The 44,825-nt window shown below is 45.7% G+C and carries 39 protein-coding genes (1 of these 39 cut by a window edge); 3 read left to right on the plus strand and 36 right to left on the minus strand.

Features of this window, described 5'->3' with window-relative positions; genetic code table 11:
• Both L7E55_RS02165 and L7E55_RS02170 read right to left on the minus strand, forming a co-directional pair.
• A protein-coding gene (locus tag L7E55_RS02165; protein ID WP_277442346.1) for an ArnT family glycosyltransferase crosses the window boundary here: on the minus strand, window positions 1-1,282 show its 5' portion. The gene continues 908 nt to the left of window position 1, outside the view; 1,282 of the gene's 2,190 nt are visible here — the first part of the coding sequence; its start codon is at window positions 1,280-1,282; its stop codon lies off the left edge, out of view.
• Window positions 1,283-1,605: 323 nt separating this feature from the next.
• Window positions 1,606-2,313 carry a response regulator transcription factor gene (locus tag L7E55_RS02170; RefSeq protein WP_277442347.1) on the minus strand — a complete coding sequence of 236 codons (708 nt, stop codon included), beginning with the start codon at window positions 2,311-2,313 and terminating at the stop codon, window positions 1,606-1,608.
• Between the two features lie 219 nt (window positions 2,314-2,532).
• Between L7E55_RS02170 and L7E55_RS02175 the strand changes: the two genes are divergently transcribed.
• Window positions 2,533-2,817 carry a hypothetical protein gene (locus tag L7E55_RS02175; RefSeq protein WP_277442348.1) on the plus strand — a complete coding sequence of 95 codons (285 nt, stop codon included), beginning with the start codon at window positions 2,533-2,535 and terminating at the stop codon, window positions 2,815-2,817.
• 94 nt (window positions 2,818-2,911) lie between these two features.
• Here the strand turns inward: L7E55_RS02175 and L7E55_RS02180 are convergent, their stop codons facing one another.
• The 12 genes from L7E55_RS02180 to L7E55_RS02235 all read right to left on the minus strand — a co-directional run bounded on the left by L7E55_RS02180 (window position 2,912) and on the right by L7E55_RS02235 (window position 17,222).
• A complete protein-coding gene (locus tag L7E55_RS02180; protein WP_277442349.1) occupies window positions 2,912-3,550 on the minus strand; it encodes a hypothetical protein in 639 nt (212 codons plus the stop codon).
• A 316-nt stretch (window positions 3,551-3,866) separates the two neighbouring features.
• On the minus strand, window positions 3,867-5,318 hold the full coding sequence (locus L7E55_RS02185; protein ID WP_277442350.1) for a sensor histidine kinase: 1,452 nt from the start codon (window positions 5,316-5,318) through the stop codon (window positions 3,867-3,869).
• Window positions 5,315-5,998 (minus strand): response regulator transcription factor, encoded by a 684-nt coding sequence (locus L7E55_RS02190; protein WP_277442351.1) that lies wholly within the window; start codon window positions 5,996-5,998, stop codon window positions 5,315-5,317. Before L7E55_RS02190 ends, L7E55_RS02185 begins: the two co-directional genes overlap by 4 nt.
• Before the next feature lie 285 nt (window positions 5,999-6,283).
• Window positions 6,284-6,772 carry a LysM peptidoglycan-binding domain-containing protein gene (locus L7E55_RS02195; protein ID WP_420851991.1) on the minus strand — a complete coding sequence of 163 codons (489 nt, stop codon included), beginning with the start codon at window positions 6,770-6,772 and terminating at the stop codon, window positions 6,284-6,286.
• A gap of 592 nt (window positions 6,773-7,364) precedes the next feature.
• The gene (locus tag L7E55_RS02200; protein ID WP_277442353.1) at window positions 7,365-8,096 is read right to left on the minus strand and encodes a M48 family metallopeptidase; all 732 of its coding nucleotides are present in this window, start codon (window positions 8,094-8,096) and stop codon (window positions 7,365-7,367) included.
• 3 nt (window positions 8,097-8,099) lie between these two features.
• Entirely contained in the window at window positions 8,100-11,204 is a 3,105-nt protein-coding gene (locus L7E55_RS02205) for a type I restriction endonuclease subunit R (RefSeq protein ID WP_277442354.1), read from the minus strand.
• Window positions 11,204-12,451, minus strand: coding sequence for a restriction endonuclease subunit S (locus L7E55_RS02210; RefSeq protein WP_277442355.1), 1,248 nt, complete (start codon window positions 12,449-12,451; stop codon window positions 11,204-11,206). Before L7E55_RS02210 ends, L7E55_RS02205 begins: the two co-directional genes overlap by 1 nt.
• Before the next feature lie 97 nt (window positions 12,452-12,548).
• The gene (locus L7E55_RS02215; RefSeq protein WP_338091143.1) at window positions 12,549-13,001 is read right to left on the minus strand and encodes a hypothetical protein; all 453 of its coding nucleotides are present in this window, start codon (window positions 12,999-13,001) and stop codon (window positions 12,549-12,551) included.
• On the minus strand, window positions 12,998-14,584 hold the full coding sequence (locus L7E55_RS02220) for a type I restriction-modification system subunit M (protein WP_277442356.1): 1,587 nt from the start codon (window positions 14,582-14,584) through the stop codon (window positions 12,998-13,000). Before L7E55_RS02220 ends, L7E55_RS02215 begins: the two co-directional genes overlap by 4 nt.
• Window positions 14,581-15,183: a restriction endonuclease subunit S domain-containing protein gene (locus L7E55_RS02225; RefSeq protein WP_277442357.1), complete on the minus strand. Its 603-nt coding sequence runs from the start codon at window positions 15,181-15,183 to the stop codon at window positions 14,581-14,583. The genes L7E55_RS02220 and L7E55_RS02225 overlap by 4 nt, the downstream gene beginning before the upstream one ends.
• 166 nt (window positions 15,184-15,349) lie before the next feature.
• Complete coding sequence (locus L7E55_RS02230) at window positions 15,350-15,673, minus strand: HNH endonuclease signature motif containing protein (protein WP_277442358.1); 324 nt, start codon at window positions 15,671-15,673, stop codon at window positions 15,350-15,352.
• Between the two features lie 316 nt (window positions 15,674-15,989).
• On the minus strand, window positions 15,990-17,222 hold the full coding sequence (locus L7E55_RS02235; protein ID WP_420851992.1) for an MFS transporter: 1,233 nt from the start codon (window positions 17,220-17,222) through the stop codon (window positions 15,990-15,992).
• Between the two features lie 294 nt (window positions 17,223-17,516).
• On the opposite strand from L7E55_RS02235, the gene L7E55_RS02240 reads away from it, so the two are divergent.
• A complete protein-coding gene (locus L7E55_RS02240; protein ID WP_277442360.1) occupies window positions 17,517-17,948 on the plus strand; it encodes a hypothetical protein in 432 nt (143 codons plus the stop codon).
• 40 nt (window positions 17,949-17,988) lie between these two features.
• Here the strand turns inward: L7E55_RS02240 and L7E55_RS02245 are convergent, their stop codons facing one another.
• The 12 genes from L7E55_RS02245 to L7E55_RS02300 all read right to left on the minus strand — a co-directional run bounded on the left by L7E55_RS02245 (window position 17,989) and on the right by L7E55_RS02300 (window position 32,297).
• A complete protein-coding gene (locus L7E55_RS02245) occupies window positions 17,989-18,624 on the minus strand; it encodes a cell wall hydrolase (protein WP_277442361.1) in 636 nt (211 codons plus the stop codon).
• A gap of 142 nt (window positions 18,625-18,766) precedes the next feature.
• Window positions 18,767-19,288 (minus strand): CBO0543 family protein, encoded by a 522-nt coding sequence (locus tag L7E55_RS02250; RefSeq protein WP_277442362.1) that lies wholly within the window; start codon window positions 19,286-19,288, stop codon window positions 18,767-18,769.
• 99 nt (window positions 19,289-19,387) lie between these two features.
• A complete protein-coding gene (locus L7E55_RS02255; protein ID WP_277442363.1) occupies window positions 19,388-19,996 on the minus strand; it encodes a 2Fe-2S iron-sulfur cluster-binding protein in 609 nt (202 codons plus the stop codon).
• Complete coding sequence (locus tag L7E55_RS02260; RefSeq protein WP_277442364.1) at window positions 19,989-21,920, minus strand: NADH-ubiquinone oxidoreductase-F iron-sulfur binding region domain-containing protein; 1,932 nt, start codon at window positions 21,918-21,920, stop codon at window positions 19,989-19,991. The genes L7E55_RS02255 and L7E55_RS02260 overlap by 8 nt, the downstream gene beginning before the upstream one ends.
• Before the next feature lie 14 nt (window positions 21,921-21,934).
• A complete protein-coding gene (locus tag L7E55_RS02265) occupies window positions 21,935-22,456 on the minus strand; it encodes a complex I 24 kDa subunit family protein (RefSeq protein ID WP_277442365.1) in 522 nt (173 codons plus the stop codon).
• A gap of 45 nt (window positions 22,457-22,501) precedes the next feature.
• Window positions 22,502-23,269 (minus strand): hydrogenase iron-sulfur subunit, encoded by a 768-nt coding sequence (locus L7E55_RS02270; RefSeq protein ID WP_277442366.1) that lies wholly within the window; start codon window positions 23,267-23,269, stop codon window positions 22,502-22,504.
• A gap of 18 nt (window positions 23,270-23,287) precedes the next feature.
• On the minus strand, window positions 23,288-26,383 hold the full coding sequence (locus L7E55_RS02275; RefSeq protein WP_277442367.1) for a CoB--CoM heterodisulfide reductase iron-sulfur subunit A family protein: 3,096 nt from the start codon (window positions 26,381-26,383) through the stop codon (window positions 23,288-23,290).
• Between the two features lie 83 nt (window positions 26,384-26,466).
• The gene (locus L7E55_RS02280) at window positions 26,467-27,618 is read right to left on the minus strand and encodes a (Fe-S)-binding protein (protein ID WP_277442369.1); all 1,152 of its coding nucleotides are present in this window, start codon (window positions 27,616-27,618) and stop codon (window positions 26,467-26,469) included.
• 27 nt (window positions 27,619-27,645) lie between these two features.
• On the minus strand, window positions 27,646-28,194 hold the full coding sequence (locus L7E55_RS02285) for a 4Fe-4S dicluster domain-containing protein (protein ID WP_277442370.1): 549 nt from the start codon (window positions 28,192-28,194) through the stop codon (window positions 27,646-27,648).
• 28 nt (window positions 28,195-28,222) lie between these two features.
• Window positions 28,223-30,178, minus strand: a complete 1,956-nt coding sequence (locus L7E55_RS02290; RefSeq protein WP_277442371.1) for an aldehyde ferredoxin oxidoreductase N-terminal domain-containing protein — start codon at window positions 30,176-30,178, stop codon at window positions 28,223-28,225.
• Between the two features lie 879 nt (window positions 30,179-31,057).
• Window positions 31,058-31,627, minus strand: a complete 570-nt coding sequence (locus L7E55_RS02295) for a PsbP-related protein (RefSeq protein ID WP_277442372.1) — start codon at window positions 31,625-31,627, stop codon at window positions 31,058-31,060.
• A gap of 415 nt (window positions 31,628-32,042) precedes the next feature.
• Window positions 32,043-32,297: a type II toxin-antitoxin system Phd/YefM family antitoxin gene (locus L7E55_RS02300; RefSeq protein WP_277442373.1), complete on the minus strand. Its 255-nt coding sequence runs from the start codon at window positions 32,295-32,297 to the stop codon at window positions 32,043-32,045.
• A gap of 230 nt (window positions 32,298-32,527) precedes the next feature.
• Here L7E55_RS02300 and tnpA point away from each other — a divergent pair, with 230 nt between their 5' ends.
• Window positions 32,528-32,959 (plus strand): IS200/IS605 family transposase, encoded by a 432-nt coding sequence (tnpA, locus tag L7E55_RS02305; protein WP_277442374.1) that lies wholly within the window; start codon window positions 32,528-32,530, stop codon window positions 32,957-32,959.
• A gap of 434 nt (window positions 32,960-33,393) precedes the next feature.
• Here tnpA and L7E55_RS02310 read toward each other — a convergent pair whose 3' ends face one another.
• The 10 genes from L7E55_RS02310 to L7E55_RS02355 all read right to left on the minus strand — a co-directional run.
• Entirely contained in the window at window positions 33,394-33,816 is a 423-nt protein-coding gene (locus tag L7E55_RS02310; protein ID WP_277442375.1) for a hypothetical protein, read from the minus strand.
• Between the two features lie 159 nt (window positions 33,817-33,975).
• Window positions 33,976-34,821, minus strand: coding sequence for a type I-C CRISPR-associated protein Cas7/Csd2 (gene cas7c, locus L7E55_RS02315; protein ID WP_277442376.1), 846 nt, complete (start codon window positions 34,819-34,821; stop codon window positions 33,976-33,978).
• A 3-nt stretch (window positions 34,822-34,824) separates the two neighbouring features.
• Window positions 34,825-36,933, minus strand: coding sequence for a type I-C CRISPR-associated protein Cas8c/Csd1 (gene cas8c, locus L7E55_RS02320; protein ID WP_277442377.1), 2,109 nt, complete (start codon window positions 36,931-36,933; stop codon window positions 34,825-34,827).
• The gene (cas5c, locus tag L7E55_RS02325) at window positions 36,930-37,673 is read right to left on the minus strand and encodes a type I-C CRISPR-associated protein Cas5c (protein WP_277442378.1); all 744 of its coding nucleotides are present in this window, start codon (window positions 37,671-37,673) and stop codon (window positions 36,930-36,932) included. Before cas5c ends, cas8c begins: the two co-directional genes overlap by 4 nt.
• A gap of 20 nt (window positions 37,674-37,693) precedes the next feature.
• On the minus strand, window positions 37,694-40,129 hold the full coding sequence (gene cas3, locus L7E55_RS02330; protein WP_277442379.1) for a CRISPR-associated helicase Cas3': 2,436 nt from the start codon (window positions 40,127-40,129) through the stop codon (window positions 37,694-37,696).
• 395 nt (window positions 40,130-40,524) lie between these two features.
• A complete protein-coding gene (locus L7E55_RS02335) occupies window positions 40,525-41,412 on the minus strand; it encodes a recombinase family protein (protein WP_277442380.1) in 888 nt (295 codons plus the stop codon).
• Between the two features lie 191 nt (window positions 41,413-41,603).
• Window positions 41,604-42,260: a hypothetical protein gene (locus L7E55_RS02340; protein ID WP_277442381.1), complete on the minus strand. Its 657-nt coding sequence runs from the start codon at window positions 42,258-42,260 to the stop codon at window positions 41,604-41,606.
• Window positions 42,261-42,361: 101 nt separating this feature from the next.
• On the minus strand, window positions 42,362-42,544 hold the full coding sequence (locus L7E55_RS02345; RefSeq protein ID WP_277442382.1) for a hypothetical protein: 183 nt from the start codon (window positions 42,542-42,544) through the stop codon (window positions 42,362-42,364).
• A 216-nt stretch (window positions 42,545-42,760) separates the two neighbouring features.
• A complete protein-coding gene (ltrA, locus tag L7E55_RS02350) occupies window positions 42,761-44,050 on the minus strand; it encodes a group II intron reverse transcriptase/maturase (protein ID WP_277442383.1) in 1,290 nt (429 codons plus the stop codon).
• A 197-nt stretch (window positions 44,051-44,247) separates the two neighbouring features.
• Window positions 44,248-44,825: group II intron maturase-specific domain-containing protein (locus L7E55_RS02355; protein ID WP_277442384.1), on the minus strand; the 578-nt coding region annotated here is incomplete at its 5' end.

The following is a 44,825-nucleotide window of genomic DNA, read 5'->3' on the forward strand; positions in this document are numbered from 1 at the left end:
TGGCAGTCAGCTTTCTTAAGCGCATGCCTGCCAGCAGTCCGGCGCAAGCAAACGCTACAAAAGGCAGCAGCCAACTGGCTTGCCCGGACAGTTCGGATTGGAACAAACGCAGCGGCCCGGCCTGACCGGTTCCGAACATACCACCGCCACCTTGTCCTGGCGGTCCACCCCCGCCAGGCATTTGGCCCGGTCCTCCATTACCCTCAGGGTCGAAGCCTCCCGGCATGTAGTTTCCGTCAGGCGGCACTTGCTGCTGGCCGGACATGTTATTCCCGCCCTGCTGCATCTGCTGTCCGTCGGACGTGCCGTTCCCGTCCCATTGCATCTGCTGCCCGCCAGGCATATTGTACCCGTCCTGAGGCATCTGCTGCCGCTCAGGCATATCATTCTCATCCTGCCGCATTTGCCGCCGCTCCTGTGTTATGTCCCCCTGCCTTGTTTGACCTTGATCCGGCGGCGCGCCGCCAGGACCCATGCCTCCCCGACCCATCCCTCTCAAGCGGGCTATCCCGTTATACCCGAAGGCAAGCTCCAATACGGAGTTTGTTTGGCTGCCGCCGACGTATGGCCGGTTATCCTCCGGAACCATATCAACGACCACCGCATAGGACACAGTAACTACAGACATGATTACTGTCGCCGCCGCAAGCACAGCCAGTTTCTTTTTCCATTCACATTTGAAAGCCAGCAGGTAAAACACGTAAAAAGCCGGAACAACCATGTAAGCCTGCAGCATCTTCATATTAAAGCCTACACCGATCATGGCAAAGGCGCCAAAAAGCCACGACAATTTCTGTTCACGAATTCCCCGGAACAACATCCAGGTGGCCAGGAGGAGTGTAAATACCAACAAGCTGTCAATATTGTTCGTCCGGCTCACCGCAACCGCGATTGGAGTACATGCCATTATTAAACTGGCTAATCGCGCGGCAGTTCTGCCATATGTTGGCTTAACCAGAAAATACATCAAAAATACGGAACCGATACCGGCCAAAGCTTGCGGGAGAATCACGCTCCACCCGTGAACCCCGAAAATATAGGCGAATAACGTCTGGACCCAAAAAGTGACCGGCGGTTTATCCACCGTAACGTACCCGCCAGGATCTAAAGAAGCGTAGAAAAAATTGTGCCAACTCTGCAGCATGCTGGTTACCGCCGCAGTATAATAGGCGTTGGCGTTCTGGTCATTCCAGATTTTATAAATATTTAAGAAAGCGGCTAGTAAAGCAGTGCCAATCAGGATAATATCTAAATGCTGAAATTTCCTCGTTTTTACTTTCATCTCCCCCTTTATCCGCAATGTTTGGCCGCAGCCTTAAGCAACCCGCCATAATGTCCCGGTTGTTTACTATTAAATAATACGCCTTTTGGCTGAATTCTCCCTTAACGGCAACTGAACGTTGATTGAGTATTAGCTGAATATCCACTGAACAAATCGCCGCTTATATATGCCCCAAAGTCACTTATCCAATAACCAGAAGGAGGCAATAGGGACGATGATTCCCTTTTGCCTCCCTCTATTGCCTCCCATTGCCAAAACATTTCTTATTTGCCTTCCGAACCAGTTAAATTTAAAAATTCTCCATTTAATTGTGTTCCTCTTCATTACACTCTACCGTTGGTCTTATCTATTATTTTGAAGCCAAATCCCCATACTGTATCAATTTTTAGAGCTGAACCTGCATTAGAGAGCTTTTTCCGTATTCTTTTGATCATATCGTCTGTCGCGCGGGTTTCCACTAAGTTTTCAAATCCCCATACTTTGTCTAGAAGTTCATTGCGGCTGACAGCTCTGTTTCTATTAATAACTAGATAATAAAGCAATGAAAATTCCATTCCTGTAAGTCCGATGTTTTTATTATCAAACTCAGCCGTTTTGGTATCGGAATTTATAGAAATATCCAATATCTTTATAATATGATTATTTTCAACGTTGCTTTTGTCAAATTCAATTCTTCTAAAAATACTTTTCACCCTGGCGATAAGTTCCATGGGGCTAAACGGTTTTGTAAGATAGTCGTCACTACCAATATTAAGCCCGGCTATCTTATCAGATTCGGTATCTTTAGCAGACACAATGATAATAGGCACATTGCTTTTTTGGCGGAGCAGCGAACAAATAGTATAACCGTCCATCTCCGGCATCATGATATCTATTATGAGCATATCCGCTGGTCTGATACTAAAAGCCTCATAAACAGAGCGTCCATCATAAAAAGCTTCAACCTCATACCCCTCTTTAACGAGAAATGACTTTATAATATTGCAAATATTTATCTCATCATCAGCTATATATATTAACTTCTTATCCATAAAGCTCACTCCTGATTTATTTTATTAACATTGTTGCCTCAATTTTGCCACAGTTTTGTGGATATTTATTTATTAAATTTATATAAAATGAAAAGTTAAGAAGAAAACGGTGAAGATGGATATTTAACATCACATCCCACCTCTTGCCACAGGTTTGCCACAGTATTGAAAGGAGGGTAGCAGAAATTATTAATCACACTTTTAAGGAGGTAAATATAAATGAATGGAATTCAAAGTATCAGCTCCACTAATTTTATGATGAACATGAAAAGCATTAATAACAAGAATGAGAAAGATCCTTTTTTAACCGATGCGGCAAAGGTTATAGGTATCTCATACGACGATCTAAAAACTTTACTAGAATCAGGCGAGGACTTACAAACGATAATTGAAGAAAAAGGTCTGTCCCTGGAAGATTTCCAAAAACAGATGTATACACTTTTCAATAGTCATCAAAATGCCAACGTCGATCAAGTTGGGAATATTGTTAATGAAACCGCCTAATTAAAACAACTGCATAACGCCACGCTGGCGCCAGCCAGTAAGGCTCAGATTGGGTAATCCAATCTGAGCCTTTACAATTTTGGGGTAAATCAAATTATTTCTGATAATTAGCATCGGAAGGCGGCATCTGTAAAGACCCATCCGAAGGCCCGTTTCCGCCCATTCCAGGCTCTGTGCCCAGCTTACTCAGATCTATATCCTCCAATCTAGTCAACACGCTTTGGGCTTGTTCCGCTGTTAATTTCCCCTGAGACACCTGATTATCCAACTCAGTTTTTCTATTAGCCAACCATTGCTCCTTAAGTTGATCAAGAGTTATTCCCTTGTCGCTGGCAATCTGCTCCAGGGTAGTCCCGGCTTTCAACTCACTTCGAAGTTCATCGGTTGTAATGCCAAGAATCTGGGCAACGTCCTCCATCGGACCGCCTTGTTGGCCGCCGCCCAGTTGGCCTGAGCCCTGTTTAACAACCGGTGCACCCGTACTTTTTAATATCACTGTGTTGTTTTCAAAGCTCACATCCATTTTCAAAGCCTCCGCCACAGCTCTAACCGGCAGATAAGATGTACCGTCAATCACTATGGCCTCTTTTGCTAAAGTACTGTTGTTAAGAACCACCGGATATGTTCCCTCCACTACTTTCCCGACCAAACTATCCTGCACATCTGCCGCCGCCAAAGCGGCAACACTAATTAATACTAAAAAAACAATTGTAGCTACAGATAACTTTCTCATATTCCTCCTCCTTCACTCATAATTAGTTACTTCACATCCGGAAGATTAAAAAACTGAAACGACTGATTATTTCCTGCTAATCTCTTTCACCTCCTCGGTATTTTATATGCTTTCACAATAATACATCTTTTGGCTGAATTTTCCCTTAAAGGCAACTGAACAATTATTGAGTATTAGCTGAACAAACGCTGAAGAAAAACAAATTTAAAAAGAGATCCCGTGTCACTGTCAAAGTGGTGCGGGATCTCTTCTTTTTAAATTACTCTCGGTATATTTATGGAAGTACTTTTCTGTTCACTCTGCTTGCCAAAGCGAATTATACGGGTAGCCGGATGCGAAACAAACACCCTTCTCCCTCTTTACTTTCAACATCAATGGTTCCTCCATGAGCGTTAACAATGGATTTGGTAATCGCCAGGCCTAAACCGGCGCCGCCATATTTGCGCGTACGGGAGGAATCGCTGCGATAAAAACGATCAAACACGTGGGGGAGATGACTTTCACTGATTCCCGGCCCGTTATCTTCAAAGGACAGAAGCGCTCCTTCACTTTGCCCGGATAGCGAAATCCGGATATGACCTTTTTCCGGGTCCGTATGCTGCACCGCGTTATGAAACAGATTTAAAATAACCTGCTTCATTTTATCTACATCATATTTGCATTTCATATTTGGTTCGATCAATAAGTCAAGCTTTCTGCCACCCGCCAGGATACGCAATTGCGGCTCCATCTCTTTGACAACGTTATCTAAAAAACCTTCCTTAAGCTCGATGTGGGGCGCGCGGTCAAGCTTAGTCAACAGGAGAAGATCATGCACCAATTTAGTGAGGCGTTCCGATTCGCTATGCATGCTTTTTAACGATTTGTGCAATTGATCAGGCTGATTTGCCGCGCCGCGGAGCAGCACCTCTAAAAAACCGTGAATAGAGGTTAACGGCGTGCGCAGTTCATGAGAGGCGTCCGCTATAAAACGGCGCATCTGTTCTTTAGTTTCTCTTTCCGCTTCAAAGGAGGCCTCCAGCCGCTCCAACATGCCGTTGAAGGATTCCGCCAAGCGGTCAATTTCCATCTGTCCTTGCCGGGTCGGGAAACGCCTGGCTAAATTCCCGGCATCGATTTGCTCCGCCGTATCCACCATGTTAAATAAAGGCACCAATGTCTTTTTAAGTATCGGTAAAAAGCCAAGCAGTCCGAACAACATCGCAACTAGAGAAAGGAACAAAAAAGTGAGCAGTTGGCGAATAAGCAACTCCTTGAGCGGGTTGGTCAAAGTACTTACTTGAACGACGCCAAGCATTTGCCCACGATCAAAAACCGGTTGAAGCACCAATAATTGTTCCGCCCCCCCGGCATCATTAACTATTTTGTAGTTCTGACCCGGTTTTTTCTTCAACACGTCCATATACTCTTGTTGTTCCAATCTTGGGGGACTTATGCCGTCGGGCCCGTTGAACAAAACGGAATAGTTGCCCTGCAGATCAATGAAGGCCAAATTCGCGTCAGGAATAAAGAAACGCGGCGGACGTAACATCCCATACTCCGGGCCCAAGCCGAAACGCTGCCCTATCTCGGGGGCGAGCGTCATTATCTGGCTCTGCATGCTGGAAGCCTTATTTCTGTAAATAACATCCCGCATAAAAACATATTGAAACAGGCCTATAAGCGCAAGTAAAACAGCGAGGATTAGCAGCGACCGGGATAAAAGTTGGACCCGGAGCGAGTTGGGAGCGAAAAAAGCTTTGATTTGCGCACTTAGCTTTTGACTCATGATAAATCAACCCGGTATCCTGAGCCGCGCAGGGTTTTTATCAATTGATGGTCTTTGTCGTTTAATTTATCCCGCAAAGAACGAATATACACTTCAACAATATTTTCCTCCCCGCCAAAATCATAGCCCCATACTTTTTCCAAAATCATCGTTTTACTAATAACCAACCCATGATTAAGAACTAAAAATTTGAGGAGCTTATATTCGGTGGGCGATAACTCCAAAACCCGGTCTTCGAGCTTGATCTCTTTGCGGCGGTCATCAATATGAAACGGCCCGATCACGACTTCCCCAAACAAGTTTGGAAACTGATTGCGGATCCTGGCATAGATTCTGGCAAGCAGTTCCTCAAAACTAAAAGGTTTTACCATGTAATCATCGGCTCCCAGGGTAAGACCCTTTACCCGGTCATCCACTTCATCCTTGGCCGTCAGCATGATCACAGCCACATTTTCCGTTTTTTTAAGCATCCGGCAGACTTCAAAACCGTCCATTCCCGGCATCATCACATCAAGTATGACAACATGCGGCTGGAATTGCTTCATCAGGTTAATGGCCGTCATACCTTCCTGGGCGGTTCGCACCTCAAATCCCTCATTTTGCAGACCAAGCTCCAGAAATTGTAGAATATTCGGCTCATCATCCACTAATAATATCTTAATTCCTTTTAATTGTTGCATTTCTGACCCACCACCTTTATATCAGGGACATTTCATCGGGAACATTCCTCTGACAGGAGGTGTGTCCCCATTCCTTGTTAGGTGTGTCCCCACTCCTTGTCGGGAGGTGCGTCCCTGTTTCTTTTATTATCCAGGCTATAACTGAAACCATACTGAAGAAAAACTGAAAATCTGTTGAATATCAACGAAGCCAGCTTGTTTACTGATGAGCGCGTAAAAAATCTAAAGGGTTATCACCCCGATAGCGATAACCCTTTATTAATCAGTAATATGGCGGCGAAGGCTCTATTGCTTCAGCTTATCGGTTTCTTTCGGCGCCTTAATAGTTTGTCCTATACTGAGGATACTGTCTACATCAATTTTATTATAACGGGCCAGTTCAGACGCGTAACTTTCCGTGCCATAATAATAAATTGCAATCTTTTCAAAACAGTCACCTTCTTGAACTTTATAATAAATAATATCATCAGCAGGCGTTTGTTGATTTACCGGTTGCTGATTTTCCTGCTGCTGGTTTACCGGTTCTTTGACTTGTTCTTTGAATGTTACAAATCCCTCATCCTCATTTAATTGCCCGGCTTGAGTCGGTGATTCAGACGTCTCACACATATAGATCCTAACAATACCGGCAATGATTATCAATAGAACTGTAACTATTAAGCCTAATATTAAATATTTCTTTTGCATGAGAACCGGCCTGGTTTCCTGGAAATCCATCCCCTCTATATCCTTAACGGCCTTACCGATAATCTCACTATCGTCCATTCTTTTCAACCACGGTGCCTCCCTTAACAAGCTATCTATAAATAATTATCGTCAAAAAAGGCAATACGTTTAACTGCATTATTTCATAATCTACTTAACCTGCGATACCTTTTAATTCAACATAATATGAGCATATTCCTTGACAAATATTTCGAATAATAACGCCAAGATGGCGGTCAAAGACAACTGTTTATCGTCTTTGGCGACCTTTGGGCATGCAACGCGGCTCATATTCGCCCCTTATAATTGTTCAAACTCATTCACGAAAAGCATAATTTTTTAAGCAATAAAAAAGACCCTCAGTTCTGTTTGAATTGAGGTCTTTATATCCTTCTCAACTTTGATTAGTCCAGTCGATGAACGCATAAAATAGGAGCCCGGAGGCCTTTAGGCTAGTTATTTGTGAGAGGGCTTTCAATTAGTGTTGCAAAAATAAACTTATATCAGGATTCCTCCAAATTTTTATAGTACTTTACTATATGGTAAATAATACTATTTTGTTACATCATATAAATACTATTTGTTTACTTCCGGACAACCAACTTGTAAACGTTACGTCGGCCAGTTCCAGGGATTTCCCGGACGCTTTGCTGTAATTCAATTAGTAACCCAGTCCCCTCACAACCTCGTGATCAAGAATTCTTTTGCGCTCTTTCCAGTCCGGCATATGCACAGTCAAAAAGCCATAAAAATCCTGATCATGCTTGGGATGAAGAAAGTGCGCCAGCTCATGCAAAACAACATAATCAACACAAGGTGGCGGAGCTTTGTATAAATAATAATTAAGATTGATTTTTCCATGCCTTCTGGAGCAACTGCCCCAAATGGTTTTCATTCTTCTGACCTGAAGCGCCGGTTTATCGATGCCATGCTTGGCAATAATGGGATACAGTCTGTCGATAGCCGCTAAAAAATAGGCTTTGCTCTGTTTTCGCCACCAGCGCCCAAATTGCTTTTGTAAAGCTTTATTATCCCCGGTGGCGGGAGACTGAATATAAACATAGTCTCCCTCTTGTTTTATTTTATGTATATTTGCTTCACCGACCATGATTCTGATTTGCCTGCCCAGAATACGTGTGGTTGTGCCGCTGCGTATTTCTGTTTCAAGTTCATCCGCTGCCGTCGCTTTAAAATAATTCAAAGACTTTTCGATCCAGGCAGTTTTGCTTTTGAGGAAATCATTCAGATATTTGTCCGGCACGCCAAGCGGCGCCGATAACTTCACGACACCGTCAGGGAACACCTTCAGCCGGATTCTTTTTACGCTTTTACGTTCAATAAATACTTCAACATCGCCCAACGGTTTTGTAAAACATAGTTTTTTCACGCTCATAGCCTAATACCTTCTCACCGCCGTTGTCATAAGTCCTTCCAATATAAGGTCAATTTTCTCGACCGGCAGTTCTATTCCGTGTTCTTCGATAAAATCCCAGATAAGATCGTCAAGCACTTGCGTCATATCTTTTTGCACCGCCGTATTAAACCGCCAGTCAACTTTAGCCCGGTTGGCTATGGACTTTTTCACCTCAATAGCCAGATATCCCATCGCTTCATCTATTTCCGGCGAAATATCCTTTATTTCCGCGGCGATGATATTTTGAATCGATCCGTAAAAAGCTTTCGCGTCACTGTCATTGTCTATACAGGCCGGATAATGATGGCTGGTATAACCTTTCTTAAAATCATCCGCGATTTTCTCCATTTTAAAGAGATAAGAATCATCATTTCTCGACGCCCTGTATTCTTCAAGGGTTTCTTTCAACTGTTCGGAAAACTTCTTGTGCAGCAACGGGTCGTCATAACGGCAGGTTTCCAGTTCCCTGTCCATACGCGTGCGAATGGCGTCACCTTTGGCAGCTTTGCTGTCCAGTTTTTCAAGCTGCTCTTTCATCCCCACGGGATCGTGGATAGAAACCGGCTCGACAATTATTTGACTCGGTTCTGAAAGCACAAAGTTATTCAGCAGGCTGCGAATGCCGTCTTCATACCTGCTAAAATCCACTTTTTCATTGTAACGGAGCAAAATCGCCCCGCGCAGCTTTTGAAATTGAAGCAAATCCTGCTTGTATTTTTGCATTTGTTCATATCCGACGGCGCTATATAAAGCATAGCTCCCCACAGCCAAGTCCAATAACCGGGAAAATATTGAAAGACGCTCATAAAAAAGCTTTCTATAATTAACATCCTCCAATACGCTTTGCCAGCCCTCGGAACTGTTTCGATCAAAGTCCTTCCCCTCGAATACCGCCCACAATTCCTGATGGGACTTTTCCAATCTGAGCTTCTGATCACCGGCGCCAAGAATAACATTCTCTATATCGGCTTGATCATATCCGTCCATGCCCGATTTTTCGTCTGAATACATATCCATGGCAGTATTCAGCCTGCTAAAAATACCCCAGTAATCCACGATAAGCCCGAAATCTTTGCCGGGGCACACGCGATTGACCCGGGCGATGGCCTGCAGCAATGAATGTTCTTTCATGGGTTTGTCCACATAAAGCACGGCGGCGACCGGCGCGTCAAAGCCGGTCAGCAGCATGTCCTTGACGATCAACATATCCACATCTTCGCCGCCAATGAAGCTGTTTTGGACCCAGTCCTCATATTCCTCGTGGTTGCAGCCGTGGAGCGGCTCCACCTCTTCTTTGAAAAAGTCTTTTATTTTCTTCCTGTTTTCGCCGGTAAGCTCCTCACCTTCATTAATATTTTCCGGCGATATCACCACCGCTGTTTTCACCCCGCCAAGCTTCTTGATTGATTTATGCAGGTCAATGGCAGCCGGGCGTGACGAGGCCGCGACCATGGCCTTTAACCCCTTTGGCTTGGCGTAGCTGGTAAAGTGCTCGTGTATATCGAAAGCCACCATGTCGATCCGCTGGCGAGTCTGCGCCAGGGGTAAAAAGCGGCTCCACTTGCGCTTCATGTCTTCTTGCCGCTCAGGGTTTAACGGCGCAATGATGTATTTTAGGTAATCGTCTATCTTTTCACCGGCCACATCCTGGGGAATGATCCTGCCCTCATAGACGAGAGGAACAATGACACCGTCTTCCACCGCCCGGTTAATCGGGTAGCTGTCTATAAGCGGCCCGAATCTTTTATAGGTGTTGAACTTGTCTTTCTTGAGCAGGGGCGTGCCGGTAAATCCGATCTTGATCGCGTTGGGCAGCACGTCAATCATCAAGTTGTGCAGTTGGCCGTACTGGCTGCGGTGGCTCTCGTCCACCAGCAAGAAAATATTGCCGTCTTTAATCTTAATTCTGCTTTTGGCCGCCTTGTCAAATTTATGAACCAGAGTGGTAATGATAGTTACGCTTTTGTCATTTAGCAGATCTATCAGGCCTTTGCCTGTTTTAGCCCGGATGGGGTTAAGCTGAGTTTTGGCAAAATTATCTCTAAGCTGTTTGTCCAGATTGATCCGGTCATTGACCAGTACAAAACGGGGGTTTTTAAAGTCCGGATCAGCCAGGATTTTTTTAACCAGCATGACCATGGTCAAAGACTTGCCGCTGCCCTGCGTATGCCAGATCACACCGCTTTTGGTGTTCTTGTCGTCTTCACCTTTGATCCGTTTCATAGCCGCCTGGATGCCGAAAAACTGCTGGTAGCGGCCTATCTTCTTCACATTGTTATCATAAAGGGCAAAAAAACGAATTAATTCCAGCAACCTCTCCCGGCAGAGCAAGGAAACAATGGTTCTATCCTGTTCGTTAACCAATCCGTCCGGGCTGACGTTGCGGCATTTTTCCTGCTGCCACTGATAGTCTCTTTCCCGCCATACGCTAAAATACTCGGAAAGCGTGCCGCAGGTGCCGTATTTGACAATATTGGGATTCATGGCCATGACGATTTGGGAAAATTTGAACAATTGGGGGATGTAGCCGGGCTGCCAATTGCGTACGTTCTGCGCGACACCCTGCTCAACATCCACGCTGGATTTCTTGCACTCGATTACCACCAGGGGAATGCCGTTGATGTGCAGCACGATATCCGGCCGCGCATATTTGCCGTTCGGCCGTTCCACCGAGAATTCGTCAGTCACGTGCCAGATATTGTTTGCCGGCTGCTCCCAGTCGATAAACTTCAAGTCGAAGGACTGGCGTCCTCCGTCGAACAACTCTTCCTCATAGCTGTTGCCGGAGACAAGCAGGTCGTAGATCGTCCTGCTCGCCGACATCAGGCCGGAAACCAGCGGCGCGTCGATGTCATTAATCGCCTTGCCGATCGACCGGCCGGAAAAAGGCGTCCGCTTGCCCCTGTACACAAAAGACTGCCGTTGCAGGAACTCGCGCAAAACTTCCGGGAACAGCACATTGGAAAGCCGCCCTCGCAAGATTTCCGCCTGAGAACGCGGTATGTACTGATAGCCTAATTTCTCTAAGACCTTTATCGCCCGGTTCTGACTCTCCGGGCGTTCATCGAATATTGTGCGGTCAAACATCAAGAAGAAACCTCCTGCGTATTGACTCTAACCATACCAGTCAGCAATAGCTGCATAAGAGCTTTTTTCTGCTTTTTCAGTTCCTCCAGTTGCTTTTCATGCAGATCAATTTCACGGTCGGCAGTGGATAGGACTTCAGCTATGGCGGTTTGCTCCTCTGTTGATGGGTATATTATCTTTAATTTCTTAATTTCATTTCCGCTGATAGCATCAAATGTACTACCTTGCGATACTTTTAACCATTTATCTTCTATACTTAATAAATACTGATACATATATCGCTGACAATGTTTGGGACGAATAGCGCTGACACCTCTACCAATGCATGCTTTTTGATTTGCTATAGCAACCGCTCCCACTGGTGCTCTGATAGTTAAAATAATATCACCAGCATAACAAGTTTTAGTTATTTGCGTAGTCCATAATCGAGGTTTAGTAACCCCTTTTTGGCAGTCCGCATTTCCTTGAATTAAAGGAATCCCAACTCTATCCTTATTATAGGCCTTTGAATCAGGAGATTGCCCAATAACGACATTGCAAACATCCCCCAATTTAACCTTTTGTAACTCATCAGTAAAACCAGGTAGACGTTTTTTACCTGTGAGCAGGTTTTGCATCAGCCACTTTTTTTGCTGTTTTTTTTCTCCTATAAGCTTCTCTTTCAATTCTATAGACTTGTCCCATGTAGAGAGAATTTCGGCAATCTTCTTTTGCTCCGGCAAGGGAGGGTGAATAGCAAAAAGTCTTTGAAAAGAACTTTTGCTCATCACTCTATTTCTTCCTGCCCCTCCTGGGGATATATCAGATAACATCTTTTTGAAACGAGGCTGTATTACATAATATTTATAAAAAAATGGACAAGCTTTATCATTAAATACATATGTCGGAAACCTATGTGACACTAATTTGCCCTCATCTTCTTGATTTGCCAGCGCTATTGCATGTTCCCATGCAAATGTGATATTAACAATTAAATCATTTTCGGCAACTGAAAACAGTTCTTCCATAGCGATAGAATCAGGATCATCAACAAATTCATGAAAAGTCCCTTTAGCATGACTCCTAAGACCAAGACGCCAATATCCTACTTCTGGTTTAGCTACTTTTCTCTCTATTTGGTCAAGAATATATTTGAGTTGTATTACATCCCACTCATTCGGCACTATACCCACCTTGGTCTTTTTATACCCCGTAGGAACTACATCTTTTTGTATCTGCTCAATACGCTTTTTTATCTCTGGTTTCAATATTTGCACCTACACTTACTTAGGAAAAATTCTACTAAATAATCAGGATATCTAGGACTACTTATACAACGAGTTTTTTGTAGATAATCGTTATTTTTTACTTTATTTTATTTTTGTTCTCTAATTTTTTCAACTCTTTCCTTTCCAACTGTCCGACGCTTTCATCGGGAGTAGGCAGGTCCTCTGGCATAGTCCCGCCAAGCTTTTTGATTGTATCCCGAACGGTTTTGCCCACTACAAAATGGGTTTGGTTGGCCTTTTCTTTCCCTTTTATATTTTCTCTTCTAAGTTTCTCATCTGTTTGGGTCGCACGAAACAAATTTGCCGCAAGCTCAGTGCTGCCCATATGATCGAGTATCTTTTGACTTTTCTTTAAGCCCTTTCTTTGATGTATTTCTTTAACACCTAAGCCGCCATAAAGCCCCTGGTATCCTTTGTTTTGAAATACCGCGCATTCTTGCGGGGTTTCAACACCGGCCATCTTTGCGGCTTCATTGACGTGTTTAATATCCTCAAAGGTTCTTTCGCTATATTTTTGAATATCGCTCATAACCCCAACTCCTTCAGATACTTGGCCATTTGCGCCTCGACTTCGGCAAGCTCCTTTTGGATGTCGGCGATATTGTTTTTTACCTCTTCAATATCCACCAACGCTTCCTCCTCAAATGAATCAACATAGCGGGGGATATTCAGGTTGTATTCGTTGGCACTGATTTCGTCTGCGCCGGCCACATGGGCGAATTTCTTAACATCCGTCCTGTTCTTATAGGCGTTTACAATGTCCTCGATATGTTTCGTTTCAAGTTTGTTCTGGTTCTTGTCCTTTTTATAGCGGAGTCTGCCGTTTTCATCATTTCCGGAGGCGTCAATAAAAAGCACGTCGTCACGGTTGCGGTTTTTCTTGAAAACCAGGATGCAGGCCGGAATGCTTGTCCCGTAAAATAAATTGGCGGGCAGGCCGATGACCGCGTCCAGCAGGTTTTTCTCGATCACAGTCTGCCTGATCCTGCCTTCCGACGCGCCCCTGAACAAAACGCCGTGGGGAGCGACGGCGGCAATCCGGCCGCCGCTCTTGAGGCTGGCGATCATGTGCAGCAAAAACGCCCAGTCACCCTTACTGGAAGGGGGTACTCCCCAGTCAAAGCGGTGGTACCGGTCAAGCGAAGCTTCCATTTTGAATTCTTTGCCTTTGCCGGTCGCCTCGCCGCCGGTGTTAAAACCCGCCGCCCATTTATCCTGCGAAAAAGGCATGTTGGCCACGATGACGTCGAACTGCATGAGATTGCCGTCCGGGTCCAGGTGCAGGGGGTTGGCCAGGGTATCGCCCCAGCGGATCCTGGCGTCCATAATTTCATGGACAAACATGTTCATTTTGGCCATTGACCAGGAGGAGCCGTTCATTTCCTGGCCGTACAGGGCGAGTTTTTTAATCGCGTTGTTTTCCTTGGCCTGGGCTATTTTACCGGTTTTTATGAGCAGGGAGCCGGAGCCGCAGGTGGGATCGTAGATGGTGTCGTTTATTTTCGGGTCGACTATGCGCGCCATCAGTTCCGACACTTCCGGGGGAGTAAAGAAAGAACCGGCCTTTTTGCCGGCCTGGCTGGCAAACTCGCCGATCATATATTCATACGCTTCGCCAATGGTGTCGGCGGCCACCTTGCCTTCCTCGGGCTTGATGGAGGAGGGACGCAGGTCAAGGGACACGAAATCTTCCAGCAACTGCCTCAAGCGGGTGTTTCTTTGCCTTTGATTGCCCAGCATGGCTTCACTGTTAAAGTCAATGCTTCTGAATATGCCGGTGAACAGGGAAGGATTGTCGTCTTCTATGCCGCGCAAAGCCGTATTAATAAGTTCCCCCAGGTTATCTTCATATCTTTTGTCATAAAGCCAGGAAAAGCTCTGTTCTTCCCTGATGACAAAGGGGAGCCTGTTTATCGCTCTTTCCAGCCGCACCGGATTGTCATATTTCTTTGTTAGCTCGTCAACGTTTTCCCTATAGGTATCGCTAAGGTATTTAACAAATAACATGGGCAAGATGTAATCTTTATAGTTTGCCGCGTCGATAGCCCCTCTGAATGTATTGGCGCCTCTCCAAAGCGCGGCCTCGATATCTTTTCTGGTAGTAGCCATCATTTTTCCTCCCTGGAATTTGCCGTGACGCTTTTTAGTACCGCCGCCATGAGCCCTTGATCCGCCGCGATTAAATCAATCAACAGCCTTTTTCGTTTCTTGTGCAGCAGCCACATCTGACCGACAGCCACTTGTTTTTCATATGCTATGGCGGGTATGTCCAACGCCGCCAGGGCTTTTACTGATATGGAATTTATCGCGGCCACCGAACCGACGATATTGCCGTTCAGCAGGGCAATGCCCTGGTTTTCCAACAGGCAGGCTATATAGGCCGGAAAATATTCTTTGGTCACGCGAATAACAATAAGGTTGCTTGAAAAGGTTGTATTCGGCACGTCCTCCCGCACCAGCGTCGCCACGTCCGGGTTAAGCCTTTTGAATAAAATATCATTTTCCCTGACGAAATAGTTTCCGTCGATGGGGGTTTGCCTTTTTATTTTCGAGGTTATATTTATATTGTTGAAAATCCCCAAATGGTTTGGCTGAATAAAATTATATGTTATCAAACTTGTGTTGTACATAAGTTCATGTTGTTTTACGTCGGGCAGGCCATTCACAATACTGGCGATATCACCGAGCTTTACGTTCTTTAGCGCCGCCACCTTCTCACTCCCTTTTCGACAAGCGTCCGGCCGAAATAACCGCCTGAATAAACATGAATGCCAAAGCTGATTCTATCGGGGAGAAACGGCTCTGGCATTTTAAACATATTAATATTCTTGCGAAAACATCTTTAAACCATCGGCGGGAGGGCAACCACGGCACATTTTAATCTGCCTCCTCACGCTGGTAAAAACACTTCCAGTCAGGCCAGTTGTCGCTTTTACCGCGGTTATTGAGCCAGTGCAGCGGCTGGAGATTACTCAAATCATCTGCTCCTCCTTTGGCCACCGGCTTGTCATGGTCGATTTCCCAACCAAAATCGGAGTCGATATCGCCATAATCAGAAAACTTAATCCATGCGCCGCACCGGTCTCTCCTGTAATCACTCTCGTTATAACCTGGAACAATAGTAGCCTTGTTCCACACGGCCAAAATTGTACGCGGGTCAAAAGATTCATTTATACGCTTGCGAATTTCTCTTTCTTCCATAAACTCTCCTTTCCGGGACTAATTGCTTCCGCCAGCAAAATCAACGAGCTATAAGAATTTTACATTAACCCCCCATGGGATAGGGTTAAACCAATAATTACATTATACAAAAATAATTTCCAAAGTCAATAATTTTTTTTGTTAATTGTTAACATATTATTTAAAACACTATTTTATCAAGGAATTCCTGAATATTTTAGCAAAATAATTTGTTTGTCTTTAACATCATATCCCTCACGTCGGACCATGACGCAATTGTCACTCACCCTACTTTTTGTTTTTTGGGCTTTGTATTCGATGAAAGCCCGGCCGTATTTTATTCCTTATCAGCAGTCTTATACAGTCTCTGTGAAACGTTCATATTAAATATCGGAACAATAAGAAGCATGCCAACAAAAAACATTATCCCGGACATTTCGTACATGCCAACAAGGGAAAACCGGGTTTTTAGCCATCCGGCCAGACTCATCATAATTACCATGGCGCCCATGAACATTGGATTCAGCACCCCGTTCACCCGTCCCACAAATTCTTCTTTCGTCATATTTAAAATTAACGTGTTTATTCCAGTGTGAATGCAGGGAAAAAACAATCCATTAAAGAACTGGAAACATAACGTAATGATCAGGCTGGTAGACAGCCCCACTCCCACTACTGATACGGCGCTAACCAGCAGTCCAGTCGCAAGCAATTTCTGCGCCGCTATTTTTTTTGAAAAACCGATGATAGCGCCGCCTCCCACCAGCATAGCCGCGCCATTCACCATCATAAGCCATTGCAGATTTTCTTTTGGCAAACCCAGCCGTTCAATCACAACAAAAATTCCAAGAGGTTGGATAACTCCGACCGCAAGACCGGCGGTGACGAACACCCCGCCAAGTGCTGTCAGCACTTTATTATGCCACACGTAGCGAAAACCGTCGGCCAACTCCCTGGTGAAATCGCTATCATGCCTGTCACAATCTTTCTTGTCAGGCGGTAAAAAAGTAAGCGCTCCGGCCGACAGCAAAAACGCCACGCCCATTACACTGATTGCGACATGAATGCCGAATCGCTGGAAAACAAAAGTTCCCAACAGAGGTCCTATAATCATAAAAATAGCCATTAATGTTTGGAACATTGCCATCCCCATCTGTATCTGTTCCATTGGCACGTGAACTTTAAACAATTTCATTGCTGAAGGCTGAGAAAACTGCGATAGAATGGCAGAGATGAATGTCACCAGAAAAACCGCTTCCCATGTTCCAAAAATAATTGTCAACAGTACCATAAACACTGAAAGCGCGCTCAACAAGTCGCATAGCACCATGGTTCTTTTTGGGCGCCAACGGTCCGCGTATGTCCCACCGATAAAGGAAAATAAAAATATGGGAGTAAATTCGGCGACAGAGATGAGCGAAACCGCGAAAGGATTATTATTAGTTCGCTCCATCACGAACAACAGAATCGCAAAGTTGCGAACCCAGATTCCAACTTGCAGAAAAATACCCGAAAGCAGAATAGCCCGGATAAACCGGTTGCGAAAAAAAGCAGCGGTTCCTTGCGTCAATGTTGATTTCTCCCTTCTTCGGGCACAAATATACCGTGACCCCATCAATTGCCACAATTTTTACTGGGCTTTCATCATTATTACAAATAAAAAATTGCTAATCAACGGGAATTATGTCGATTTATAAAATTCAGCTTGTTCACCTTATCCTCAAGATAATCCGCAACGAGCCCTCGGGGATAAGAGAATTGCCATCGCTTCGTGACAATTATTCTATAGATGCATTTATGAATAAATCTATAGCAAAAAGACATATTAAATTTAAAGTCAATTCATTAAACGGAGGTCAAATCTATGCAGCAGCAAACCAATCCTTTTATTCAACAAGCTTCACATATTCAACAGCAAATTAACCCTCTTATCCAAAATGCTATGCAGTATGGGCAGATATCATTGGGTGAGTTCGTTAAGGTTGCTTCCATTTCCCAAAACATGTTCCATGCTTGCGACGATATTATCCGGTCGATCAATTCAGGAAACACCCAAAGCGCCCTCGCATCAGCGCAAAATTTAAGAGGTATGACCGGGCAATTAATGCAATCCACCCAATTTTTAAGCAATAGTATTGCCCAAAGAATGGACATGGCTTTATATATGTTGAGTAATGCTCAGCAGCGTATCGGCGAGCTTACTAATTTTATTCATAGCATGAGGCCACAGCTCGGCTTTACTAACGTAACGCCGTATCATCAAACAACATCATATACTCATATGGGCATGATGTAACGCGAAGGGGTTATCGCCGCAAAAAGCGATAACCCCTTATTTAACGGGCAAAGACGTGACCCCCGATGCGGGTGATAATAGGCCTGGTGTAGACCCACTCACTCGAAGACTTGGCAGGGTTCCAGAAATAAAGCGCGCCATTGACCGGGTCAGCGCCGTTAACCGCTTCCGTGGCTGCCTGTAAGGCTTCATTAGTCACAGGACGCAGGTATTGCCCGTTGCTTACCGATTCAAACGCATCCCTCTCATAAACAACCCCCGGGATAGTTTTTGGAAAATCCGGATTCTTGGTCCGGTTCACGATCACAGCACCTACCGCCACCTTACCGCTGTAGGGTTCTTCGGCGGCTTCTCCTTCGATTACCTGGGCGAGCAGTACAACGTCGCTGCGGTTAACTTCGCCGCCACGGGATGCCACCGCGGCTCCCCCCTCACCCGCCGGCCTGCCTTCTTCCACCGGCTGCGCCGCTGAGCCCTGTTCGACTGACAATGCGGCCGCTTGCTGCTCTTTTTTTACCGGCCCAGTCATGGTTTTAAACAATGCCAACGGATGAAGGGCCAGACTGAGAGGAATCAGGAACAGCCCTATAACAAGGCATATCTTTTTATTTAATTTCTCCTTAAATATTAATTTCTTTGTTAATCTTAATTTCTCCGTTAATCTCCATTTCATCATAAATTTCACCCCATTCCATTTCATTTCCCGGGGATACAGGAGAGTATAACGTAAGACGTGCTTCTTGTCAAAGGCATAATGAGGAAAAGCTCTGATTATAAGCCCCAGCCTGATATTGACCAGCCTGATTTATTAATCAGCATCAATATATTTCTTTTATGGAAATATCAAAAACAATAAAGATAACAATTATTAATATAAGAGAAAAAAACCATGCCAGGATTGGTTTGATATAATGCAGCCGTAAAAATGAAAAAATAGCAAAGTCGAAAACAATAGACCAGCCAAGATTCCACCCATTATGATAGGATATGCCATTTTGTTTAAATGTAATAAGTTCAATTGTGGCTAAAAAAATTACCCATAGAATAATATAAAGATATTGTTTCTTGCCATAGGGGTAATTGCTCAGATAAGTAAAAGCAAAGGCAGGAAAGGAAATAAAGGTAACGGCCAGATCAATTATCTCATTGTTAAATAATATATTATTTAGTGGAGGAACAGGCTCATATCTCCATAGCAAATGGTTATCAAGCAGAACGTTATACAATAGACCACAATTTATAGAGAATAGCAAAGTGGGATAGTATCTGTTTAATTTTTGCCAATCACCCCATCGCCAGGCGCAAAAAACAGCAACAACAAAAATAATAATACGAAACATGTGACTCTTCCTTTTTATAAAAGCAATCCCGTACCACTATGATAGTGATACGGGATTGCTTTTTGAATCTTTTTGGGATTTCTCCCGGTACAACGTCGCCTATTCCGCCGGAGCATGCTCCGTTGAGGGGAAGGAAAGAGCTTTGGCTAAAACGAAAGCTGCTTGCAGCGCCTCCGTCGGGCAAAGCGGGAAACATTCTTTGCAGTTCCAGCACTCCTTGGAGGCTATCTCCGGAATGAAGCTGATCTCCCGCTTTGTTCCTCTGTTGACAAATCCAATGGCTTCCTTCTTTTTGACCTCGGCGCAGTACCTTACACACAGGCCGCAGTGAACGCAGAATGAGGGCTCTTTTTCAAAACGGTACTTGTCCGCTCCATACTCTTTGGCCAAATCCTGCAGTTCAAAGGCGTCCGGCGCGTGAGAGAGCAACAACTCCAAGATCATTTTGCGAACGCGGTCTACCTTCTCAGACCTGGTTTTCACAACCAGACCTTTTTCCACCGGGTAAAGGCAGGAAACCACCAGCCTTGAACGGCCGCGCGATTCCAATTCCACTAGGCAAAGCCGGCAGGCTCCGTAAGGCTCCAACTTCTCGTGGTGGCAAAGCGTCGGAATGTAAATTCCCGCCTTTTGCGCCGCCTCGAGAACAGTCATTCCTTCTTTTGCCGCGACTTCGACGCCGTCTATTTGCAATACTATGTCACTCATTTTTTTTGCCCCCCCTGACTATAATTCTCGCTTCTTCAGGGATAGGATCCGGAACAGGCTCGCCGGAAATTTTCTTCACCGCGCTAAAACGCGGGGGGCAAACTTCGAAGCAAGTCCCGCACTTTGTGCACTTCTCCTGGTCGACCATGTGGATCAGGTTTTTACCGCCAATAATCGCGTTGGATGGGCATTTCCTGGCGCAGGTCGTACAGGCCTGGCACTTCTTTGGGTCAATATAGAAGGCGATCAGCTCTTTGCAGGAAAGGGCCGGGCACCTCTTCTCCTTGATGTGCGCCTCATACTCATTTCTAAAGTATTTCAGCGTGCTTAGGAACGGGTTCGGGGCACTCTTGCCCAAAGCGCACAGGGCGGCTTCCCGGGCTGTTTCAGCCAGTTCTTCCAGAAGCTCGATGTCGCCCTCTTTTCCCTTGCCCTGGGTGATCTTGGTGAGGGTCTGCAGCATCTGCCTGATGCCTTCACGGCACGGCACACATTTGCCGCACGATTCGTCAGTGAGAAACTCCAGGAAGTACCTGGCCACATCAACCATACAGGTGTCTTCGTCCAGGACGATCATCCCGCCTGAACCCATCATTGAGCCGGCCTTGGTGAGCTCGTCAAAACCAACCTGCAAATCCAACAGTTCCTCAGGTAGACACCCGCCGGACGGCCCACCGGTCTGCACCGCTTTGAACTTCTTGCCGCCCGGGATTCCGCCGCCGATCTTGTAGATAATATCTCTGAGGGTCATGCCCATGGGCACTTCCACAAGTCCGGTATTGTTGATCTTGCCGACCACGGAGAAAATCTTCGTGCCCTTGCTGCTTTCCGTCCCCAACTTGGTAAACCAGTCGGCGCCGTTGTTAATGATCAGCGGCACGTTGGACCAGGTCTCAACGTTATTCAACACGCTGGGCCTGTTCCAAAGGCCCTTGACGTTGGAGCGGATATATTTCGGCCTGGGCTCTCCCGCCCGGCCTTCCAACGCCGTCATCAGGGCGGTAGACTCGCCGCAGACGAAAGCGCCGGCGCCCATGTGCACTTTAACTGTAAAATCAAAGCCTGAGCCAAGGATGTTTTTCCCAAGCAGACCATACTCTTGAGCCTGCTTAATGGCGGTAGTCACATTCTCTACTGCCAGGGGGTATTCCTGCCGGACGTAAATATAGCCTTCGTGGGAACCGACGGCATAGGCGCCGATGGTCAAACCCTCGAGGACTGAGTGAGGATTCCCCTCAAGAAGGCTCCTGTCCATATAAGCTCCGGGGTCTCCCTCGTCCGCGTTAACGATTACATACTTGATGTCGCCGGGCGCGTTGCGGGATCCTTCCCACTTGCTCCCCGCGGGGAAGCCGCCGCCTCCCCGGCCTCTCAAGTTGGATTTCTTGACTTCCTCCACTACCTGCCCGGGGGTCATCTGGAACAGCGCTTTGGCTAACGCTGAATAACCGCCGATGGCCAGGTAGTCATCGAGGTTTTTGGGATCAATACTACCGTTGGAACCGAAAACAAGCCGCTCCTGGTTCTTGTAGAAGGGAATTTCTGATTCATAAACTATCTTTTCATTGGTGGCGGGGTCGGTATAAAGCAGGCGCTCAATGATTTTCTTCCCTATTATAGTCTCGGTGACGATTTCGGAAACATCCTCAGGCTTGATCTGGAAATAGCATATCTTCTCAGGATGAATAACTATAATGGGGCCTTTCTCGCAAAAACCATGGCAGCCTGTCTTCCTGACGTCCACCGTGCCGCTTAAGCCTTGATTTGCAATTTCCTCTTCAATGCGCGAAGCGACTTCTTTACTGCCAGAAGCATGGCAAGCAGATCCGGAACAGATTGTAATACATGGTTTATTTGTGTCTCTTGACGACAGGATGCTCTTCCGGAGTGCTTCCAATTCATTTGCTGAATTTATACGCTCCATAATTTTACCTTACCCTATTCATAATTTTTTAAAACGTCCGCCATTTCGGCCGGCGCCATCTTACCATGAGTCTTCCCGTCGATTTCCACTACCGGTCCTAAAGCGCAGCAGCCGAGGCAGTTAACCGTCTCCAGGCTAAACTTCAAATCCAAATCTGTTTCGCCGGGTTTAATTTTAGTCAGGTTTTCCACCGTGTCGAGGACACGCTGCGCGCCGCGGACGTGACAGGCGGTGCCCATGCAGACGTGAATTCCATGACGCCCCTTGGGAACCAAGCTAAAGGCTTTATAGAAGGTAGCGATTTGCTGGATCCGGGTTAAAGGAACCTGCAGTCTTTCGGCTACCTGGTCCAACGCTTCCTTGGGAAGCCAGTGATTCTCGCTCTGAATCTCCAACAATACCTGAATCAGCGAACTGGCCTCGCAGTTATGCTTATCGATAATCTGATCGACCCTGTCGCTCAATCCCTCGATGTTATCGCTATGGCCGCACTGGCATTCATGTTTATCAGTGATCTGATCGACTCTATTATCCATAGCCTGTCCTAATCTCCTTTTTTCCCTTTAATCCACCGCCTGCTCTTACGCGAGAGCATAGCGCTTCAGGCTTTCATCGTACCTGACGAATCTTTGCCTTGACGAACTGTTCAGGTGTCTTGATATTTCAGACGGGGTCAGTCCTAATACATTAGCAATCTCTCCGGTCGTAAGAGGTCCTTCCCGTAAGATTGAGATAATCTGGCTTATGGCCAATTTCTCTGCGATTGTTTCGTCAAAGACCCTGTCGAACTCGTCGCTGGCGAAAAATTCACGATACGCCGCCTCTGATTTCACGGGTAATCTCAGTCTTTCTCTTTCCACCAGCCTAATATAGGGGACTAGGTCTGTAACCGCCTCAAGTCTGGACTGCAATGCGTTTTCTTCTATTCCTTCGCTCTTGCCGAGCGGTCCTAACTCCATCACTTTTTTGTCAAATTCATTCATTACTTCGGCGAAACGGATTCCTTCACCGGCGGATAGGTTTTCCAGCCTTAACCTTTCGGGGTTCAGCCCGATGTGCTCCATTATTTTTTTGAACAGAAGCGCCATGCCTAAGGCGCCGTAGTTTCCATCAGTGATATAATGGCACTCGTTAAAGTGGCAACCGCCGATAAACACCCCGTCCGCTCCATTTGAGAAGGCTCTGAGTACATGTGTCAGGTCGACTCTACCGGAACACATCACGCGAATAAGCTTAGTGTGGGTCGCATATTGTTGTCTGGAAACTCCAGCCAAGTCAGCAGCGCCGTATGCTCACCAGTTACACACAAAGCCCAGGATCTTTGGTTTGAACTTAAGTTCTGTACTCATTCTTAGCTCACCTCCTATCTACGCATTGGCAAAAGCCGCGTCGATTTGGCTTAACAGCTCTTCATTGTTATAGTGTTTCAGGGTAATAGCCTCTGTCGGGCATTTTGTGTTGCAAAGGCCGTCTCCCTTGCAGAGAACGGAGTTGACCCTGGCTTTGCGGCCTTGCGGCGAGTTGTAGAATTCTATGGCGCCGTACTCGCATACTGTGATACACGCCCCGCAGGAAACACACTTATCCTCATCCACCTCACAGACAGAGCCGGAGGCTATGACGGTGTCATTCGCGAGCAGGGTTAAGGCCCGGCCGGCAGCCCCGTATGCCTGGCTGACTGTTTCCGACAGGAACTTGGGATAGTGGGCCGTCCCGCACAGGAAAATGCCCTCCGCGCCAAAGTCCACCGGCCTTAATTTGACGTGGGCTTCCTGGAAGAATTCGTCCGGTCCAAGGGATACCTTGAACAGTCCGGATATTTCCTTTCTGTCCGCCGAGGGAACGACAGCGGCGGCTAAAGCGAGTACATCGGCATCCAATTCAAGCTTTTTGCCTAAAACAGGGTCGGTCACGGTAACTTTAAGAACCGGCTTGCCGTCGTCGGAGGCGCCAGCCTCCACCTGAGGCTGATCATCGGGCTCATAGCGGATGAACCTGACGTCTTTTTCCGCCGCTTCCCGGTAATAATCTTCTTTGAACCCGTAGGTTCTGATATCCCTAAACAGGATGTAGACATCCATTTTGGGGTTGAGCTCTTTCAGTTTCAAGGCGTTCTTGATCGATTCGCTGCAGCATATCCTGCTGCAGTAATTTCTGTCTTCGTTTCTGCAGCCCACGCACTGGATCATTATGACGCTTTCCGCGTTGATTACTTTTTCGTTACCCGCGGCGATTTGCTCTTCCAGCTCCAGGTGGGTCATTACCCGGTCGTCTTGGCCATAAAGGTATTCGGCGGGTTGGTACACTTCGGCGCCGGTGGCGATGACGGCTGCGCCGTGCTTAATCTCTATGACTCTTCCTTCGGTCTTCACCGTGGTGACGAAATTGCCCACGTAACCGCCGGCGTCGATGAAGGTGGCGTCCGTATATACGTGGATTAGTGGATGTTTATATACCTTGCTGATCAGATCGCTGAGATACGCTTGGACATCCATTCCTTCCAGCGTGTAATGAATTCTTCTTGCGATGCCGCCCAGGTCTGTATCTTTTTCCACCAGGTAAACCTCATGCCCCTGGTTGGCGACGGAGAGAGCGCTGGTCATGCCGGCCACGCCTCCGCCGACCACTAACGCCTTTTTGTCGACGGGCAGGTCGAATTCCTGCAGGGGCTCCAAATGACTGGCCCGGGCTACCGCCATGCGGATTATTTCTTTGGCCTTCTTGGTGGCTTCTTCCTTTTCTTTGGAGTGGACCCATGAGCAATGCTCTCTGATATTAGCAAAATCAAAGTAATATTGATTAATTCCCGCTTCCCGGAGGGTGTCCCGGAACAGCGGCTCGTGCGTCCTGGGGGTGCAGGCGGCCACAACCACGCGGTTGAGTCCTCTCTCCCGGATATCCTTGGCCAGCATGGCGGCGGCTTCCGTGGAACATATAAAGAGGTTTTCGTCGGAGTGGACCACATTGGGCAAGGTCTTGGCATATTCAACCGCGGAAGGAACATCTACGATCCTGCCGATGTTGGCTCCACAGTGACACACGTAGACGCCCACTTTGGGCTCTTCTTGGGAGACGTCTCTTTCCGGCGGGTAAACTCTTTGTGTGGACAGGTTGCCCCGCCGGTAGTCAAGGAGTTCTCCACACTGGGAGCCGGCTCCGCTGGCGGTCACAACCGACTCGGGGATATCCACGGGGCCCTGGAAGGCGCCGCTGATATAAATGCCCGGGCGGGTGGTCTCCATCGGGTTAAACGGATTGGTTTTGCAGAATCCGTGGCCGTTGAGCTCAATGCCGAAGGCGCCGGCCATGCGCAGCGCGTCTGCCGGGGGGTTCAACCCGACGGACAGCACCACCATGTCGAACTCTTCCTCTTTTACCCCGTCCTCGGCGGTGGCGTATCTGATTGTTACATTCTTGCTTTCGGGGATCTCTTTGCCGATTGACACGTAGCTTCTGACAAACCGTACTCCGGGCAGGTTCTCGGCTCTTTGGTAGAAGCGCTCGAAATCCTTGCCGTAGGAGCGGATATCGTTGTGGAATATTACACACTCGGCATCCGCGTCGTGATCTTTGGTCAAAATAACTTGCTTCTGGGTATACGTGCAGCATACGCCTGAACAATAGCTGTTGCCGCCGGGGATAACTTGTCTGGAGCCGACGCAGTGGATCCAGGCTATTTTATGGGGATGCTTCTTGTTGGAAGCGCGCAGGATCTCGCCTTCGTACGGGCCGGTGGCGCATAACAGCCGCTCATAGTCCAGACTGGTGACCACGTTTTCAAACTTGCCGTAGCCGTAGTCTTCTCTGAGCTTGGGATCAAAGGGATCGAAGCCGGGCGCCAGAACGATCGCCCCTACTTTTACTTCCACTTTCTCAGGCTTTTGGCTGAAATCGATGGCGTCGGACTTGCAAACTCCCTGGCAAACGGTACATGTCTTGTCTTTCAGGTAACGGCAGCTTTCATCAATATAAGTGACAAGTGGGGTGGCTTGAGCAAAATAAATATGGATGGCTTTATTCTTCGATATCTCCTGGTTAAATTGGTCGGGGTATACGACTGGGCAGTATTCCACACAGACAGTACAGCCGGTGCACTTGTCCTCATCGATATACCTGGGCTTTTTAAGCAGGGTTACCGTAAAGTCACCCGCTTCTCCTTCCACTTTGTCAACTTCGGTATAGGTGATGATCTCTATATTGGGATGTCTTGCGCACTCGGTAAACTTGGGAGATTCAATGCACATGGAGCAGTCGTTGGTGGGAAAGGTTTTGTCCAGCTGCGCCATATGGCCGCCGATAGTCGGCGCTTTGTCAATCAGGTAGACTTTAAAACCGGCGGCGCCAAGATCCAGCGCGGCTTGAATGCCGCTGATCCCTCCGCCGACGACCATGACATCTCCAAAATTACCGCCGGCAAGACTTTTAACAAGCTGTCCTTCAGTTCTTTGTAATTCTTTTTCCATTACTCTCCACCCTTATCAGGTTTTATGAACCCGTTTTTTCCGGGTCCGGCCGGGTCAGCCGCATTGATGGTTCCCTCTTTCCTTTAAAGCACCTCGTTGAGGATCTCCGTGATGTCCTTGACCTGAATGACGTCGTCATAATTCAAGACCGCCCTGCTATCCTCAAACATGGTGATGCAATAGGGACAGGCGGTAACGAGCACCTCGGCCCCAACCCCGATGGCTTCATTTAATCTGAGGTTGGCAAACCGGTCGGCAGCATGGGTTTCCATCCAAATCCTGCCTCCGCCCATTCCGCAACAGAGGCTTTCTTCCCGCGTCTCGACCATCTCAATATACTCTGAACCGGGTATCTTCTTTAAGACGCCTCGCGGCTCGTCATATACGCCGTTATGCCGGCCGAGGTAACACGGGTCATGATACGTAATCTTCTTCGCATACTCCTTGCTGATCTGCAGTTTTCCCTCGTTAATCAGCTGGAATAAATACTGGGAAATATGGATCACTTCAAAGTTCACGCCGAACTCGGCATACTCGTTCTTGAAGGTATGGTAGCAATGAGGGGAGTTGACCAGGATTTTCTTGACTCCGTTATCGATAAAGGTCTTGATGTTTTCCCTGGCTAATTTTTTGAACAATTCCTCATTGCCTGTTTTGCGGATGCTTTCTCCACAGCAGTTCTCCTGTTCACCCAGGATCCCGTAATCCACTCCCGCTTTGTTGAGGATGCTGGCTGTGGCTTGCGCTACCTTCTTTAATCTTGGGTCATAACAGAGGTAGCAGCCGGGAAAATACAAATATTCCATTCCTTCTTCGAATGTTTTTACAGAGAGGCCCTTGGCCCAATCCGCCCTGTTTTTCCGGCTTTCTCCGAAGGGGTTGCCTTCCGCGGCAAGGCCCGCGCTCACGCCGCGGACCGGCTTGACGGCGGCTGGGAAAACGCCATATCCGGAGGCCATCCTGCGCAGGGCTTTCATGTCTTCGATCTGCTTTACGTCCCTGGGGCATTTCAGGGCGCACTTTCCGCAGGTGGTGCAACGCCAGATTTCTTCGTGTTCTATCTCTGTCAGACCGAATGTAGCCTCTCGGATCAGCTTGCGCATACTGAACTTTCTCACCTTGTTCCAGGGGCAGACAGTATCGCATTTTCCGCACTGATAGCAGTATTTGACTGCTTCTCCACCATACCCTTTGATCTCTTCTATGACTTCTTTGAATGGGGCTACAGTCTCCACGATTTTTCCTCTTCTTTCACATTATTTTTATCCCTTCTGCGCCATCCGGGCAACAGTATTCGCCAGCTTCTCCAACCCATATTTGTCTATCAGTGATTTCAAAGATAGTTCCATCTCGGCCGGCTTCACCTGTTCTTCAGCTTCAACCCACACTTCCTTTTCTTCGTAAGTCAGGGCTTCATGCTGGCACGCCTGAACACACATAGGCACTTCCAGCGGCGGATCGCTTTCACACATATCGCATTTGAGAGGGAGACCGGAATCGGGTTCTTTAAACAAATCCCTGGCCGGGCAGATCGTACCGCAGAAGCTGCACTCACTGAATTCTCTTCCTTTAATCGTATAGGTGCGTCTGCCGTCACATTCGGCTTTACTGTAATCAGTGGCACGAACCGCAACCCACTCATCATTCTGTTCGTTGATAATCATCCTAATCCGGGACCTGTACGGATTAAGGCTGCTATATCGCGGACTGGCGTGAAACGCGGCGCATGCCATCTCACATGTGCGGCAGCCATTGCACTTGTCAATATCAACTTTTATTGTTCTTACTTTTTTCTTAACTAACTCACCCAAAGCGGTTTTCACCTCCAGTGTCTATTACTCATTCCCCTGCAGGATCATTCACCGAAGTCTCTCTGTAGCATTCGGTCTCTTCACCTGTCAAGATACCCATCTTGATGAAATCTTCGGCTATAAAACCTAAGTCCAGCTTGTCTAACGTCGGCTTGGTGGGAATTCCATCTTGAGTCCAGCCTTTGAACCTATAATACGCGCTTAGAGTTTCTTGCTCTTTTTCAGGATTTCTCTTCTTCCAGTGGTCCGCGGGAGGAGCCTCGTCAACTCTCCTCATGCCTCTTCTCACATTAATGGCCCTGACCAGGTTCCGGTTTCTTCTGGATATTTGCCACAAGTCGTCCGGAGTAAGATCCATTCCGGTCGCCAGGTTGATGTAAGTAGGAATGTTGAAAATGTGATACGCGGACTTTCCGCCGAATTGGCCTCTGAATGACGACACGAACGCGCAGAGTCCAATGGCGTCGTCGACGTAGTGCATGGCCTCATTCCAGTCAACAATGTTGCAGGACTCATCAATAGTCGCTTCCTGACGCGGCTCCCACCTCAAATAATATTCTTTGAATCTCCTCGGGGCCGCCAGCCAGTTATCCACGAACTCTTTTCTCTTTTCCAAATCACGAATGGCATCCTGAGGATAGGACCCTTCAATCTGGGTGATATTCATTTTCTCACCGGTGGCATACATAAGGAAATAGTGGTAATTGATCATACCCAGTTTGAGCGGCAGTTGCTCGAATTTTTTCATGGTGTTGTGATCATATACTTCCGCGCCGTTGCCAATCGCGCGGGCCGCCGCGTAAACACCGTCGGCCAGGACATCGCCAATCCCTTCCCGCCGGACAATTTTTTCAATGAGATAGTAAAATCTCTCCCCGGTGTCGGACGGAAATCCCGGCAGGTCCTTGTCAGTTAAAATGCCGTTGTCGTAAAGTTCAATGGTGAAAGCTATAAGTTGCGGCGTCGAGTAATTGTCCAGTCCATACTCCTGAGTAGTGGCAAGTATGTCGAACGTAAAGTCGATCTCTTTAAAGGCAGCCTGGTGCCAGGTATCTTTTCCATAGCATTTTAAAATATATCTTGGTTTTCCCGGGGGCTTAACCACAAGGTGGCAATGCTTCGGACAGTTGTAGCAGCCTTGCAGCCGGTCCCGAATACTTAGGGTGTAATTCATCCACCTGTCTTGGAGTTCCGGACTCCAGTAATCTTTTATGCGCACACGCGCGTTGCCCCAGGCGAAATTGTTGTGGTGGAAGCTGTCATCCCACTCAACCGCCATCCAGTCCCCGACTTTCGGGTTGTTGTAAATATCCTTACTGTGTTTCAGGCATAAATTCCAAAGCTCCTCCGGCCGGGCGACATAAATGTCTTTTGTTCCACGCACGGCTATGGCCTTTAACATTTTATCTCCCATGACCGGGCCTACCCCACGCGAGGCGCTGGAGTTGGAGTGTTCGATGGAAGACACAAAGACCTTGTTTTCACCGGCCAGGCCGATAGCGGCCACCTGGACTCTGGGGTCTCTCAACTCCTCTTTAATGAGCCTTGCGGTTTCTTGAGCGCCTTTCCCCTTGAGATGGGCGGCGTCACGTATTTCTACTTTGTCATTATTTATCCATAAATAAACCAGACTGGGCGCCTTGCCGCGAATGACTATTTTGTCGTAACCGGCATGCTTCAGTTCCGGCCCGAAATATCCACCGAACATTGAGTGTGCATGTAGGCCTGTCTGGGGAGAAAAGGTATTGACAACGGTACGGTTGGTGCCGGGAACTGGTGTGCCGATTAAAAGGCCGGCGCTGAAAATCAGTAAATTGTCAGGAGAAAACGGATCTGCTTCACAACACCGATCATACAGGATCCTGTCGGCAGTACCCTGACCGCCAAGATGAAGCTCGGTCAATCTGGGGTCGGTTTCTACCCTTTCAATGTTTCCTTTAGATAAATCAACTTCTAAAATATACCCTGTCTCTGCATACCTCATTTTTTAACCCCTCTACGTATATCTTTTTACCCCTTAAGGGTATCTCCGCAGCCATGCACTTTAAGCCGCGAGACTGTTCATGTGTGCTGCGCCCTTGATTGCGCAACATTGTGATCGCATTCACATATTTAAAAACCATTTGCTACGACAGAACATAAAAATTATCACAAACCTCAATCCAATCCTGTCTACTGGAAACGTTTGCAGCAGTTCACTTTGAGTCCCTTAACTTTTGCCAGCGCTTAAAAGGTTATTTCTGATAATCTGCCGCTAATCATTCCCCCTTTACTTAAGGTCTTATTTTTGCGGCGGACGCCACGATGAAAAGCACCGTCTTAATAAATCCCTCCTTGCCAAATTTTCTGAAGTTTTATTTTTTATTCACGATTTTCACTCATTAGATCATGCATTTTTTATGCCAATCAAACTGAGACATTGAATTCAAGATAAATTTTCTTGCGGCAATATTGCCGGCTTAACTTGCGAGGCAACACCTCACTACATTTTAGGAGATAGATTTCAATCCAGATGATTGCGCGAGGTACGGACATTATAGTTTTAAGAATCACTTCATGTGGAATAGAACTGTCTTAGTCATGTATAATAATCATACACTGTATGTTAATTAGACACGCAGACAGTATAAGCTGTCAGGATTCATCATAAGTTTTGTCCAGTATTATCCTGCATGCTTACTGATAACCATTTCAAAAAAATTCCAACTCGGGTGTTCGTCAGGAAGGAATATGTAAGAATTTAACGAAGAATGACATTAGGACCAGGGAAGTAATACGAAACTCCCCGGGACCAACGGGGAGTTTCAGTTTTTCAACTATGTTATTGTGAAAATAGCCGGGATTCTATTGTAGCCACCCCGTTTTATTCAGTAATCTTAAATGACTCTATGATTTTATCGAATTCAGGTTCATAAGTTTCCCATTCATCCTTTTTACAACTTGCAGTAAGCGTAAAATACTTAAATCCATTCGGAATGATTAACTGATTGCTTTTAACTGTAACATTATTTTGTGCTGCAGTCATTTCACCGGTTAAGATTCCGGCATCTGTATTACCATACTTTACTGGTCTGAAACTAATTTTTTTGTATTCTTTAATGCCATTCGCATTACCAGATGATGTAAATAGAGTGACGGTCTGATCAGCTAATTCTTTAGCTGACGGAGCAAGAAGCGGTGTTTGTTGTATTGTAAGGTTAATACCAGCCCCGATTTCTCCTGGTTTAGTAGGAGCATAAATAATAACTTCCGGAGAAAGTTCTTTTTGTAGACCCAGTTTTTCTGTGTTACCAATGTGCCAATTGCCTGGGTATGAAAAGCTAAATCCTTTACCAGAATAAGTTTTCCAATCCTGTTGCCTATTGCTATTATTGCAACCGGTTAGAATAAATAAAACAACAATCAAGATCAAAGGGAATACTCTTATTTTCACAACTAAAACACCTCCACAATAAAATTCTATAAAAATGCTATAATATCCTTCTTGTGTTGCAAATCTAATCAACTGCTGTAACAGGCATATTCATATCAACTTCTCTCAGTGCGTTAAATAATTCATTTATTATTTACTCTCTATCCCTGACAAAACACGTCAAGCGCTCCGGTTGCGCTCCATCAGAGACGTAAAGATTAATTGCTCAATTTGAGGGCGTTCTATTTCCATGAAACAGCTTTAAGTTTTTATGATTATTTTTGTGAAATTAATGTGAAACATGCACTAAAAAACCGCTTTACTTTAGCTGGGTAAAGCGGCTATTAGTGACTGAGAGATAGGGATTCGAACCCTAGAAACAGCTCATCACGGCCTACTCGATTTCGAGTTTTGTGGAAGACCTTTCCATTGGCTTCTACGCTTCTACTATTTTCGGGAATGCTTGTCTATTAACGATTTTACGCCAACACCTATACTTAATAATTTCAACCGTTGACTGTTGTTCAAGATCTAATAGGGCTTGCTGTTCCTCAAAAAGCTGCTGGCTCATGATGACTAAATGACCGTTGCCGTTCTTGGTGATAAAAACCGGCTTTTGCTCTTTTATGCAAATTTCCTCAATCTCTGGAGTTTTGTTCCGCAAATCGGAAACGGGACGAATTATTGGCATATCAAACACCCCGCAATTATTTATATCATTATTGTATCATAATTTTGACAAAAATAAGGTGCTGGTTTTTCATTTGGCAATCCCACTAAAATATTTATTCCGGTAATGTTTACCTGCATCTTCATTTATTTTCCAAGTACCAGGTCCAAAACCTTCGCCTTTAGGCGAAAAGCCTTTAGCATTGACTCTGCTTAGAGGTAGATGTAACATTCATCCATGAGGTGAATGATATGGCAGATTACCAAAAGGGAAGCCACACGATATATGACATAAAATACCACTTTGTGTGGATAACCAAATATAGGTGTCATGTGCTAAAAGATCAGGTTGCAGTTAGGTTAAGAGATCTCATAAGACAAGGTTGCGAAGTCAGAGGAATAACCATAATTAAAGGGAGTATTGGTAAGGATCATGTTCATCTGTTGCTTGAATGTCCACCGCAACTATCACCATCAAAAATTGTGCAATATCTAAAAGGACGGTCATCACGACTCATACAAGATGAATTTCCCCATCTCAAGAAAAGGTATTGGGGCCAACATCTGTGGGCAAGAGGATACTTTTGCGGAACGGTTGGCACAGTTACTGATCAAATGATTCGTGACTATATAGAGCACCAGGATGCACATGGAGATGAAGAAAGTTTCAAAATAACCGACTGAGTTTCAGTCAGTAGCTTAAGTTGGCTTTAGCCAAAGGCTGCTTTTTAGCCGGCTTTAGCCGTTTGGCGACTTTCAGTCGCTTAACAACCCACCTGCTTCAGCAGGTGGTAGTTTGAGTAGTGGATAACAAAGATTTAGCACATCAACCATCTGGAATTTAACAACAAATATCGGAACGTGATAAACTCTGACTAGCCCCAAAATATTTTTCGGTGGATCTCTTTTACATTAAAAGTCCTCTTTCTTCCATCAGATCGTTCCAGGTACCTTTTCTTAAATAAAGGCATTATCTCAATAAGTTTATTCCCATGAAATGGATGTTAGAAAAAACTTCTTTCCCACGCTGCCGATCAAAAAGGGGCTTCGCGTTCGACTGCGAAACCCCTTGGTATTATTGAATTTGATGGGAAGTTAGGTGAATATAGATGCAGAAATTATGCAAACAGGTTTCCAAACGCTATTACAAGATTAGGCCGTAATTTCCAATAAAAATGTCCTTGTTGATCTTGCGGCTCCTCTGGCTCGCCATCAAAAATCACATTCCAATATCTCTTCTCTCCGTTTTCATCAATGGGTGGTTCAATTTCATATTTATTATACAAAGCCTTTGCCACTTTTCTGTTGTATGCACAAACACTATTATAATGTATTTTATGATTAGAAGTGCTCATTGCTTCGGCAATTTCACTGGCCGTTGACTTACAGTTATTTTGATTATATACAAATTGAACCATGCGTAATGCGTTATTGTCAAAAATTAATGGATTTTTCAGTGCCTCCTCCCACTGATTTACACTTAGCTGTAAAACATCTTGATAATGCCATAAAGTTGCTTTTCCTCTGTTATCTGTATCCATTTTAACACCTCTGCTTATGTTTATACTTTAGCTAATTACAATATATTGCTGTGCCGAACCGGGCGCAGGACAAACAAATGATGCCGAGCTCATGTGCGGACCAGATCTGAGGCGGGGGCGAAATAGCATGAGATATAACAATTTTGCAGATCATACCGACTAAATTATTTCCGGAACACACTCCGTTGTATCAACCGTGGTCTCATAGTCGCCAAACGAGCGCGGTATATCTGTTTTCGCAGTGATATGCAAAGAGCGCTGTATCATTGCAGAGGTTTCTTTTGGTGTTTTTTCCGCGTGTTTCCACCAGTAAACCCTGCATACTTCGCAGGAACCTTCTGGTCTTGCAGAGGAAGCATCGTTCTCAAACAATGTACATAACGCCTTTTTGAGCTTTTCCGCATCCTCGTCTGTGAAACCGGTCTTCTCCGCAAGCTGGCAATTTATGCTGCCCCGAATGATATACACTCCGAAATTCACATAGTGCTTCATACCCATTGTATCAGATGCTTTGCTATCCTTGCCAGCTTCGCTGTTGACACTTTTTGTGATCTGCATATCCACGATATCAATCGGTGATACGCTGATTGCTTGCTGAACAGATACAGGACCACGGATGCCGATAGATACGTCATCGCCCTTAAATGCAAATACCTGACCGAAGGCACGTACATCAAACCATTCGCGGCAAGCAATCTGCGCACATTTGTCTTTATCAGCTTTTTTACCTTTGTTGATTTCAGCTTTAAATTCCGTGCAGCTGTCTGCACGGTCTTTTAAACTTTTGTTGCCATCATCTGAGCGGTCATCTGACTGGACAAAAATACGCTCGCCAATATCCTGAAGACGATTGCGGAGCTTACGCTTAATTGCCACATCAGAGAAAATACCATACCCGTCATAGTCTTCGCGGGGGCGGTTGCCGTTAAGCGGATCACCATTGATGTTTGCGCGGGTCACAGAGATAATTGCGGCAAAATCGATTTTGTTTTGCAGTATAGCCATTCCTTATTCCTCCTCTTCAATATCGTCTGTTTTGTTTTCCTCCGGATTGGATTTGCCCTTCGGTTGATATGCTTGCAGTACAGTACGCTGGCAGTCATAACCAATGAGATACTTTCCATTCAATGCGTTTTTGGCTTCAAAATCGCCATCGGCAAATAGTCCGGTGATTTCGCCAAACAGGTCTTTATAAAACTTGCGGCTGCCGGGTTTCAGGGAATTCAAATATGGTTTGATGCTGCGCTGGATCATCGGCCATGTACGGAAAGGATTTTGCACAAAGGCCTGCATGTATCTCTCTGCATTTGTGACACGCGTTTCATCTCGTTCATAAGTCCTTCGTTCAATGTCCTCGGCAATTGCCAGTAACCGCCCGTAGAGATAGCTTCTATCGTTTTTGCTTCTGTCGAGTTCCATTTCCAAGATCACTCCTTCCGATTCGTTTCTTTTTTTCTTTTCCCAATACAGTCGCTTCACCAAGGAACAGGCAATGTGAAGGACTTTATTGTAATTGAATTTGACTTCGTAAGCCAACGGATTTGATGCTTTCATGACCGCAGCACGAACCATGTCCCTGGGGATCGCTGCGCCATCAATGATACACGGGCGTAATCTGTCAAAAGCAGATATGAGCATCGGGCACTTGCCGTCGCTGTTTTTGCGCAATTCAATTCGCTTGCTGCTTTTCTCCTTTCCTTGCTCTGTACCGTATACTGCCGTTGCCACATCACGGATGGAAGCCATACCCTCATACCCGTGAAGCTTCTTATCCTTTATATATTCGTGCCTCCAGCAGCAGCTTTCGTGCCACAAACGGATATTGTCAAGATAACGGGAAGAATCAAGTTCCTTGTAGTAAATCATTGCCAGCCGGCCGGGAGTTGCGCTGTCAAGCGTAATGACCATCATTTTTGAGGTATCGCTCAATTTCGAAGCATATCCATCCAACGCCGCATTGAAATCTTCTGCGGAAGCGTAATTTGTATCGGGCTGTGCAGCCTCCTCATCATTAAAAAGCATATCTTCAATTAATTCGGCTTCATCCGTATCTTCCGGCAATGCGGCCATGATGCTGGCAGCACTTTCGTAAAAGCCTGGCATATCATTCAGCGCGCTTTCCCATGTTATCACACAGACACCGTCCCGAGTAAAGCCCTGCCTACGGATGATCCACTTCAAGGCATTATGGGCTTTTTGAGATATTTTGTAGCCAATAGACAACGCTTCGTTGTATCCGGTTTTCTTATCTTTCGTATTGAATCTCCCCCGATAGGAGAAGTTGCTGTCGTCGTTAGCGGAAATCAGTTTTGTACCATCGCCGTCATAACGTATTTTTTTGGGATGAAGAGCGGATGTCCTTGTGATCTCTCCGCTCATATAGCATAAATCTTCGGCAGCCGGAAGCGATGCGTAAAAATCAATGAAGCTTTGCTGAACTGTCTTGTCCAGCCACATTGCACTGTCAAAAGAATTATGCAGATCGCATAAAATGTCCGAAGGTGTAACCTCGTTGTTCATCCTCACGCGAAACCGGACCGTTGCCTTTGGCAGTTCTTCTCCATTGATTTTTTGCCTGCTTGATGCAAATCCCGTTTTATCAAGTAAAAGCACACCGTGTTCTATCAAGTCTCCAGCAACCGTCTTCCTGGATAAGTATTGATAAACGGCGCAGACCTTTGGGTGTGCAAAATCAGATGTACACCATCTATTAAGAAAATCAATGTATTTGGGGAAACAGTCAGCAATATGCTTTCGTGCGTCATCAATCTTCTTTTGCGTGTCGAGTTCAATCTTCACATGGTCAAGAAAATCTCCCGCAACATACTTCAAACTGTCAAACAGCGGGTAAGGCGCTACCGTAGTACTGGTTCGCGACACAGCTTCTTCTGTCGCTGGTGCAATTGTTTCAGAAGGTTCGTCCTTTCCGAGCATACGAGCTTCCAGAAGGTTTCCATCCTGATCCAATGTTATTTCTATGCGCGCCCGAACCGTTGTGTGGCTGAGTGGCAGCAGCATCAGCGAATACAGCTTCCCACCGCGGTTCCACATCTCAATCTCGCCTGCTCGCCATGCGTTTGTATCATAAAGCGCACAAAGCGATGATACCCAACTCATTGACTCACCTCCTCTGGTGTGAACTCGTTAATTCCCAAGAAATTTCCAAGGCCAACCCCAAATGGTTTGATTGACATCTCATGCAGAATGCGTCTGTCTTTGTCCGGAATTTCCTCCGGATGCGGGAATTCAATGATGCCCTTTTTCATGATAACGTGATGGAAACGCACGCTCATATGCCCTTTCTCGGCATCCCGGACAGCTTCGTCTGCGTAGGTGAACCCGTGGAACATATAACCAAGATTCAGTTCAGCAACACTGTCATATGCTCCCGTGCCTTCTCCAAATACACAAGGTTCTACCTGTCCATGGCATTCTCGCGCACCGAGAAAGATATCCCGCCTGCCGCCTCGCTCTATCATTCGGCGGGCAATATTGTGATGCTTGTGCTCATCGCGGTCGGCTGAAAGCTCGGGCCGGTTTTCGTTCCACACAAAATGCGCGCTAACCTGATAACAAACATTTTTGAGATAGGTATAGATCGACAAATCGTTGCCGCCGTTGTAGCTCTTGGTGCGAATTCCTTCAGACGCCGTTTGAATCACATTCATCACGCGAACCGCATCAATGATCCAGATAATCGTAGGCTTCCAGTAGACCGAAGCAAGCACGCCTTTCAGCGCCTCATAGGTTGGTACATAATAGCTTGTCTTCTCGCCCCCAACCCGAGTAACTGGATCAGAGAACAGTGCTCTGTCACCTCTCACAAGAAATTCAACGGTGTTTCTTTTCTTTTCCATAATTGGCACCTCCCTTCATATCAAACGATGAATAACTCCACCGGTATATTGCGTGTTTCATCCACTCCGTATTTACAATCATAGCAAGCCAAGGGGAGAACGAAAACGCCGGCTTCGTTTATTTGCAGCATAGAATAGATTTTCTTTCGTTTATTTTCCCTCAATTGCACCGTGTATCGCTGCAAATGCCGCAATGCTGAACGCTTCTTCTGCAAGGTAGCTGCTGATCGGAGCCTCTGCAGCCATTGCTGAGCATCGTTGTTGTATTCTACAATGATATCGACTTTTCCATCATCATCGATTACGGAAAATGCCTCACCTGCTTCTTTGAATGCTTGCTTTAGCAGAAGCGATCTGGAGCTGCCGTATTGCGCCTTCAGCCGTTTGTAGCCGGAAGGATTTATGGTAAGCAGGTCTATCAAAGTATGTTCAGGATCATATTTGAGCGGATATTCCATTTCCCGTAGCAATGGTTTGAAATATCTTGCATAATACTCATCCATTGCGGGCTTTGACAACGCTCCGCCGGGGTATATCTCCGGATGTGCTTTTATGTTATACAGCAATTCCCGTGTTGCTTCCTGGGCGCTCTTAACATGCCCCAGCGTGCCGATATGTTCATCGCGGATGTTGATGATTGATACCATGCCGCAATCGGTTTCGCGATTGCGATTACAACGTCCTGCTGCCTGCACAATGCTGTCCAGCCCGGTCAGAGAGCGTATCACACGCTCAAATGAAACATCCACGCCGGCTTCTATCAGGGAAGTGCTGACACAAATAATCTTTTTCGATTCATCCTTCCTCTTCAGGCATCTTCGCATCTGCTCCAGCACTTCACCGCGATGTGCCGGACACATATTGGTTGACAGATGAAAAAGGCAATACTCAGCGGCGTTCTCAATCGTATTGCCAATATACTCAAAGATTTTACGCGCGCAAGATTTTGTGTTTACAATTGCAAGCATGGATTTTACATCATGTGCTTGTTCAAGAATAAATCTTGCTGCTTCATCTATGGAAAAGCCATTTTCTTTGATACAATCCACTATTTCTACACGTTTAAATGCTGCGTCATATTTTTCTTCATCCTCAATAATGCTTTTAGGCGGTAAAATGCGATATTTATCGAGCTTGTCCAAAAGCGGCTGTGTTGCCGAGCAAAGAACGACGGATGCTCCGCAGAAATATGCAAGGAAGTTCATTGCGGCATTAAAGAGCTTTAAAACTTTGACGGGTAACGCCTGAATCTCGTCCAGAATAATTACCGAATCGCCAAGCGATTGCATACGTCGCACACTCGATGTTTTTCCCGCAAACAGTGTATTTAAAAATTGCACTGCGGTTGTGGCAATGATTGGCGACTTCGACCAATTTTCAATAAGCAGCTCATACTTCTTTTCATCCTCACTATCATCAGCGCCAAAAACAATATTAGAATGATGTTCAAGGACAGCGTCGGTATCTCCAATATAATTTGATATTTCTGATGCGTTTTGTTCCAAAATAGAATTGAATGGAGCAATATAAAAGACGTGTTTCTTTGCATAACGATTTGCCGTTTGCAATGCATATCTAAGAGAAGACAGTGTTTTTCCTGCGCCGCAGGGAACCACGAGCCGAAATACTCCGCTCTCACCGCCATCAAATTCCATACACCGTTGAGATATCTCTTCCCGGAATTTATCCAAATCGGAGGGTTCTTTTTCACTGCGCATTTTTGCGAGACGCATCTCGCATTGATAAATGTAATCCGACCACATTGGCTTGCATTCATCACAAGACAGCGCTTGAGGTAAATCCACAGCATCTTCAAAACAGGCAGTGTTCTTGCGATCAGCATCAATTAGTATCGAAGTCAGTAAACGCATATACATAGACAAATAGAAGTGCGCAGAACCCACAGCATTGTTTTTTCTCATAAATTCATTGATCCCTGTTTGGATTGCTTTTGCATCATCACACGCGAACAAAAATTCGTTTTTTATGAAGTCCGCACTATAATGATTGCTTACATAGTTTTCAACGTGGTTGAAAGAATCTAAAATCCGCTCTGCGGCTTCGGCAAATACAATGGTGCCGTTTGTCGAAAGACAATCCCGCAAGCCATGGTGACTCATGATAGCAGTACGGATCATTTCAGCAGTCAGTTTTGAGTATAAATCGCTTTGGTTTGCTAATTTATCCACCAGCACTGCACCATGCGTAGAATGTATGACAGAGCCACGAACGACAGCTTCTCCGGCGGCAGCTGCTCTGATATAAGCGTCAAATTCTTGCGTGTTTTTTCCGTCATCGTGATGACGTCCCGCTACCTTTGCCAGATTGCCAAGACCGTACCGCTCGCCTACAGCAGACGCGAGACTGGCAACATTATCATTATGTTTAAAAACACTTTGCTCGGCATGATCTGACTGCCGGATATGAGCAACAAATGAATTTGTTTTTGTATGCATTTTGTCATCCCTTTGCTCAGTTTACATCTTTTAAATTGTACACCAATTACACATTCCCAAAATGTGAAAACTAGGGGCAGGTCACCTGAATCCTTCGCTATGTAATTCCCCATAATTCTGATGCTTCTCATGCTGTGATGTAATTTATAAATCCAATCCTTTATAGGAAAATATTACATATTTCATTATACATCTTAACCGCAATTATACAATGGATTACATCGATAAGTTGGATATTTTATGGAAAAAAGGCGCTATTTGTAATCACAAGAGGAATAACCTATCGAATTGCCACATATTTATTTCAATTAGGGCAAATTTGACATAATTGAAATTGATGTTACTGCACACAGATCCCCCGAATTCGGGGGATTTAAGCTTGCATTTGACCAGATTTATGAAGACTTCCTACGTTGCACTTCCTCGAAAACCTCTTTGCTGATGATAGCTTCGTGGTCATTCTCAATGAGATACATGGGCAGTTTGCCATTATTTTTTACCTGCTTATGAGTCAGGCAATCCTTTACAAAAGTTTTCTGCGACAGCACTGTGCCAATGTACTTCTCGTTAGAGAGAATCCGATCAATGGTGGATGTGCTCCATTCCGTTTTACCAGTTACAGTCTTGATGCCATTCTTTTCAAGATAAGATTTGATCTTACGGCAGCCATTGCCTTTCAAGTATAAGTCATAAATGAGCCGGACGATTTTAGCTTCCTCTTCAACAACAACCAATCTCCCATCTTCATCTTTTGTATAGCCAAGGAAATTTGTATGATTCAACTTGACATTGCCTTTTACAAAGCTCTGTCGGATTCCCCATTTGATATCCGCGCTTCTGGATTCACTTTCATTCTGTGCAACCGCCGCAGCTGCGGTAATGATTTTCCTCATTCGCCAATCTGAGGAATCAAGACCTTCCATTTCAAAATAAATGGTGATTCCCATGCCTACAAGTTCATTAAAACCCTGTAAGAAAGGAAGAGTGTTGCGCCCGAAACGGCTGACTGACTTCGTTATGATGTAGTCTATCTTTCCGGCACGGCAGTCTTTCATCATTCGATTAAATTCCGTCCGGTTGTCAAATCGGGTACCGGAAGCCTGTTCCGCGTAGATTTCCGCAAGCGTCCAGCTAGGATGATTGGTAATGAAATCTATATAGTACCGAACCTGCGCATCCAAGCTGCTCTGCTGTTCTTCATAGGGTGTGCTGACTCTGCAATAAGCGGCAACGCGCAGGCTCTCTTTTTTGTTTGCCGGAATTTCAATAATGTTTTTGTTCATTTAAAATCCACCTTTCTGTTTACAAAATAAAAAGCATGACAGTCAAATGACCATCATGCCAAAGTTTAGAACATAATTTTAGATATAATATGAGAAAAAGCTACGTTTTCTTGTGCAATTCGACAAGTAAATGTAGCTTTTAACATGGCGGAGAGATAGGGATTCGAACCCTAGAGACCGCTCATCACGGCCTACTCGATTTCGAGTTTTGTGGAAGGCGCAACTGTTTCTATTAAACTGTTATAGTTTGCTGTCCCAATTGCACTGATTTCAATGTCAAGGTCTGTGCATCGTTGAAGATCATGGTAATATCCCTGGTTAGGTAGTTGCTCTACTTGCTTCAATTGGTTCGAAATATATTCATGAGTGGCACGTAGGAAAATAACCATCTTTGTAAATTTGGCCCACTCAGTCCTGGGCGAGTAAAGATAACGAAAATGATTGTCTATAAGAGATTGATAGTCAAGAACCGTTGAAAAAATATTTTCAAGAATTTTTTGTGCCACTGCCGAAAGCAATTCGGAGATCGTCGCATGTTCATCTGTATTGAATGTACGTTTTTCCTCAAGAAGAAGTTCTAACGCAGTTAAACCGACACGGTTAAATTCTAGCCGGAACATTCCGCTAATATCGTCAAAAATTGGAATATCATCAGGTGCTTCGGTAAATAATTTCTGATTTAACCTTTGAACAAGATCTTGACCATGAGCGCCCACCAAAAGTTGAATAAATGATGCTGCATAACGCCGAAGATCAGCTGAGTTGGGATTTGTACGTATCACATCAAGAATAGCTGAGTAAAACTCCGAGCCAAAGAAATCAACCCGTTCAGACAGGAGTGGATTCAAGCTCACCGTTTGAGAATATAGACGCGTTCCGTAGGCAGTACCTGTTTCCTGTTCAAAATGTTTAGCTAACCGCTCACGAGTAATACCAAGTTGCTGAAGAGCTATATCTGCTTCACTATCAAACCGATTGATTCTTTGAATAATTTCCTGTTTTCGGTATTCTGTATTCCCTTGTTTTTCCTGGCCTGGTCAAACCGGTTGAGATATATGTTTGCCAGCAAGGGCGAGATGACGCCTCCCTGGGGGCTTCCTATGTCTGTCTCCTCCCAGTGCCCGTCTTTCATGACTCCTGCGGTTAGGAATTTCTTGATTAATTTCAACACGCTGCCGTCGCTTATCTTCCGGTTTACTTCTTCCAGTATCAGTTCGTGGTCCAGCCGGTGGCTGGTAGGTCCCGGGCCTCGAACATTATTTAAATGCCTTGTGCCCGGCCCCCCAATCAGAACCCGGCGTGCAGTTTTCCCGCACCGGGCTCCCCAGAGTGCGTCACAGTAAAAAAATTAAACTGTTGGATGAAGAGTTTTAGCGTAGGGTAGTTTGAACCATTCACGGCTTTTGAGATAACACCAGTACATTTTATGCCTTTGACTCCTTCGTCGCAAGCTCCTAGCCCATTGCCGTTCCACTTCCTGGCGAATCCAGTCTAGCTTCGGTTTGCAGTGGTAAAGAGCAAAGTACTGGTAGAACCCATTGAGCATTCTTGTTAGCTGCTTTTGCTGGTCCCTACGCTTCCAATGCATATGCCCTTTTAGCCAGGTATGAACTCGGTCCAGGAATTTCCTGCAACTCTTTACCGTAGGTATTCTAACTAATGCAAATTTACCTTTATTGTCAGTTCCACATACGTGTTTAAAGCCAAGGAAGTCAAAGGTTTCCGGCTTTTCGCCAAATTCCATCTTGCGTTCTCTGGCAAAGCGGCCAAAGATTATTAGACGAGTCTTTTCCGGGGCCAGTTCCAATCCAAACTTACGCATACGTTCCTCTAATAGTATCTGAAAGTTTTCGGCATCCCGTTTGTATTGAAAGCACACCGTATAGTCATCGGCAAAACGAGTTAGATATGCTTCTCCCTGAAACCATTTCTTGCAGCGCTTCTCGAACCAGAGGTCGAGGACGTAGTGCAGGTAAATATTGGCCAGTATTGGGCTGACTGGCCCTCCCTGGGGCGTACCTTCCTCATTGCGCACGACTACTCCGTTTTGCATCACGCCAGCTTTAAGCCATTTCCCTGTCAACTTAATAATGCCAGGGTCAGCTATTCGCTGTTTTATCATTTTCATCAACCACTCATGGTTAATGTGATTGAAATAGCCACGGATGTCTGCTTCAAACACGTGCCTAACTTTCTTTGTCACAATGTGTGACCTAAGTGCCCGTAGTGCCTGATGTGGGCTTCGGCCGGGCCGGAACCCGTATGAAAAGTCCAGGAAATCAGCCTCGAATATGGCTTCGAGAATCCGAGCAACCGCTCTTTGCACCAGTCTGTCCTCTACAGTGGGTATTCCTAATGGTCTGGTCTTTCCCTCACCTTTTGGTATTTCTACGCGCCGTACCGGCGGTGCTTTGTACTGGTTAGCTTTAAGGCGCCCCCAGATATCTAAGACACGACCGTCTAAATCGCGCTCAAACTCTGCTGTAGTCTCTCCATCAACTCCGCTTGCTCCTTTGCGATTCATAAACCGCCATGTCTCTTTAAGAAACTCCGGCGTGATTATGTGTGCCAGGGATGTAAAGCGAAGCTTCGGTTCTAGTTTGGCTTTCGCTGCTATCCTGCTCAGTTGTGTTGACATTCTTATCCTGCCTCTGTGTGTAGAGAATGTTTCCCTGTCAGGTAATCACTCTGTCCCGCCGCTTCCCCTTGTATGTGGCTTTCCCACACTCTGAGTGTAGAGTCGGAGGAGGTGGACATCAATAAGCCTGCCTCCGTCCGCTCGTTCAAACGGATCGTACAGTTTTCCCGTAATCCGCTTTCCTTAACTGATTGTGTTTACGACTTTAACTGAAGGCTTGGAATTAAATGCACAAGATTAACCAATTTATAATGTTCATATAATTCTTTCCTGGGATATTTCTTCCATCCAGTATTCCGCCAGCGCTTGAATTGATGAGACCAAAGCCGCCGGATAATCCACCGGTCTAGTCGATTAAATAATTTACGGACATTGGCTTTGCGATAATAATTCCCCCACCCTCTAATTATAGGGTTTATCCAGTCAATTACTTCTTTCAGGGCTAAAGGTATTCTTCGCTTGGTCTTGGCTCTAATCTGATTCATGAATCTTTTAACGGATTTTTCTTTCGGCACTGCGTAAATGTTTAATTTATTTGGTTCGCTTCCTAGTTTATCTCTAGACAATTTCAAACCTTTACCCTGCTTTATTTTATACCCTAAAAACTCGAAGCCCCATTTGATGTGTATTATTCGGGTCTTCTCTCGATGTAAATTGAGACCTAAGTCTTTTAATATTCGAGTTGCATCTCTTAGAGCATTATAGGCTTCAGCTTTGGTTCGGCATAACACTGTCCAGTCATCGGCCCAGCGGGTCAGATGGTAACCCCGGCGTG

This window comes from Pelotomaculum isophthalicicum JI (genome assembly GCF_029478095.1).
Taxonomy (GTDB): Bacteria; Bacillota; Desulfotomaculia; order Desulfotomaculales; family Pelotomaculaceae; genus Pelotomaculum_D; species Pelotomaculum_D isophthalicicum.

Bases quoted from the DNA above. Each gene is read 5' to 3' on its own strand.
- L7E55_RS02170 (WP_277442347.1), bottom strand. From the start codon at position 2,313: ATGGATAAGAAGTTAATATATATAGCTGATGATGAGATAAATATTTGC.
- L7E55_RS02175 (WP_277442348.1), top strand. From the start codon at position 2,533: ATGAATGGAATTCAAAGTATCAGCTCCACTAATTTTATGATGAACATG.
- L7E55_RS02180 (WP_277442349.1), bottom strand. From the start codon at position 3,550: ATGAGAAAGTTATCTGTAGCTACAATTGTTTTTTTAGTATTAATTAGT.
- L7E55_RS02185 (WP_277442350.1), bottom strand. From the start codon at position 5,318: ATGAGTCAAAAGCTAAGTGCGCAAATCAAAGCTTTTTTCGCTCCCAAC.
- L7E55_RS02190 (WP_277442351.1), bottom strand. From the start codon at position 5,998: ATGCAACAATTAAAAGGAATTAAGATATTATTAGTGGATGATGAGCCG.
- L7E55_RS02200 (WP_277442353.1), bottom strand. From the start codon at position 8,096: ATGAGCGTGAAAAAACTATGTTTTACAAAACCGTTGGGCGATGTTGAA.
- L7E55_RS02205 (WP_277442354.1), bottom strand. From the start codon at position 11,204: ATGTTTGACCGCACAATATTCGATGAACGCCCGGAGAGTCAGAACCGG.
- L7E55_RS02215 (WP_338091143.1), bottom strand. From the start codon at position 13,001: ATGAGCGATATTCAAAAATATAGCGAAAGAACCTTTGAGGATATTAAA.
- L7E55_RS02220 (WP_277442356.1), bottom strand. From the start codon at position 14,584: ATGATGGCTACTACCAGAAAAGATATCGAGGCCGCGCTTTGGAGAGGC.
- L7E55_RS02230 (WP_277442358.1), bottom strand. From the start codon at position 15,673: ATGGAAGAAAGAGAAATTCGCAAGCGTATAAATGAATCTTTTGACCCG.
- L7E55_RS02240 (WP_277442360.1), top strand. From the start codon at position 17,517: ATGCAGCAGCAAACCAATCCTTTTATTCAACAAGCTTCACATATTCAA.
- L7E55_RS02245 (WP_277442361.1), bottom strand. From the start codon at position 18,624: ATGATGAAATGGAGATTAACGGAGAAATTAAGATTAACAAAGAAATTA.
- L7E55_RS02250 (WP_277442362.1), bottom strand. From the start codon at position 19,288: ATGTTTCGTATTATTATTTTTGTTGTTGCTGTTTTTTGCGCCTGGCGA.
- L7E55_RS02255 (WP_277442363.1), bottom strand. From the start codon at position 19,996: ATGAGTGACATAGTATTGCAAATAGACGGCGTCGAAGTCGCGGCAAAA.
- L7E55_RS02260 (WP_277442364.1), bottom strand. From the start codon at position 21,920: ATGGAGCGTATAAATTCAGCAAATGAATTGGAAGCACTCCGGAAGAGC.
- L7E55_RS02265 (WP_277442365.1), bottom strand. From the start codon at position 22,456: ATGGATAATAGAGTCGATCAGATCACTGATAAACATGAATGCCAGTGC.
- L7E55_RS02275 (WP_277442367.1), bottom strand. From the start codon at position 26,383: ATGGAAAAAGAATTACAAAGAACTGAAGGACAGCTTGTTAAAAGTCTT.
- L7E55_RS02290 (WP_277442371.1), bottom strand. From the start codon at position 30,178: ATGAGGTATGCAGAGACAGGGTATATTTTAGAAGTTGATTTATCTAAA.
- L7E55_RS02300 (WP_277442373.1), bottom strand. From the start codon at position 32,297: ATGCCAATAATTCGTCCCGTTTCCGATTTGCGGAACAAAACTCCAGAG.
- tnpA (WP_277442374.1), top strand. From the start codon at position 32,528: ATGGCAGATTACCAAAAGGGAAGCCACACGATATATGACATAAAATAC.
- L7E55_RS02310 (WP_277442375.1), bottom strand. From the start codon at position 33,816: ATGGATACAGATAACAGAGGAAAAGCAACTTTATGGCATTATCAAGAT.
- cas7c (WP_277442376.1), bottom strand. From the start codon at position 34,821: ATGGCTATACTGCAAAACAAAATCGATTTTGCCGCAATTATCTCTGTG.
- cas8c (WP_277442377.1), bottom strand. From the start codon at position 36,933: ATGAGTTGGGTATCATCGCTTTGTGCGCTTTATGATACAAACGCATGG.
- cas5c (WP_277442378.1), bottom strand. From the start codon at position 37,673: ATGGAAAAGAAAAGAAACACCGTTGAATTTCTTGTGAGAGGTGACAGA.
- cas3 (WP_277442379.1), bottom strand. From the start codon at position 40,129: ATGCATACAAAAACAAATTCATTTGTTGCTCATATCCGGCAGTCAGAT.
- L7E55_RS02335 (WP_277442380.1), bottom strand. From the start codon at position 41,412: ATGAACAAAAACATTATTGAAATTCCGGCAAACAAAAAAGAGAGCCTG.
- L7E55_RS02345 (WP_277442382.1), bottom strand. From the start codon at position 42,544: ATGAAAGACGGGCACTGGGAGGAGACAGACATAGGAAGCCCCCAGGGA.
- ltrA (WP_277442383.1), bottom strand. From the start codon at position 44,050: ATGTCAACACAACTGAGCAGGATAGCAGCGAAAGCCAAACTAGAACCG.